The 57,671-nt window shown below is 53.6% G+C and carries 53 protein-coding genes (2 of these 53 running past the window's edge); 24 read left to right on the forward strand and 29 right to left on the reverse strand.

Annotated features, from left to right (window positions below; all coding sequences use genetic code 11):
* Positions 1-286: the 3' end of a glycosyltransferase family 9 protein gene (locus SBO83_RS20165; protein WP_396132720.1), read on the forward strand. The gene continues 797 nt to the left of window position 1, outside the view; 286 of the gene's 1,083 nt are visible here — the last part of the coding sequence; the start codon falls outside the window, past its left edge; it ends in the stop codon at positions 284-286.
* A 40-nt stretch (positions 287-326) separates the two neighbouring features.
* On the opposite strand, the gene SBO83_RS20170 is transcribed toward SBO83_RS20165, so the two are convergent.
* Genes SBO83_RS20170 through rfaD form a run of 5 tightly spaced genes read right to left on the reverse strand, consistent with a single transcriptional unit; the run spans position 327 to position 5,370 of the window.
* Positions 327-1,502 (reverse strand): O-antigen ligase family protein, encoded by a 1,176-nt coding sequence (locus tag SBO83_RS20170; RefSeq protein WP_396132721.1) that lies wholly within the window; start codon positions 1,500-1,502, stop codon positions 327-329.
* Positions 1,474-2,385 (reverse strand): sugar glycosyltransferase, encoded by a 912-nt coding sequence (locus SBO83_RS20175; RefSeq protein WP_396132722.1) that lies wholly within the window; start codon positions 2,383-2,385, stop codon positions 1,474-1,476. The genes SBO83_RS20170 and SBO83_RS20175 overlap by 29 nt, the downstream gene beginning before the upstream one ends.
* A 2-nt stretch (positions 2,386-2,387) precedes the next feature.
* Positions 2,388-3,356: a lipopolysaccharide heptosyltransferase RfaC gene (rfaC, locus tag SBO83_RS20180; RefSeq protein ID WP_396132723.1), complete on the reverse strand. Its 969-nt coding sequence runs from the start codon at positions 3,354-3,356 to the stop codon at positions 2,388-2,390.
* Positions 3,356-4,405, reverse strand: coding sequence for an ADP-heptose--LPS heptosyltransferase RfaF (rfaF, locus tag SBO83_RS20185; RefSeq protein WP_396132724.1), 1,050 nt, complete (start codon positions 4,403-4,405; stop codon positions 3,356-3,358). Before rfaF ends, rfaC begins: the two co-directional genes overlap by 1 nt.
* A gap of 32 nt (positions 4,406-4,437) precedes the next feature.
* Entirely contained in the window at positions 4,438-5,370 is a 933-nt protein-coding gene (rfaD, locus tag SBO83_RS20190; RefSeq protein WP_396132725.1) for an ADP-glyceromanno-heptose 6-epimerase, read from the reverse strand.
* A gap of 243 nt (positions 5,371-5,613) precedes the next feature.
* Here rfaD and SBO83_RS20195 point away from each other — a divergent pair, with 243 nt between their 5' ends.
* Positions 5,614-6,810, forward strand: a complete 1,197-nt coding sequence (locus SBO83_RS20195) for a glycine C-acetyltransferase (protein WP_353503836.1) — start codon at positions 5,614-5,616, stop codon at positions 6,808-6,810.
* 9 nt (positions 6,811-6,819) lie between these two features.
* A complete protein-coding gene (gene tdh, locus SBO83_RS20200; RefSeq protein ID WP_034794554.1) occupies positions 6,820-7,845 on the forward strand; it encodes an L-threonine 3-dehydrogenase in 1,026 nt (341 codons plus the stop codon).
* 66 nt (positions 7,846-7,911) lie between these two features.
* Here tdh and SBO83_RS20205 read toward each other — a convergent pair whose 3' ends face one another.
* The 3 genes from SBO83_RS20205 to gpmM form a co-directional block, all read right to left on the reverse strand.
* Positions 7,912-8,862: a divergent polysaccharide deacetylase family protein gene (locus tag SBO83_RS20205; protein ID WP_396132726.1), complete on the reverse strand. Its 951-nt coding sequence runs from the start codon at positions 8,860-8,862 to the stop codon at positions 7,912-7,914.
* Between the two features lie 2 nt (positions 8,863-8,864).
* Complete coding sequence (gene envC / locus SBO83_RS20210) at positions 8,865-10,130, reverse strand: murein hydrolase activator EnvC (RefSeq protein ID WP_396132751.1); 1,266 nt, start codon at positions 10,128-10,130, stop codon at positions 8,865-8,867.
* 226 nt (positions 10,131-10,356) lie between these two features.
* A complete protein-coding gene (gene gpmM / locus SBO83_RS20215; RefSeq protein ID WP_396132727.1) occupies positions 10,357-11,901 on the reverse strand; it encodes a 2,3-bisphosphoglycerate-independent phosphoglycerate mutase in 1,545 nt (514 codons plus the stop codon).
* A gap of 303 nt (positions 11,902-12,204) precedes the next feature.
* Between gpmM and SBO83_RS20220 the strand changes: the two genes are divergently transcribed.
* The 5 genes from SBO83_RS20220 (at position 12,205) to cysE (ending at position 15,399) form a co-directional block, all read left to right on the forward strand.
* Positions 12,205-12,636 (forward strand): rhodanese-like domain-containing protein, encoded by a 432-nt coding sequence (locus SBO83_RS20220; RefSeq protein WP_353503839.1) that lies wholly within the window; start codon positions 12,205-12,207, stop codon positions 12,634-12,636.
* 49 nt (positions 12,637-12,685) lie between these two features.
* Positions 12,686-12,937: a glutaredoxin 3 gene (grxC, locus tag SBO83_RS20225; RefSeq protein WP_034794565.1), complete on the forward strand. Its 252-nt coding sequence runs from the start codon at positions 12,686-12,688 to the stop codon at positions 12,935-12,937.
* A gap of 68 nt (positions 12,938-13,005) precedes the next feature.
* Positions 13,006-13,476, forward strand: coding sequence for a protein-export chaperone SecB (gene secB, locus SBO83_RS20230; protein WP_034794567.1), 471 nt, complete (start codon positions 13,006-13,008; stop codon positions 13,474-13,476).
* Complete coding sequence (gene gpsA, locus SBO83_RS20235) at positions 13,476-14,495, forward strand: NAD(P)H-dependent glycerol-3-phosphate dehydrogenase (protein ID WP_396132728.1); 1,020 nt, start codon at positions 13,476-13,478, stop codon at positions 14,493-14,495. Before secB ends, gpsA begins: the two co-directional genes overlap by 1 nt.
* 82 nt (positions 14,496-14,577) lie before the next feature.
* Complete coding sequence (gene cysE / locus SBO83_RS20240) at positions 14,578-15,399, forward strand: serine O-acetyltransferase (protein WP_034794571.1); 822 nt, start codon at positions 14,578-14,580, stop codon at positions 15,397-15,399.
* Positions 15,400-15,462: 63 nt separating this feature from the next.
* Here the strand turns inward: cysE and trmL are convergent, their stop codons facing one another.
* From trmL to cpxR, 3 genes are read right to left on the reverse strand one after another with little or no spacing between them, the layout of a single operon-like run.
* On the reverse strand, positions 15,463-15,936 hold the full coding sequence (trmL, locus tag SBO83_RS20245) for a tRNA (uridine(34)/cytosine(34)/5-carboxymethylaminomethyluridine(34)-2'-O)-methyltransferase TrmL (RefSeq protein WP_396132729.1): 474 nt from the start codon (positions 15,934-15,936) through the stop codon (positions 15,463-15,465).
* A 36-nt stretch (positions 15,937-15,972) separates the two neighbouring features.
* Complete coding sequence (gene cpxA / locus SBO83_RS20250; RefSeq protein WP_353503842.1) at positions 15,973-17,343, reverse strand: envelope stress sensor histidine kinase CpxA; 1,371 nt, start codon at positions 17,341-17,343, stop codon at positions 15,973-15,975.
* Complete coding sequence (gene cpxR, locus SBO83_RS20255) at positions 17,340-18,041, reverse strand: envelope stress response regulator transcription factor CpxR (RefSeq protein ID WP_034794579.1); 702 nt, start codon at positions 18,039-18,041, stop codon at positions 17,340-17,342. Before cpxR ends, cpxA begins: the two co-directional genes overlap by 4 nt.
* Positions 18,042-18,192: 151 nt before the next feature.
* Between cpxR and cpxP the strand changes: the two genes are divergently transcribed.
* From cpxP to SBO83_RS20270, 3 genes are all read left to right on the forward strand, one after another.
* On the forward strand, positions 18,193-18,699 hold the full coding sequence (gene cpxP / locus SBO83_RS20260) for a cell-envelope stress modulator CpxP (protein ID WP_353504052.1): 507 nt from the start codon (positions 18,193-18,195) through the stop codon (positions 18,697-18,699).
* Between the two features lie 529 nt (positions 18,700-19,228).
* Positions 19,229-20,215, forward strand: coding sequence for a 6-phosphofructokinase (pfkA, locus tag SBO83_RS20265; RefSeq protein WP_396132730.1), 987 nt, complete (start codon positions 19,229-19,231; stop codon positions 20,213-20,215).
* Between the two features lie 186 nt (positions 20,216-20,401).
* Complete coding sequence (locus SBO83_RS20270) at positions 20,402-21,391, forward strand: sulfate ABC transporter substrate-binding protein (RefSeq protein WP_396132731.1); 990 nt, start codon at positions 20,402-20,404, stop codon at positions 21,389-21,391.
* Between the two features lie 147 nt (positions 21,392-21,538).
* On the opposite strand, the gene tpiA is transcribed toward SBO83_RS20270, so the two are convergent.
* Together tpiA and SBO83_RS20280 are read right to left on the reverse strand one after the other, a co-directional pair.
* Positions 21,539-22,306 carry a triose-phosphate isomerase gene (gene tpiA / locus SBO83_RS20275; RefSeq protein WP_034794587.1) on the reverse strand — a complete coding sequence of 256 codons (768 nt, stop codon included), beginning with the start codon at positions 22,304-22,306 and terminating at the stop codon, positions 21,539-21,541.
* Positions 22,307-22,439: 133 nt separating this feature from the next.
* Positions 22,440-23,039: a DUF1454 family protein gene (locus SBO83_RS20280; protein ID WP_396132732.1), complete on the reverse strand. Its 600-nt coding sequence runs from the start codon at positions 23,037-23,039 to the stop codon at positions 22,440-22,442.
* A 149-nt stretch (positions 23,040-23,188) separates the two neighbouring features.
* Here SBO83_RS20280 and SBO83_RS20285 point away from each other — a divergent pair, with 149 nt between their 5' ends.
* A complete protein-coding gene (locus SBO83_RS20285) occupies positions 23,189-23,608 on the forward strand; it encodes a DUF805 domain-containing protein (protein ID WP_353503846.1) in 420 nt (139 codons plus the stop codon).
* A gap of 21 nt (positions 23,609-23,629) precedes the next feature.
* Here the strand turns inward: SBO83_RS20285 and fpr are convergent, their stop codons facing one another.
* Complete coding sequence (gene fpr, locus SBO83_RS20290; protein ID WP_396132733.1) at positions 23,630-24,376, reverse strand: ferredoxin--NADP(+) reductase; 747 nt, start codon at positions 24,374-24,376, stop codon at positions 23,630-23,632.
* Positions 24,377-24,692: 316 nt separating this feature from the next.
* Between fpr and emrD the strand changes: the two genes are divergently transcribed.
* Positions 24,693-25,877 (forward strand): multidrug efflux MFS transporter EmrD, encoded by a 1,185-nt coding sequence (emrD, locus tag SBO83_RS20295; protein ID WP_396132734.1) that lies wholly within the window; start codon positions 24,693-24,695, stop codon positions 25,875-25,877.
* 75 nt (positions 25,878-25,952) lie between these two features.
* Here emrD and glpX read toward each other — a convergent pair whose 3' ends face one another.
* From glpX to SBO83_RS20310, 3 genes are all read right to left on the reverse strand, one after another.
* Positions 25,953-26,963, reverse strand: a complete 1,011-nt coding sequence (glpX, locus tag SBO83_RS20300) for a class II fructose-bisphosphatase (RefSeq protein ID WP_396132735.1) — start codon at positions 26,961-26,963, stop codon at positions 25,953-25,955.
* Between the two features lie 168 nt (positions 26,964-27,131).
* Entirely contained in the window at positions 27,132-28,655 is a 1,524-nt protein-coding gene (glpK, locus tag SBO83_RS20305; protein ID WP_034794600.1) for a glycerol kinase GlpK, read from the reverse strand.
* A 44-nt stretch (positions 28,656-28,699) separates the two neighbouring features.
* Positions 28,700-29,551, reverse strand: a complete 852-nt coding sequence (locus SBO83_RS20310; protein ID WP_100935182.1) for an MIP/aquaporin family protein — start codon at positions 29,549-29,551, stop codon at positions 28,700-28,702.
* A gap of 622 nt (positions 29,552-30,173) precedes the next feature.
* On the opposite strand from SBO83_RS20310, the gene zapB reads away from it, so the two are divergent.
* A complete protein-coding gene (zapB, locus tag SBO83_RS20315; protein ID WP_100935183.1) occupies positions 30,174-30,413 on the forward strand; it encodes a cell division protein ZapB in 240 nt (79 codons plus the stop codon).
* Between the two features lie 85 nt (positions 30,414-30,498).
* On the opposite strand, the gene rraA is transcribed toward zapB, so the two are convergent.
* The 7 genes from rraA to priA form a co-directional block, all read right to left on the reverse strand.
* Positions 30,499-30,984, reverse strand: coding sequence for a ribonuclease E activity regulator RraA (gene rraA / locus SBO83_RS20320; protein ID WP_034794610.1), 486 nt, complete (start codon positions 30,982-30,984; stop codon positions 30,499-30,501).
* A gap of 109 nt (positions 30,985-31,093) precedes the next feature.
* The gene (locus tag SBO83_RS20325) at positions 31,094-32,020 is read right to left on the reverse strand and encodes a 1,4-dihydroxy-2-naphthoate polyprenyltransferase (protein ID WP_396132736.1); all 927 of its coding nucleotides are present in this window, start codon (positions 32,018-32,020) and stop codon (positions 31,094-31,096) included.
* A 93-nt stretch (positions 32,021-32,113) separates the two neighbouring features.
* Positions 32,114-33,448 carry an HslU--HslV peptidase ATPase subunit gene (gene hslU / locus SBO83_RS20330; protein WP_396132737.1) on the reverse strand — a complete coding sequence of 445 codons (1,335 nt, stop codon included), beginning with the start codon at positions 33,446-33,448 and terminating at the stop codon, positions 32,114-32,116.
* Between the two features lie 11 nt (positions 33,449-33,459).
* Complete coding sequence (gene hslV, locus SBO83_RS20335) at positions 33,460-33,990, reverse strand: ATP-dependent protease subunit HslV (protein ID WP_353503852.1); 531 nt, start codon at positions 33,988-33,990, stop codon at positions 33,460-33,462.
* Between the two features lie 113 nt (positions 33,991-34,103).
* On the reverse strand, positions 34,104-35,102 hold the full coding sequence (ftsN, locus tag SBO83_RS20340; RefSeq protein ID WP_396132738.1) for a cell division protein FtsN: 999 nt from the start codon (positions 35,100-35,102) through the stop codon (positions 34,104-34,106).
* A 98-nt stretch (positions 35,103-35,200) separates the two neighbouring features.
* Positions 35,201-36,271, reverse strand: a complete 1,071-nt coding sequence (gene cytR / locus SBO83_RS20345; RefSeq protein WP_396132739.1) for a DNA-binding transcriptional regulator CytR — start codon at positions 36,269-36,271, stop codon at positions 35,201-35,203.
* Positions 36,272-36,444: 173 nt separating this feature from the next.
* Positions 36,445-38,640: a primosomal protein N' gene (gene priA / locus SBO83_RS20350; RefSeq protein WP_396132740.1), complete on the reverse strand. Its 2,196-nt coding sequence runs from the start codon at positions 38,638-38,640 to the stop codon at positions 36,445-36,447.
* A 203-nt stretch (positions 38,641-38,843) separates the two neighbouring features.
* Between priA and rpmE the strand changes: the two genes are divergently transcribed.
* On the forward strand, positions 38,844-39,056 hold the full coding sequence (gene rpmE / locus SBO83_RS20355; protein WP_353503855.1) for a 50S ribosomal protein L31: 213 nt from the start codon (positions 38,844-38,846) through the stop codon (positions 39,054-39,056).
* Between the two features lie 235 nt (positions 39,057-39,291).
* Here rpmE and metJ read toward each other — a convergent pair whose 3' ends face one another.
* Positions 39,292-39,609 (reverse strand): met regulon transcriptional regulator MetJ, encoded by a 318-nt coding sequence (gene metJ, locus SBO83_RS20360; RefSeq protein ID WP_034794630.1) that lies wholly within the window; start codon positions 39,607-39,609, stop codon positions 39,292-39,294.
* Between the two features lie 333 nt (positions 39,610-39,942).
* Here metJ and metB point away from each other — a divergent pair, with 333 nt between their 5' ends.
* The 3 genes from metB (at position 39,943) to metF (ending at position 44,711) form a co-directional block, all read left to right on the forward strand.
* Positions 39,943-41,103 (forward strand): cystathionine gamma-synthase, encoded by a 1,161-nt coding sequence (metB, locus tag SBO83_RS20365; protein ID WP_396132741.1) that lies wholly within the window; start codon positions 39,943-39,945, stop codon positions 41,101-41,103.
* 2 nt (positions 41,104-41,105) lie between these two features.
* Positions 41,106-43,541 (forward strand): bifunctional aspartate kinase/homoserine dehydrogenase II, encoded by a 2,436-nt coding sequence (locus tag SBO83_RS20370; protein ID WP_353503857.1) that lies wholly within the window; start codon positions 41,106-41,108, stop codon positions 43,539-43,541.
* A gap of 255 nt (positions 43,542-43,796) precedes the next feature.
* Positions 43,797-44,711 carry a methylenetetrahydrofolate reductase gene (gene metF / locus SBO83_RS20375; protein WP_353503858.1) on the forward strand — a complete coding sequence of 305 codons (915 nt, stop codon included), beginning with the start codon at positions 43,797-43,799 and terminating at the stop codon, positions 44,709-44,711.
* A gap of 75 nt (positions 44,712-44,786) precedes the next feature.
* On the opposite strand, the gene ppc is transcribed toward metF, so the two are convergent.
* Together ppc and argE are read right to left on the reverse strand one after the other, a co-directional pair.
* Positions 44,787-47,435, reverse strand: a complete 2,649-nt coding sequence (gene ppc, locus SBO83_RS20380) for a phosphoenolpyruvate carboxylase (RefSeq protein ID WP_353503859.1) — start codon at positions 47,433-47,435, stop codon at positions 44,787-44,789.
* Positions 47,436-47,712: 277 nt separating this feature from the next.
* Positions 47,713-48,867: an acetylornithine deacetylase gene (argE, locus tag SBO83_RS20385; protein ID WP_353503860.1), complete on the reverse strand. Its 1,155-nt coding sequence runs from the start codon at positions 48,865-48,867 to the stop codon at positions 47,713-47,715.
* Positions 48,868-49,092: 225 nt separating this feature from the next.
* Between argE and argC the strand changes: the two genes are divergently transcribed.
* From argC to argH, 4 genes are all read left to right on the forward strand, one after another.
* Complete coding sequence (argC, locus tag SBO83_RS20390; RefSeq protein ID WP_034794648.1) at positions 49,093-50,097, forward strand: N-acetyl-gamma-glutamyl-phosphate reductase; 1,005 nt, start codon at positions 49,093-49,095, stop codon at positions 50,095-50,097.
* A gap of 55 nt (positions 50,098-50,152) precedes the next feature.
* Positions 50,153-50,926 carry an acetylglutamate kinase gene (gene argB / locus SBO83_RS20395; protein ID WP_396132742.1) on the forward strand — a complete coding sequence of 258 codons (774 nt, stop codon included), beginning with the start codon at positions 50,153-50,155 and terminating at the stop codon, positions 50,924-50,926.
* Between the two features lie 61 nt (positions 50,927-50,987).
* Positions 50,988-52,208 carry an argininosuccinate synthase gene (locus SBO83_RS20400; RefSeq protein WP_396132743.1) on the forward strand — a complete coding sequence of 407 codons (1,221 nt, stop codon included), beginning with the start codon at positions 50,988-50,990 and terminating at the stop codon, positions 52,206-52,208.
* Between the two features lie 69 nt (positions 52,209-52,277).
* Positions 52,278-53,654, forward strand: coding sequence for an argininosuccinate lyase (argH, locus tag SBO83_RS20405; RefSeq protein ID WP_396132744.1), 1,377 nt, complete (start codon positions 52,278-52,280; stop codon positions 53,652-53,654).
* A 206-nt stretch (positions 53,655-53,860) separates the two neighbouring features.
* On the opposite strand, the gene SBO83_RS20410 is transcribed toward argH, so the two are convergent.
* Positions 53,861-54,619 (reverse strand): glutathione peroxidase, encoded by a 759-nt coding sequence (locus SBO83_RS20410; RefSeq protein WP_396132745.1) that lies wholly within the window; start codon positions 54,617-54,619, stop codon positions 53,861-53,863.
* A gap of 161 nt (positions 54,620-54,780) precedes the next feature.
* On the opposite strand from SBO83_RS20410, the gene oxyR reads away from it, so the two are divergent.
* Positions 54,781-55,701 (forward strand): DNA-binding transcriptional regulator OxyR, encoded by a 921-nt coding sequence (gene oxyR, locus SBO83_RS20415; protein ID WP_353503864.1) that lies wholly within the window; start codon positions 54,781-54,783, stop codon positions 55,699-55,701.
* On the opposite strand, the gene sthA is transcribed toward oxyR, so the two are convergent.
* Positions 55,684-57,084, reverse strand: a complete 1,401-nt coding sequence (sthA, locus tag SBO83_RS20420) for a Si-specific NAD(P)(+) transhydrogenase (RefSeq protein ID WP_034794659.1) — start codon at positions 57,082-57,084, stop codon at positions 55,684-55,686. The genes oxyR and sthA overlap by 18 nt on opposite strands.
* A 223-nt stretch (positions 57,085-57,307) precedes the next feature.
* Between sthA and fabR the strand changes: the two genes are divergently transcribed.
* A protein-coding gene (fabR, locus tag SBO83_RS20425) for an HTH-type transcriptional repressor FabR (RefSeq protein WP_353503865.1) crosses the window boundary here: on the forward strand, positions 57,308-57,671 show its 5' portion. It continues 314 nt past the right edge of the window; 364 of the gene's 678 nt are visible here — the first part of the coding sequence; it begins with the start codon at positions 57,308-57,310; its stop codon lies off the right edge, out of view.

Here is a 57,671-nt window from a genome sequence, read left to right on the forward strand (position 1 = left end):
TATTGGCAAAACAGATCTCAAGATGTTATTGGCGATTATTAACAATTTAGACATTTTAGTTACTGGTGATACAGGGCCATTACATTTAGCTGTAGCGTTAAAGACAAAGACAGTCAGTTTGTTTGTTACTGCTAATCCTAAGCATACTGGTCCATATCAAGATCATGAATTGCATAAAGTTTTGCATGTACCTTTAAATAATGTAAACACCCTCAATCCAGAGCAACCCCTGTCAGCTATCACTGTTGATCAGGTGTTAGAAAACATTAAAAAACTTCTCTTCTAGATTAAAAAACAGAGAGGATTTCCTCTCTGTTTTTGTAAGATCACGCTCTATTTCTTTCTCGCCGCTGCCCAGAGATAATCAAACCTAGTGGGAACCAGAATAGATACCAAGCCTCACTTGGATTACCTACATTAAACATCCCTTGAGATACGTAAAAAATAGTCATAAAGAAAAAGAGTGCTGCTTCAAGTCTTCTTTCTTCTTTTATAGCGTTTATTGCTTGCAAAACTCCATAGCCCATTAGACATAAGAATAGGGTCAGTCCAATCAAACCACCCTTGAGTAGAACTCCCAGATATAGACTGTGGGTTGTAGTAATGTGTTCACCACTGTAATTAACAAAATGGAGTTCTTTTTCAAAGCCATATCCAAAGAGTGGGGCTTTACTAATAACCTCTAAAGAATGTTGCCAGATGCTGGTTCTTAGATGAACCTGTGTTGATAGCTCCTGAAAACGTAGAACCAAGATTTCTGCAATACCAATATATGAGAAAAGTATCGATACCACAGCTAATGTGAGTAGGGAGTAAAGCACATTCTTCTTAGTAATAATTTTAAAATGAGAGGTAATAGCTAATGAAATTATTAGTGCAATTACAGGGCCTCTACTTTGCGTGAGTAGCAATGCTGTAAACAATAAAAATGCGGAGTAGAGATAAATTTTTTTATGTGATTCTTTAAAGGAAATAAAAGATAAGATTATGCCGATGGCAAAATATCCACCGACATCGATAACATTACTTGGCCCCGGCGATTTTACCGATATCAGTCGACTAGTCAGTAAGTTTTGATAATCAATGCTAATAAGAAAGATAGCTAGAATAGAGAATCCTAGGATTGCTGCATCGAGCATGTATTGGCGATTCTTACTAGTGTAAGTACTTGTAATCATTGAGAGGAAAATGATTAAATATAAGCTGTGTGTTAATGCGGAAATTGTATTGTAGGGGTCATCACCCCACAAGTTGCTTATGGAAATGTAAACTAAATACCCTGCCGAAAAGAGAATGCCATATAAATAACGTTTGTTATTAAATAGATGCTCTCTAAAGTTTGCCTTCATGTATAGTGCTGCTATGAAGGTTAAAGCTGAAATGTGAAAAATGTTGTTTGAGCGTGTAAATCCACAAAAAATAGCGCTAATGAAAATAAAAAGAATAAACAGAGAGTAAAACAAACCCTCAAATTTAATCTTTTTTAAAGAATGCATCATCATAACTAACCTTTTGGAAAATTTCATTGGGAACTGAACTATTTATAGAAAGATTGACTGCTTTTCTATTATTCTCCTCTAATACATTATTCGCATGAAGTAATGCCGGGAAAATGATGTTATCAACCATTCCTTCTAGATCAGTTGGTAATTTATTGTTATCAGACTCATAAAAACGTGGCTTATTGAAGTTATTCATATCTAAACCAAGAATAAATATCTTTTCAAAACCTAAGAAAAAGATAATTTGCAGTGCCCAGTAAACGACGGTGCCCGCGTCAAAAATGCCATTACATATATTAGTAGCGAATCCTATATCATCACGATAATCTGGAAAGTGATGTCCAGAGGTATTTTGATATGTTTTCTTCAATTCTGACGGTTTTAATGAAGCTTGATGGATACGGAATGCAGCGTCTTCTATTAGTGCCAGCTGACAATGTGTATTATCAAGCCCATAACCATCAAAAATTCTCGCTATCCCATGCGCAGTGGTAAAGAGTGTTACCTTAGGGTTGTTGATAATTTGAGCTATAATCTCAGGTTTTTTATCAAAAAAACCCATATCAACAATCGTGTATAAAGAAAAATTTAAGACATTATCAAGAAACCATGCCCCATTAACCCCCATAGCAGGAATAGATGGATGATTATCGAAATTTATTTCATTAATAGATGGGCCGCTTGCAGCCAACACTATAGGTCCAGAGAACGCATTTCTCAATGCAGATAAATTAACGATTGGTATTTTTTTACCTCTGTAATGCAATGAATTGATTTCCCCCGTAGTGGCTCGTTTAATTTTCATATATGGCCAGAGGTTTTCATTATGTCGATAACTACGAGGGTGTGTGTATCTATAAATTTGCTTAAAGAGTGATCCCACGTTTAAAAGCCTCCCCCATCAAACAACGTCTTAACTTGCCGCGGGGTTACATCAGCCATGCTTACACCAGATACAGGGCGACAAACGAGCTGATTCTTCCCATAACCGCCGATCAATCCTGGGTCGGTCGGGCCATAAATCGTAATGTTAGGCCTATCGAGGGCCGCGGTGAGGTGGCTCAAGCCGGTATCTACTGACACCACGGCTTTCGCACCGGCCAGCACGCTGGCGACCTGTTCGAGACTCATCTTCGGCAGTACCACGACGTGCTCGAAACCCTCCGCCAGACGGCAAGCGCGCTGATGTTCGTGCTCCGCGCCCCAAGGCAGTTTAATCACAATGTCCTGATTGCTGAATAAGCCAATCAGCTCGCGCCAGTGACTTTCAGGCCAGTGCTTATCGGCCCGCGTGGTGGCGTGAAGGAAAACCAGATAGCGATTGGCATCGGCAGGCGGGTTTGCCAAAAAGCGTGCAGCGATAGCGTAATCGCCCTGAGTCTCTGGCTTCTCATAGCCAAGGCTTTTGGCGAACAGCTCGCGCGTACGCTCGACGGCGTGCTGCTGCTTGCTTATCTCGTGGCGCTGGTTGAAAAACCAGCTGGCGAAAGGCTCGCGGGCGCTTTTGGCGTCTTGCCCATGTTTACGGCCCTTGGCGACACGGGTGATCAGCGCCGCGCTCTTGATTAAGCCCTGTGCGTCAATCACCGCATCATAGGTGCGCGATTGCAGTTCTCTTTTGAAATCACAGCGTTGCTGGCGCGTTTCCGAGCCAAACCAGTTTTTTCTCCAGCGACGAATGGCCACCGGGATAACGCGATCGACAGCCGGGTGCCAGCTAGGAATTTGTGCAAACCCTTCTTCCACCACCCAATCGAATGAGATACCCGGAATGGCGTTCATCGCATCAGTTAACGCAGGAAGGGTGTGCAGGACGTCGCCCATTGATGATGTTTTGACAATCAGTACCCGCATTACATGTCCTTTCCTGAAACCAACAGCTGCGACAACTCTTGATAAACCTGCTCGGGTTGAATGTCGATCAGACTTTGATGATAACCCTGTTCGGCATCCCCTTTACGCACCTTGTGATAGCCGGTGATCAGGCGAATGACTTTGGCGTGCTGGCTGAGCGGCGGGGTGAAATCAGGGCTGCTCGGGCCATAGAGTGCGACCAGCGGCTTATTCAGCGCGGCGGCAACGTGCATCAGGCCTGAGTCATTGCTGACTACTGCCTGACAGGCGGCAATCAGCACCACGGCCTGATCGAGCGAGGTTTTACCTGCCAAATTGAGGCACAGCGCCTGCGCGGAATCCGTCAGCGCAGCGCGAATATCTTCACCCGCCGGATGGTCTTTTGCCGAGCCAAAAAGCACCACTTGATAGCCATCGGCAATCAACTTTTCGGCCAATGCGGCGTAGTGGTAGTGCGGCCAGCGTTTCGCCGGGCCAAACTCGGCGCCGGGGCAGAAGCCAATCACCGGCCTTGCAGCAGACAGCGCGAAGGCCAGGCTGACGTCGGCGACTTCGGTCTCCGTGACGCGTAACTGCGGCCAGAGCAGAGGCTGAGGCAGGTCGGCCGCAGAGTGAATCTGCTTGGCGTCATAGGCCAGCGCCACGTAGCGCTGCACCATTAATGGAAAAGCGGGCTTATCCAGTACGCGAATATCATTGAGCAGGCCGTAGCGCATCTCGCCTCGCCAGCCGGTTCTTTGCGGAACCTTGGCGAAGAAGGGCACCAGTGCGGACTTGAAGGAGTTGGGCAGAACGAAGGCGCGCTGGTAGTGGTTCTCGCGCAGGGCAACGCCCAGACGCCGACGCTCACCCAGCTCAAGCGCGCCATGGCCAAGAGGCATCGGCAGGGCGCGGCTGACTTCTGGCATTCTGTCAAGCAGTGGACGGCACCAGGCCGGTGCCATCACGTCGATTTCTGCCGCTGGCTCAATGGCCTTGATGGTGCGGTAAAGACTTTGCGACATCATCATGTCGCCCACCCAAGAAGGGCCAATGACCAGCATTTTCATTACTTACACATTCCTTAACTCAACACTGAGTATCAGACCGCGCGGTTAAGCCACGTCATGTATTCAGCCACGCCTTCGGCAACGGTTTTGAACGGTTTGTCATAACCCGCGGCGCGCAATACAGACATATCAGCCTGAGTGAAAGACTGGTAGCGGCCTTTCAGTTTTTCAGGGAATGGAATGGTTTCAATTTGGCCTTTCTGGTGATGTTCGATCACGGCTTCCGCCACGGCCTGGAAGGACTCTGAACGGCCGGTCCCGCAGTTGAATATGCCGGAAACGCCATTCTGCCAGAACCACAGGTTCACTGCGGCGACGTCACCCACGTAGATGAAGTCACGTTTGAAATCTTCGCTGCCAGCGAACAGTTTTGGATTCTCGCCCGCGTTGATCTGGTTGTTCAGATGGTAAGCCACGCTGGCCATGCTGCCCTTGTGGCCTTCGCGCGGCCCATAGACGTTGAAGTAACGGAAACCACAAATCTGTGACTGGGCGTGCGGCAGAATTTCACGCACATATTGGTCGAACAGGAATTTGGAGTAGCCATAGACGTTCAGCGGCTGTTCGTATTTACGGTCTTCCACAAAGCTGGTGCTCTGGCTGCCGTAGGTGGCCGCGGAAGAGGCGTAGAGGAACGGAATTTCGCGCTCAAGGCAGAAGTGCAGCAGGTCTTTGGAGTACTGATAGTTGTTATCCATCATATACTTGCCATCCCACTCGGTGGTGGATGAGCAGGCACCTTCATGGAAAATTGCGTCGATATCACCAAGGTCATCCCCGGCAACGATGCTGGCGATGAAGTCTTCTTTGTCGCAATAATCAGCAATATCGAGGTCAACCAGATTGACGAATTTGGTGCCGTCTTTCAGGTTATCGACCACTAAAATATCGCGATATCCCATATCATTAAGCGATTTAATAATGTTGCTGCCGATAAAACCAGCGCCGCCAGTGACGATTATCATGGGACTCACCTTTAATCATTTAGAAAACTGCGCACCATGCGCGGTCTATACAGTTGGCAATATCATAACACTTCATTATGTCAGTCACATTCGGAAGCTATCTGATTCGTTGGATTCTAGTGCATCAGGGCTTAAGGCGTGAACTATGCTACAAAATAAAGAAATTCTGACAGCTTCACTCGTTATTCGTTAGCCGGATTAGTAATGTGTCTGACGAATGAGTCATTTTCAGGAGATAACGTTATGTCCGCTTCGTTTTACCGCCAACTGGAAGAAGAACTTGATCAGGCGCGTGCCGATGGTCTGTTCAAGGAAGAGCGAATTTTGACCTCAGCACAGCAGGCGGAAATTACCGTTGCTGGTGGTGAACCGGTCATCAATTTCTGTGCTAACAACTACCTTGGACTCGCCAACCACCCTGAGCTTATCGCCGCCGCCAAGGCCGGTTTAGACAGCCACGGTTTCGGTATGGCCTCGGTACGCTTTATCTGCGGCACCCAAGATGCCCATAAAGAGCTGGAAAGTCGCTTGGCCGACTTCCTCTGCATGGACGACGCCATTCTCTATTCTTCCTGCTTCGACGCCAACGGCGGCCTGTTCGAAACGCTGCTGGGGCCTGAAGACGCCATTATTTCGGATGCACTGAATCACGCGTCGATCATCGACGGCGTGCGCCTGTGCAAAGCCAAGCGCTATCGCTACGCCAACAACGATTTAGCCGAACTCGAAGCCCGTCTCGAGCAGGCCAAAGCCGAGGGCGCGCGACATATCATGATCGCCACCGACGGCGTATTCTCCATGGATGGCGTGATTGCCAACCTGAACGGGATTTGCGATTTGGCCGAGCGTTTTGACGCGCTGGTGATGGTCGATGACTCCCACGCCGTGGGCTTTGTCGGCGAGCATGGTCGCGGCACCCACGAATATTGCGATGTGATTGGTCGCGTGGACATCATCACCGGCACCCTCGGCAAAGCCATGGGCGGCGCGTCTGGCGGCTACACCGCGGGGCGCAAAGAGGTGATTGACTGGCTGCGCCAGCGCTCGCGCCCGTATCTGTTCTCCAACTCGCTGGCACCTTCCATCGTCGCCGCCTCGCTGAAAGTGCTCTCCATGCTGGAACAGGGCAGTGAACTGCGCCAGAAGCTGATGAGCAACGCCCAGCTGTTCCGCGAGAAAATGACCGCCGCCGGTTTCACGCTGGCTGGCGCTGACCACGCGATCATCCCGGTGATGCTGGGCGAAGCGAAGCTGGCGCAAGAGTTTGCGGCGGCCTTGCAGCACGAAGGCATCTATGTCACCGGCTTCTTCTTCCCGGTGGTACCAAAAGGTCAGGCGCGCATTCGCACCCAGATGTCTGCCGCGCACAGCACCGAACAAATCGAAAAGGCGGTGGACGCCTTCACCCGTATTGGTAAAAAGCTTGGCGTGATTGCCTGAGGAACCTGCATGAAAGCGTTAGCAAAATTAAAGCGTGAAGAAGGTATCTGGATGACGGATGCGCCAGTGCCTGAGCTTGGCCATAACGATCTGCTGATTAAAATTCGTAAAACCGCCATTTGCGGTACTGACGTGCATATCTATAACTGGGATGAATGGTCGCAGAAGACCATCCCGGTGCCGATGGTGGTCGGCCACGAATATGTCGGCGAAGTGGTCGGCATTGGTCAGGAAGTCAAAGGCTTCAACATTGGCGATCGCGTCTCTGGCGAAGGCCACATCACCTGCGGCCACTGCCGCAACTGTCGCGGCGGTCGCACCCATCTGTGTCGCAACACGCAGGGCGTCGGGGTGAACCGTCCGGGGGCCTTTGCCGAGTATCTGGTGCTGCCAGCCTTCAACGCCTTCAAAATTCCAGACAACATCTCTGACGACCTCGCCGCCATCTTCGACCCACTGGGCAACGCCGTGCATACCGCGCTCTCCTTCGATTTGGTCGGCGAAGACGTGCTGATCAGCGGCGCTGGCCCGATAGGTATCATGGCGGCGGCAATCTGTAAGCACGTGGGCGCACGCCACGTGGTTATCACTGATATGAATGAATACCGTCTGGATTTGGCGCGCAAAATGGGCGTGACCCGCGCGGTTAACGTCAAAAATGAGACGCTAGAAGAGGTGATGACCGAGCTGGGTATGACCGAAGGCTTTGATGTCGGTCTGGAAATGTCGGGCGCGCCACCGGCCTTCCGTTCCATGCTCAACGCCATGAATCACGGCGGGCGCATCGCGCTGCTGGGTATTCCGCCTTCCGACATGTCGATTGACTGGAATCAGGTGATTTTCAAAGGTCTGTTTATCAAGGGCATTTACGGCCGCGAGATGTTTGAAACCTGGTACAAGATGGCGGCGCTGATCCAGTCTGGTTTGGATCTCACCCCGCTTATCACTCACCATTTCTCTATCGATGATTTCCAGAAAGGCTTTGACGCCATGCGTTCCGGCCAGTCGGGTAAAGTGATTCTGAACTGGGAGTAAGTTCCAACTGCACCAAAGACAAAGGCCAGCATTTGCTGGCCTTTTGCATTGAAAGCGCGGGATGTTTTACGGTTTTTCCACTCCTTTAGGGGCATCGTCGAACCATGTGTCCCAAGTGCGCTCAACAAAGGTGACGGCAGGCAGCTGCGCCACGCTCTCACCAATAACCTTGAACATGGTATCGGCATACACCGGCGCCACGGGCTGCTTGGTGGTACAGAGGCGCGCCCCTTTAAACAGCGTTTTCGGCGGCGTGACTTTGGTCGGTTTTTTGCCCGGCGGCGCGCTGCGGGTCGGCTCATTGAGCAGATCGCTTGGACGCACTAAGACGATATCCGACGGCAAGTTCGGCAACATTTGCTGCAACACGCGCACCGTGGTCGGGTGCGGGTGGCCGATGGCGATGGCATAGCCATTGCGGCGAGCGAGCTGAATGGCGCGCTCAAACTGCTTGCGGATCTCAGCTTCGTTCTGCACATCATCTAAAAAGACGTTTCGCTTGATGACGCGCACCTGAGTCCCGGCGGCGGCCTGTACTGACTTGGTATTGCCGATGGTCATACTGTCGAGGAAAAACAGGCTGTGGGCGTTCATGGCCTGCATCACCTTCTCCATACCCGGCAGGCTGGAGGTCATGGCGCTGCCCATATGGTTGTTGATGCCGACGGCGTAAGGGATTCTCTTAATCGCTTGATCCACAATGCGTTTTACCTCTTCGCTGCTCATCGACGGCGTTAAGGTATCTTTTTCCAGCGGCTGTTTACTCAGGGGTGCCATCGGCAGGTGGATCAGGATCTCACGGCCCTGCTGGTGGGCTTTCTCCATCATGATGTGCGAGTCTGGCGCATTGGGGAAAATCGCGATGGAGACGGCCTTGGGCATCTGCAACACCTGATTTTCATTCTGTTGGCGGTAACCAAAATCATCAATAAGGATGGCTAATTTCGCTGCCTGAGCCTGACAGGCAAACAGGACGGTGCCGCACAGCGCGGCTAAAACGGACTTTTTATATCGCAATGCTATCTTCCCAACCACGGCTGTGGGTTAACGGCCTGGCCCTGACGACGAATTTCAAAATACAGCGATGGCTGGCCCTGACCTCCGCTGGTACCCACCAGTGCAATGGCTTGACCGGATTTAACCTGATCACCCACGTTCACCAGCGCGCTTTGGTTGTAACCATAAAGGCTCATATCACCTTTACCGTGCTCGATAACCACCACCAGACCGTAGCCCTGCAGCCAGTCGGCCAGCAGAACGCGGCCATCGGCGACGGCTTTGACTTCGCTCCCTTCCCGAGCCGAAATCACGATGCCTTTCCAGCGTAGCTCACCCTGCAGCTGTTCGCCGAATCGGTGCAGAATAGAGCCGCGAACTGGCCAAATATCTTGCCCCGCTGGACGACCCAGCCCGCCGGTGCGCGACACCAGCGCCTGCTCGCCCTGCGTCGGTTTGTAGGTGGAGCCTTTCTTCTTGGCTTGCTGCTCTTTGGCGCGAATAGCCGCGGCCTCTTTGGCCTCTTTCTCAGCGCGAGCGCGGGCGGCGCGCTCGGCGGCGGCAATCTTGTCACGTAGTCGCGTTTCGTTGGCCTTCAGTTCGGACAGGCTCTGCTCATCTTTCTGCAAGGAGCTTTCCAGCGAACTCAGCGTCTGTTTACGCGCGGCGCGGGCCTGTTCGAGCTTCTGCTGCTGGCTCTGCTGTTCGCTCAGTAAGCTTTTCTGCTGGGTCTGTTTGGCTTCCAGCGAGACGCGCTGCGCGGCCAGCGTGGTACGGGTTTGCTTAAGCTGCTCGATAGACTTCTGACGGGCTTCGTTGAAATAGCCGAAATAGGCCAGAATGCGTTCACTGCGCTCACTCTCTTCGCCACTCAACAGCAGTTGTAACCCACTGTGCTGACCAACGCGGAAGGCGGCATCCAGCTGTTTCGCCAGAATTTCTTCCTGACTTTTTTGCTGTTTTTGCAGTTTGTCTATCGAGGCATTTAAATTGGCGATGTCTTTATTGAGGGTGGCGAGGGTCGATTGAGTATCACGTAGCCCACGGCTGGCCGAGGCGATGATCTTTTCCTGCGCCTGCAACTGATCCTGCAACGAGCTGCGCTGCTGTTTCTGCTGCTTAACGCTTTTCTCTTTTTCGGCGATGCTTTGCTGCAGGGTTTTGAGCTGGTCTTTATTGTCGTCAGCATGAGCAACAAAAGCAGGAACGAGTAACGAGGCGCAAAGCAAAAATGCGGACGCCGGGCTGCCTGATGTCGTCTTATCATTAATAGAAAGACGGTTTTTCATTGCGCTGAAATTGATGAATTTGCTCAAACTTTTTCCTGCTTGCCGACCGTGGATGATAGACAATCTGGCTGTCCTTCAGGTTATCGTACCACTAATCAACAGCCTGATGCACAAACAAAAAAGGCGTACTAGCCGCGCTAATACGCCTTAAAACTGTAGTGTATAACAGACGTCCTTTAAATGGCCGCAATGCTTAAAATGCGGCCCGTTTAGACGTCGTTCAGGACTATTTAACGATAAATAGCGGCTTACCGCTCATTTCCGCTGGGGTTTTCATACCCATCAGCGACAGCATGGTTGGCGCGATATCGGAAAGCTTGCCGCCTTCGACCACCTGCGCGTCTGCGCCGATATAAATCAACGGCACCGGCAGATTGGTGTGCGCGGTGTGCGCCTGCCCTGTTGCCGGGTCGCGCATTTGTTCGGCATTACCGTGATCGGCCGTCACCAGCAGCTGGCCGCCCACCTGTTTCACCGCCTCGACCACTTTGCCAATGCATTCATCCAGCGTTTCCACGGCTTTTACCGCCGCTTCATACACGCCGCTGTGACCCACCATGTCGCCATTTGGATAGTTACAGATGATGGTGTCGTACTTGCCGCTGCCAATGGCGGTGAGCAGTTTGTCGGTCAGTTCCGCCGAGCTCATTTCCGGCTGCAAATCATAAGTCGCGACATTCGGCGACTTAATCAGAATGCGATCTTCACCGGCGAACGGCTCTTCCATGCCGCCGTTGAAGAAGAAGGTGACGTGAGCATATTTTTCCGTTTCGGAGATGCGTAGCTGGGTTTTGTTGTGGGCCATCAGCCACTCGCCCAAGGTGTTTTTCAGTGAAGCGGGTGGATAGGCGCACTCGGCATCGATATCGGCGGCGTATTCCGTCAGTATCACGAAATCGCCGAAGTTAATCACCTTTTCGCGGGTGAAGCCGTCAAAGTCGGGGCTGATAAATGCACGGGTGATTTCACGCGCACGGTCGGCACGGAAGTTCATGAAAATCATCGCGTCGCCGTCTTCCAGCGCGGCATCGGCTTCGCCTGTGCGGCGCAGCACGGTGGCTTTGACGAACTCATCGTTTTCATCGCGAGCATAGGCGGCTTGCAGGGCTTCAACGGCGTTATCGGCGGTGAACGCGCCTTTGGCCTGCGTCATCAGATCATAAGCTTGCTGCACGCGGTCCCAGCGATTATCGCGGTCCATGGCGTAATAACGGCCAATAATGGAGGCGATACGGCCAGTGCCGAGCTGCTGGAATTTTTCGCTAAAGCGCTGGAGTGAGCTTTCAGCGCTGCGTGGCGGGGTGTCGCGACCGTCGAGGAAAGCGTGCAGATAAATGGCTTTAGCGCCGCGACGGTGGGCCAGTTCAACCATCGCCATGATGTGATCTTCGTGGCTGTGAACGCCGCCCGCTGAGAGCAAGCCCATGATGTGCACGGCTTTGCCAGCGGCCACGGCACGGTCAACAGCTCCTGCCAGTACGGCATTGTCGAAAAAATCACCTTCTTTTATTTCTTTATCGAGGCGAGTCAGGTCTTGATAAACGATGCGGCCCGCCCCCAGATTGACATGACCGACTTCGGAATTGCCCATTTGGCCGTCAGGCAAGCCAACGTCCAGACCCGACGCGGCGATCAGCGTATGTGGGTAAGTCTGCCACAGGTTATCCATGACCGGCGTTTTCGCATTCAAAACGGCGTTGTCTTGTGATTCTTCGCGGTGCCCGTAGCCGTCCAGAATCACCAGTACCATAGGTTTTTTGTTGCTCGACATGTCAAAAGCCTCATTAAAAGAGTAAATGTTGAATAGGCTCGCCGTGGTCCGCAGCACGGGTTTGGCGTGGCTATTCCCACTTTTTGCGAGAGGATTTTACGTCAGAGTGAAAACACAAATAGCCCTGAGAGATCAAAGTTGGGCAATGTATGGATTAACAAGTGGGATAAATGCGTGTTAATTTTCCGAGATATGCCGCAGTTTGTGGCATTAGGAGATGCATACTGGCTGTATTTGCCGCAGCGCGCAGGTATACTCTCAAGCCTTGAATTTTCCCCCAACTGACGGGAGTTGCTACACCCCATGCAAGATATTATGCCGTTCATTAGTGCGCATCCGGTTCTCAGCCTGGCGTGGGTTGCGTTGCTGATTGCAGTAATTGTGACCACCTTTAAGACGCGTTTTTCTAAAGTAAAAGAGATCTCCCGTGGTGAAGCGACCCGCCTGATCAACAAAGAAGACGCCGTTGTGGTTGACGTGCGCGCACGCGAAGAATTCCGTAAAGGCCATATCTCCACGTCTTTAAACGTGTTGAGCGCCGACATTAAGAGCAACAACTTGGGTGAGCTGGTGAAGCATAAAGCACAGCCAGTTATCGTGGTTTGCGCCAATGGCACCTCTTCCCGCGCTGCGGCAGAAGGCTTAGTGAGTGCTGGTTTTGAACAGGTTTATACCCTGAAAGACGGTATCTCTGGCTGGAGCAGCGAAAACCTGCCACTGGCTCGCGGTAAGTAATTGCTTCGAATTACTCAGTAATACATCTACGACACTTGAGGTGGCTACCATGGCTAAAATTGAAATCTATACCAAGGCAACCTGTCCTTATTGCCACCGTGCGAAAGCGTTACTTAACAGCAAGGGCGCGGCTTTTGAAGAAATCGCCATTGATGGCGATGCGGACAAACGTGAAAAGATGATCGCGCGTACTGGCGGTCCTTCTACCGTTCCTCAGATTTTTATCGACGGACAGCACATTGGTGGCTGCGACGATTTACATGCACTTGATGCCAAAGGTGGCCTTGATCCGTTGCTGTGAGCGACATCAGGCAGTTGTGTATTTTAATCAAGTGTTTAAAGGACTATTAACTTAAGGGTACTACTTACATGTCAGAACAAAACAACACCGAGATGGCTTTCCAGATCCAGCGTATCTACACCAAGGATATCTCCTTCGAAGCGCCAAACGCGCCTCAGGTTTTCCAGCAAGACTGGCAGCCAGAAGTTAAACTTGATTTAGATACTGCTTCAAGCCAGCTGGCTGATGAAGTGTATGAAGTGGTACTGCGTGTGACCGTGACTTCTTCACTGGGCGACGACACTGCTTTCCTGTGTGAAGTGCAACAAGGTGGTATCTTCACCATCTCCGGCATTGATGGGAACCAACTGGCACATTGCCTGGGTGCTTACTGCCCGAACATTCTGTTCCCATATGCTCGTGAGTGCATTACCAGCCTGGTTTCTCGCGGTACCTTCCCGCAACTGAATCTGGCACCTGTGAACTTCGACGCGCTGTTCATGAACTACTTGCAACAGCAGGCTGAAGGCGAAGGTGCAGAACCACATCAGGATGCCTGATGAAAACCGTCAATGCTTCAATGACTGTGATCGGTGCCGGCTCATACGGCACCGCTTTAGCCATAACGCTCGCCAGAAATGGCCACAACGTGGTGCTGTGGGGCCATAACGCCGATAACATTCGCACGTTACAGGCTGCTCGCTGCAATCAGGCATTTCTGCCGGACGTTCCTTTCCCTGACAGCCTTGTGCTGGAAACTGACCTCGCCATTGCGCTGGCCGCTAGCCGCAACATTTTGGTGGTAGTGCCGAGCCACGTGTTTGGTGACGTGCTCCAGCAGATTAAACCTCATCTTCGCGCTGACTCTCGTGTCGTCTGGGCTACTAAAGGCCTCGAGGCGGAAACGGGCCGTCTGCTGCAAGACGTTGCTCGCGAAATTCTAGGCGATGACATTCCGCTAGCCGTGGTTTCTGGCCCAACCTTTGCCAAAGAGCTGGCAGCCGGCATGCCTACCGCGATAGCGCTGGCCGCCACCGACGCAGAATTTGCTGAAGATCTGCAACAGCTTTTGCACTGCGGTAAGAGTTTCCGTGTCTACAGCAACCCCGATTTCGTCGGCGTGCAGCTTGGCGGCGCGGTGAAGAACGTGATTGCCATTGGTGCCGGGATGTCCGATGGCATCGGCTTTGGTGCCAATGCGCGCACCGCGCTTATCACCCGTGGCTTAGCAGAAATGAGCCGCCTTGGCTCAGCACTTGGTGCTGATCCGTCCACATTTATGGGCATGGCGGGGCTGGGTGATTTGGTGTTAACCTGCACAGACAATCAATCTCGTAATCGGCGTTTTGGCATTATGCTGGGCGAGGGGATGGATGTTCAGGGCGCGCAGGATAAGATTGGTCAGGTGGTCGAAGGCTACCGTAATACCAAAGAAGTCCGTGCGCTGGCACAGCGTTATAACGTTGAAATGCCAATCACTGAGCAAATCTATCAAGTACTGTATTGCCAGAAAGATGCCCGCGAAGCGGCAATCAGCTTGCTGGCTCGTGCCAGTAAAGACGAAAAAAGCAGCCACTGATTGTAAGCCGGGACAGAGCCACTCTATTGGTCACCCGATAGAGCGGCTTTTTATTATCTTATCGAAGCCGTAAGGAACAGTAATGTCGTTAGAAGAGCTGGAACTGGTCTGGAAAAACATTAAATCAGAGGCGAGAGCGCTGGCTGAGTGTGAACCTATGCTGGCGAGCTTTTTTCATGCGACGTTGCTCAAGCATGAAAACCTCGACGGGGCATTAAGCTACATTCTGGCTAACAAGCTGGGCAGCCCGATTATGCCGGCGATTGCCATCCGTGAAGTGGTGGAAGAGGCATACCGCAATGATGCCCAGATGACGCTGTCCGCCGCGCGCGATATTCTCGCGGTGCATCAGCGCGATGCGGCCGTGGATAAATACTCTACGCCGCTGCTCTATCTGAAAGGTTTTCACGCGCTACAGGCTTACCGCATTGGTAACTGGCTGTGGAAGCAAGACCGCCAGGCGCTGGCCATCTATTTCCAAAATCAAATTTCAGTCACCTTCGGCGTGGATATCCACCCGGCAGCGCGAATTGGTTGCGGCATCATGCTCGACCACGCGACGGGTATCGTCATTGGTGAAACGGCCGTGGTTGAAAACGATGTCTCGATCTTGCAGTCCGTCACCTTGGGCGGGACAGGCAAGACCTGCGGCGATCGCCACCCAAAAATCCGCGAAGGCGTGATGATTGGCGCGGGTGCCAAGATCCTCGGCAACATTGAAGTTGGCGTAGGTGCCAAGATTGGTGCTGGCTCAGTGGTGCTGCAATCCGTTCCAGCACACACCACGGCGGCAGGGGTTCCTGCCCGCATCGTCGGTCGCCCAGAGAGCGAAAGGCCTTCGATGGACATGGATCAGCATTTCAACGGTATTACGCAAGGCTTTGAGTTCGGCGACGGGATCTAATTCTGACTATCAATGGCATGTGTTCACATGCCATTTCTGCTTTTACTTCTACTTAAAACACACTCAGCTTTTTATCAGCGCGCCCGGATAGCCCATTTGGCGCCATGCTTCGTATACCACCACTGATACGGCATTCGACAGGTTCATACTGCGGCTTTCTGGCTGCATTGGAATACGGATTTTTTGATTTGCTGGCAGGTTGTCCAGAATCACCGGCGGTAGCCCGCGCGTCTCAGGCCCAAACAGCAAATAATCACCGGCTTCATAGTTCACCGCGCTGTGCGCCGGCGTGCCTTTGGTGGTCAGGGCAAAAATTCGCTGCGGGTTCTCACTGCTTAGAAAGGCGTCATAGTTGGCATGATGCTTAATGTTGGCGAATTCGTGGTAGTCCAAACCGGCACGGCGCAGCTTTTTGTCATCCCAGCCGAATCCAAGAGGTTCGATGAGATGTAACTGGAAGCCGGTGTTGGCACACAGGCGGATAATGTTGCCCGTATTTGGCGGGATTTCTGGTTCAAAAAGTACGATGTTAAGCATGCGCCCCCCTGTAAGAGGGCGCAGAATAGCAGAATCTTAACGCTGATGCAGCGGTAGCCAGATGATTAGTCGCAGGCCACCCAACGGGCTATCTTCGGCTTTCACCCAACCACGGTGCTGTTGTACTGCGGTGTCGACAATCGCCAAACCTAACCCCGTGCCGCCGGACTCCCGATCACGCGCCTCATCAGTACGGTAGAACGGACGGAAAATCTGCTCGCGGTCGGCTTCGCTCACGCCCGGACCGTCATCATCCACCGTGATGGTGATGCCTTCACTGTCGCAGGCGAAGTTCAGCGCGATACGGGTATTGGAGTAGCGAAGCGCATTGCGAACGATATTTTCAAGGGCGCTATCCAGCGCCGCCGGATTACCAAACAGCTTCCACGGACCCGGAGGTACAGGGACTTCCAGAGTTTTGCCCATCTGCTCAGCTTCAAACTGGGCATTTTCAATCACGTCGGCCCATAGCTCATTGGCTTTTAGCGTCTCCCTCGCCAGTTCGTTCTTATGCTGACTGCGGGAAAGCACTAACAGGTCGTTGATCATGCTGTCGAGGCGTTGTGCTTCCGTTTCAATACGTTGCAGCTCCTTGCCTTCACCGTGACGGCGGCGCATCAGCGCGGTCGCCAGCTGTAGGCGAGTCAGCGGGGTTCTCAGCTCGTGTGAGATGTCCGAGATAAGCCGCTGTTGAGCTGTGACCATGCGTTCAAGCGCGCTGACCATCTGGTTGAAGCTGGCCCCGGTCGCCAGAAACTCCTGCGGCCCCGCTTCCAGTTCTGGATGCTGCTTGAGATTGCCTCGCGCCACGTCGTCCGCCGCGTTTTTCAACTTACGAGCAGGTTTTGCCAGACTCCACGACAGCCAGAGTAGCAGCGGAGAACTGATTAACATGGTGACAATCAGCAGCAGGAATGGGCGGTCAAACATCAGGTTGATGAAGTCCCACTGCGGGCTGCTGGCCGGGCGAATCAGGTAAAGTTGATAATTGTCTTCACCATCGCGAACGGAAAAAGGCCCGACCATTTCAAGACGGCCATACTTTTTCTTTTTCGGACGATCTGAGTTATCCGACTGCCCAATGAAGTTACGCACTACCTGCATTTCATTGCGCTGCGCACCAATGACGCGGCCTTCGCTGGTCACCAGTAAGAGGCGCTGGCCCGGCGGAGCCCACTTTTCGATAGCGCGGAACAGCCGACGCCACCACATCAGGTCATTCGCCGGGTCGCCTGCCAGCTCGGCTTCGACATGCTGTTCAATCATCAGGCCTTGCCGCTGTTCACTATCGAGCAGCGGTGTAAGTTGGCGTGAATCAAGCTTGGGCACCATTAAAACCAGCATCAAAACTAAGGCAACGGTAAACCAGAAAATCGCAAAAATGCGTGCCGTTAGGCTGTTGATCATGTAGCGGATACCATCAAATAGCCGCGTCCGCGCAGCGTTTTAAACCAAGGATGGCCATCCTGACGATCGGGAAGTTTGCGGCGAAGGTTGGAGATATGCATGTCGATAGCACGGTCAAAAGGCGTCAGGCGTTTGCCCAGCACTTCTTGGCTCAAATGCTCACGCGACACCACCTGACCTAAATGCTTCGCCAGCAGATAGAGCAGGGTGAATTCAGTCCCGGTAAGGTCTAGCGCGACGCCGCCGAAGCTGGCTTCCTGACGACCCGGATTCAATTGCAAGCCATCCACTTCTAGCGTCGGTGAGCCGTTAGATTCGCCGGTTTGTTGCTGTTCGCTCCAGTTGGAACGGCGCAGCATGGCGCGAATACGCGCGACCAGTTCGCGATCGTTGAAAGGTTTAGGTAAATAGTCATCAGCACCAAGCTCAAGACCCAGCACGCGATCCAGCTCGCTACCGCGCGCAGTCAGCATAATGACCGGCGTTTGGTGGCGTTGACGAAGTTCTTTTAAAGTTTCAATGCCATTTTTCTTTGGCATCATCACGTCGAGCAAGAGCAAATCGATACTGTTATCCAGCTTTTCAAGCGCCTGCTCACCATCGTAAGCAACCACCACATTAAAGCCTTCCATTTCGAGCAATTCTTTTAAGAGTGAAGTCAGTTCACGGTCGTCATCAACCAACAAAATTTTATTCATTGTATTTACCTCTAAGACGCAAAATACGTCATCAATTGCCGCTATTCCATGACTTTACGTACTTTTACATGCACTGACGCATGTTTGCAGCGACCGGTTTAGACTGATTTCCAATGATTCGCGATAAGCGATAAAGATATAGGAGTTAATGATGTCCAAGGTAGCTGCATTAGTTACGGCCTCAATACTGACACTGAGTTCGGGTGTGGTTTTAGCGGATACCGCTAATGTGACGCCAGTGGCACCTTCAGCTCAAGATACCAACATGCTGGACAAGCCTCAGGAACGCAACACCATGTTTGATGGCGTTAATCTGACTGAGCAGCAGCGCCAGCAAATGCGTGACTTGATGCATCAGGCTCGTAAAGACTTACCCCATATTAATGTAGATCAGATGGAAACCATGCATCGTCTGGTCACCGCTGAGAATTTCGATCAAAAAGCTGTTCGGGCACAGGCCGAAGTCATGGCTCAGGAGCAAGTGGATCGCCAGGTTGAAATGGCCCGCATCCGCAATCAGATGTTCAATCTTCTGACTCCCGAACAGAAAAACGTATTAAACCAGAAACATGAGCAGCGCATGCAACAGATGCAGCAGCAAATGGCTGGCTTACAACCTACTTCTGCCCAGAAGCCAAGTAGTATCAGTACCCAGTAATACCCCTGTTTTTCCTTGCCATAGACACCATCCCTGTCTTCCCCACCGAAAGGTGGGGTTTTTTTTGCGGTAAAGCCCACACATTGGCGCATTAAATCTGGCGGGGGAACTCCGTTCTTTTTCTCACCTTAGATAAGACATATCTCGTATTATCAGTCAGATGTCGCTTAGAACAATGCTATTCTTAGGATAGTCGCTAATAAAGACGCTGTTTAAAGCCTGCGCGGGTTCTTTTGGCTTTCGCGATTGGCGTCTACATTTAAAGCTCCCTTGAAAGGCCATCAAAGCTCCGCTTTCTGCGAGGAAAATGCCGGAAATATGTTGTAAAAACAGGGTGAATCATTAAATTGCCAAGGGTCAACGCAGTAAGCGTATTCTTGCTGACTTGAATCAATTCAGCGATGGTGTTTTGTTATACTATAAACATCAAACGCCATTAGCCATTTAGTAGTAGTGCCAGCTAGTATCCGGGCCAATAGGCATGCTCAAGAATTCTTAAGAAATTGCATCTACAAGTTCAGAGGTGGTCATGATTAAAAAAATCGGTGTACTGACAAGTGGCGGCGATGCGCCAGGCATGAATGCCGCGATTCGCGGTGTTGTTCGTGCTGCTCTATCTGCAGGATTAGAAGTTTTCGGTATTGAAGATGGCTACTTTGGCTTGTACGAAAACCGCATGCGACCACTGGACCGCTACAGCGTGTCCGACATGATCAACCGTGGTGGTACTTTCTTAGGTTCTGCTCGCTTCCCGGAATTCCGCGATCCTGAAAACCGCAAGGTTGCTCTGCAAAACCTGAAAGACCGTGGTATCGATGGCTTAGTGGTTATCGGCGGCGACGGTTCTTACGCTGGTGCTGACCTGCTGACCAAAGAAGGCGGCATTCGCTGTATCGGTCTGCCAGGCACCATCGATAACGATGTAGCGGGTACTGACTACACCATCGGCTTCTTCACCGCGTTGGGTACTGTGGTTGAAGCGATCGACCGTCTGCGCGATACCTCTTCTTCTCACCAGCGTATTTCCATCGTTGAAGTGATGGGTCGCCACTGTGGCGATTTGACTCTGGCCGCTGCGATTGCCGGTGGTTGCGAATTCATCGCCATCCCAGAAGTTGAATTCAAACGTGATGACCTGGTTGCTGAAATCAAAGCCGGTATCGCCAAAGGTAAAAAGCACGCCATCGTTGCTATCACAGAAAAACTGGATGATATCGACGAGCTGGCTAAATACATCGAGAAAGAAACCTGCCGTGAAACTCGCGGTACCGTTTTAGGCCACATTCAACGTGGTGGCGCACCAGTCGCTTATGACCGTATTCTGGCTTCTCGCATGGGTGCTTATGCTGTTGACCTGCTGCTGGAAGAAGACCGCGACTACACCCAGGGCGGTTTCTGCATCGGTGTTGAAAACGAAAAAATGGTTCATGAATTAATTTCTATCTGTATCTCTCCAGAAAATAAGAAAAGTAAATTCAAAGAAGACTGGTACGACACGGCTAAAAAATTATTCTAAAACAGATAATTACTTAGTGATAAAGCCTCCACGCGTGGGGGCTTTTTTTTGCCCGAAAAACAGTTATTCCTGAATGGAATAGAAAAATACTTTTTAGTCTTTAGTTGTTCGATTTTTCTCTGGCAGGCTCTAGGCATCTAATACGATAAATCCAATCCATTGAAAAAATTTCTGGGAGAGAGTGAGATGCGTAAATGGGGTGTAGGTCTGGCATTACTGCTGGTGGCGACGGGCGCAATTGCGAAAGATGTTCAGATTCTGAACGTGTCTTATGATCCAACGCGTGAATTCTACGAGCAATACAACAAGGCGTTCAGCAAATACTGGCAGGGTAAAACCGGCGACACCGTAACCGTGCGTCAATCTCACGGCGGCTCTGGTAAGCAGGCGACCTCCGTTATCAATGGTATCGAGGCTGACGTCGTCACCCTCGCGCTGGCTTATGACGTGGATGCCATTGCCGAACGCGGCCGTATCGACAAAAACTGGATTAAGCGCCTGCCGGACAACTCCGCGCCTTACACCTCCACCATCGTTTTCCTGGTGAAGAAGGGCAACCCAAAACAAATTCACGACTGGAATGATTTGATCAAACCGGGCGTGTCTATCATCACGCCAAACCCGAAAACCTCGGGCGGCGCGCGCTGGAACTATCTGGCGGCGTGGGGCTACGCCCTGCATCACAACAACAATGACAAAGCGAAAGCTCAGGAATTCCTGAAAGCCTTGTTTAAAAACGTTGAAGTGCTGGACTCCGGCGCGCGTGGCGCAACCAACACCTTCGTTGAGCGCGGCATCGGCGACGTGCTGATTGCATGGGAAAACGAAGCCTTGCTGGCAACCAAGGACCTGGGCAACGACAAGTTTGAGATTGTGACGCCAAGCGAATCCATTTTGGCTGAGCCAACCGTCTCCGTGGTGGATAAAGTGGTCGACAAGCGCGGCACTCGCGAAGTGGCCGATGCTTACCTGAAGTATCTCTATTCCACTGAAGGTCAAACCATCGCGGCGGAAAACTACTACCGCCCGCGTGACCCAGCCGTTGAGAAGAAGTTTGCCGCTGAATTCCCTAAACTGAAGCTGTTCACTATCGATCAGGTGGCAGGGACTTGGGCCGAAGCGCAGAAAGACCACTTCTCGAGCGGTGGGATATTCGACCAAATCAGCAAACGCTAAATGCCCGTCATACTTGGCGCTGTAGCTGCGTTGGCTGCGGTTGCTTACCCGAATCACTGACCAGATATCGCTAATAATAAAAAACCCGGCTCTTCGCAGAGGCCGGGTTTTTTTATGCTGACGCAGCGAGTGCGTCAGAAAAGCGGATTAGGCTTTTTTCGCTTCAGCAGCGGCTTTCACGATAACCGCGAAGGCATCAGCTTTCAGAGAAGCACCGCCAACCAGCGCGCCATCGATGTCTGGCTGAGTGAACAGTTCTGCCGCGTTAGCGGCGTTTACAGAACCGCCGTACTGGATGATCACTTGTTTAGCGATTTCAGCGTCTTGTTTAGCAACGTGGTCACGGATGAATTTGTGAACCGCCTGAGCCTGAGCTGGAGTGGCAGATTTGCCGGTACCGATAGCCCAAACTGGCTCATAAGCGATAACCGCGCCTTCGAAGGCTTTAGCGCCCAGCGTGTTCAGCACGGCGTTCAGCTGTTTTGCACACACGGCTTCAGTTTGACCCGCTTCGTTTTCTGCTTCGGTTTCACCGATGCACAGCACTGGGATCAGGCCAGCGTCTTTCAGCACGCCGAATTTCTTAGCAATGAACTCGTCACTTTCTTTGTGATAAGTACGACGCTCAGAGTGACCGATGATGATGTATTTCGCACCGATGTCTTTCAGCATGTCGGCAGAAGTTTCGCCGGTGAATGCGCCAGACAGGTTGGTGTCAACGTTCTGTGCGCCAAGCGCAATGCGGCTGCCCGCCAGCGCGTGTTTAGCCTGTGACAGGTAAACTTCTGGTGGTGCGATAGCAACGCCACAACCTTCAACCGTGCTCAGCTCATTGCGCAGCGCAGCGATCAGTTCGTTAACCATGTGGGTGCTGCCGTTCAGTTTCCAGTTACCCATCACTAATGGATGTCGCATGTTTTTTCCTCCAAAAGGGGACGCGAGTGTCGATTAAAATTTCTGCCAAACAAGCAGATTACCTGCCCAATAGTATAGAGAGGATCACAACTAAAGGCTTTGCTTTTTGTCATTAATTGCCGTTATCCAAGGCTTATGAAAGCGCGAGTTTTACCGGCTCTACGGCGAAGGTCAGCCCCTTCTCGCCGTTATCTGAAATCACGTAACGAATCGCGCCGACCTGCTGTTGGTAGAACTGCTGGCCTTTGCCTTTGTCGATCAGCGACGCCACTTTTGCCACGCTTTGCTCCACCGTCAGCGTACCGTCAAACTCGCGCATTAGGTTCGCCATGTAGCTGATAGCCAGCGTGCGCGCGGCTTTGGCCTCCGGCCCTTGGATGGGCAGGTAGGTGATTTGCAGAGTTTTGATTTTCCCGGTGCCTTTCTCCAATGCTGTAGAAGCATAGAGATTCTCATTAATCTTGCTGGCAGCGCGGGTCAGCAGGTCATTGCCGGTTTTGTCGGTAATGGCGCGGAATTCGCTGATCTGCTGACTCGGGTTGGCCGCGTTATATTTTTCGCGAAAGCTCACCAGCGTCATTTCGAAAGTCGGGGCGCCCGCCAGTAGATAAGGCGCTTTCGGCATCTCCTCGACGGTCTGGTGCTCGGCGGGTGGTTCCGCATTGGCCTGAGTCAGCCCTGAAATCAGCAGCAGCGCGGGAAGCGCGAGGCGAAGAATGAAGTTTGCAGTCATAAGCCTGTTCTGTTTTGAAGCGATACCCGATTAGAGCGGGGATCAGGGGGCAATGTCAAAAGGAGTGCGTAAACATTGTCTGCATCTGGCCGGGCTGGGTTACACTTTGCGGCAGTTTTCTGACCTGACTTTGATGGAATGCTTCCCCGATGACCCTGCAACACGCACTCTTTTCATTTAATGGCCGCATGGGCCGCCGTGAGTTTTGGATTTGGATGGTCAGCTGGCTGGTGCTGATGGTGGCGGTGTTCACCTTTGCCGACAGACAGTGGATCGAAATCCAATCCGCCGCTTTTGCCGTGGTGGTTTTGCTGTGGCCCACCGCCGCGGTGATGGTGAAACGCCTGCACGACCGCAATAAATCGGCGTGGTGGGCACTGCTGTTTATTCTGGCGTGGATGCTGGCGGCGGGGCATTGGGACATGATCCCGACGCTGTGGCAGTGGGTGGTCGGCAGGCTGCTTCCGGCGGTGATTTTCGTGATGCTGATTATCGACTGCGGCGCCTTCGTGGGAACGCCGGGCACAAATCGCTTTGGCCCGGAAGCAGAGAGCGTCAGGTTCAAATAGCCTGCGGCTCTAATCTTGATCTTACCAGTAATGCTCGCTGGTCATATGGCCCGGTTTGCGTTTCAAATGCTTACGCATTCCGCGGCTGTCTTTGAGGATTTGCTGGGTATCGCGCACCATCTGCGGGTTGCCGCACAGCATAATATGGCTGTCTTCGGCATCCATTTTCAGCCCCACGGCGGCTTCCAGCGAACCATCTTCAATCAGCGCCGGTACGCGACCTGTCAGCGATCCCGCCACTTCTTCACGGCTCACCACGGTCTGAATATGCAACTTGCCGTTATAGCGCTGCTGAAGCTGCTGCATCAGCGGCAGGTAGCTGAGGTCTTGCGAGAAGCGCGCGGCGTGAACCAGCACGATGTTCTTAAAGCGATCTAGGCCGATGCCTTCCTGCAAAATGGATAAGTACGGGCCAATGGCCGTGCCGGTCGCCAGCATCCATAGGGTGTCGCATTCTGGCACTTCATCAATGACGAAAAAGCCCGCAGCCTCTTTAGTGACCTGAATCTCGCTGCCAATCTGCATGTCGTTCAGGCGAGGGCTGAGCTTGCCTTCTGGGACAGTCACCAGATAGAACTCAAGATTGGGATTGCTTGGCGCATTAACGTAGGAATAGGCGCGCTGGACGCGTTCACCGTCGATTTCTAACGACAGCTTAGCGAACTGGCCCGCGGTGAATGCATCAATGGGCGCACTCACCTGAATACTGAACAGGGCATCTGTCCAGCGGTCGACTTTGGTGATGCTGCCTGTAACCCAATCAGCCATAAAAAAGTACTCCGTGTTAAGTCCATGGTGCAGCGCGTCGGCGCTTCATTTACCTCGCTGATTTTATTTCACATTCACCGAATCCATTATCGATTAAATGTTATCAACCTGTTTACGGTGGGTAAGAGATGCTCGCGTGTCGTACCGTTATCTTTACGAAACTGGCACTAAAGCCCGCCACTGGCGTAAACAGAGTTTTCCGCCTGCCTCTCGCTTATTCCTACGGTTTTGTTAATTTATGCGCCGACTGCTTACCCCACCGAAACTGGCTCAATATGCTGGTATTCGGATGCCTTAATGGTTAATGAACTAGAAAATGAAAAAACTGGAAAATATTCACCTGCTGGTGATGTTGATTTTGCTGGTGGCCGTAGGGCAAATGGCGCAAACCATCTATGTGCCGAATATCGCGGATATGGCATCAAGCCTGGCCGTAAAACCGGGGGCGGTTCAGCGAGTGATGGCGGCCTATTTAATCGCTTACGGCTCGTCACAGCTCATCTACGGGCCGCTGTCGGATAAGATTGGGCGCAAGCCGGTGATCCTCACCGGGATGATGATTTTTCTGGTCGGCGCCGCCACCGCCATGATGGCGCAGAGCCTGACGATTTTAATTATTGGCAGCGCCGTGCAGGGTATGGGCACCGGCGTGGCGGGCGTGATGGCGCGCACCATGCCGCGCGATTTATACAGCGGTGGCGCGTTACGTCAGGCTAACAGCCTGTTAAACATGGGGATTTTGGTCAGCCCGCTGGTCGCGCCAATCATTGGCGGCGCGCTGGCGGCGTGGCTGGGCTGGCGTGCCAGTTTTGGTTTCCTGTTATTGCTGTGCGCCGGCGTGGCGTTTTCCATGTATCGCTGGCTGCCAGAGACGCGCCCGGCTAACGATGAGCCGCGCGGTATGCTGAGCAGCCTTCACCTGCTGCTGGCGGACGGCAACTTCAGCCGCTATCTCGTGATGCTGGTCGGTGCTTTGGCGGGCGTGGCGGTCTTTGAAGCCAGCTGCGGGGTGCTGATGGGCGGCGTGTTGAAGCTCAGCGCGATGACCGTCAGCCTGTTGTTTATTCTGCCTATTCCGGCGGCCTTCTTCGGCGCGTGGTATGCCGGGCGGGCGGAGAAGAGCTTCAACCAGCTGATGTGGCACTCGGTGATCAGCTGCTTGCTGGCGGGCGTGCTGATGTGGATCCCTGGCTGGCTGGGCGTGATGAACATCTGGACGCTGATTGTTCCGGCGTCGCTGTTCTTCTTCGGCGCGGGGATGCTGTTCCCGCTGGCGACCACCGGCGCGATGGAGCCTTTCCCCTATCTCGCTGGCGCGGCCGGGGCCTTGGTGGGTGGCATTCAGAATATCGGTTCCGGGCTGGTGGCGTGGATGTCAGCCATGCTGCCGCAAACCGGGCAGTTCAGCCTTGGCCTGCTGATGTTCGCCATGGCGCTGCTGATTCTGCTCTGCTGGTGGCCGATGGCCAATCGCCAGCAGGAGCAGGGGCATACCATCTAACTCAGCGCGCGAAACATAAAAAAAGCAGAGCCATGGCTCTGCTTTTTGCTTTTATGGCCGAGTTAATACAGCCAATTAGATGATGAACTCGTGCAGAGCAGCATCTTTGCGGTCGAGGAAGTGGGTCGAGCGAATGCGGCGAATGGTACGCGATTTGCCGCGGATCAGCAGGGTTTCGGTGGTCGCCATGTTGCCTTTGCGGCTAATGCCTTCCAGCAGGTCGCCCTTGGTGATGCCGGTCGCTGAGAAAATCACGTTGTCGTTGCGCGCCATGTCGTCGAGCTGCAACACCTTACCGGCCTCAATACCCATCGCCTTACAGCGCACCAGCTCTTCTTCGCCAATGCGGCGGTTTTCTTGGGTGTCGCCTTTCACATCGTGACGCGCCAGCAGGCGGCCCTGCATATCGCCGTCCAGCGCACGGATCACCGCCGCCGAAATCACCCCTTCCGGCGCGCCGCCGATGCCATACAGCACATCAACTTCGCTCTCCGGCATACAGGTCAGAATGGTTGCGGCGACGTCGCCGTCGGGGAAGGCAAACACGCGCACGCCGGATTGCAGCATGGCGCGAATAGCCTCGTCGTGGCGCGGTTTGGCCAGAGTAGCCACGGTCAGTTCGCTCAGTGGTTTACCCAAGGCTTTGGCGATATTTTGCAGATTTTCCGCCAGCGTCAGGTCTAAATTAATCGCGCCTTTAGCGCCGGGGCCGACGGCGATTTTTTCCATGTACATGTCAGGGGCGTTGAGGAAGGAGCCTTTGTCGCCCACGGCCAGCACGGCCAGCGCGTTGGACTGGCCCATGGCAGTCATGCGAGTGCCTTCGATGGGGTCAACCGCGATATCCACCGCGTCGCCTTTGCCTGTGCCAACCTGTTCGCCGATGTAGAGCATCGGCGCTTCGTCAATCTCACCTTCGCCAATGACGATTTGCCCGTCGATGTCGACCTTATTCAGCATAATGCGCATTGCCTGCACGGCGGCGTTGTCGGCGAGATTTTTGTCGCCACGGCCGAGCCATTTATAGCCAGCCAGCGCGGCGGCTTCGGTGACGCGGGAGAACTCGATAGCTAATTCACGTTTCATGGATAAACCCATTCGAAGAAAAATAAGGTGGGTGAGGCAAATGCTCATCGCTGGGGCGGATTTTAGCATAGGGGCAGGGCAGAAAAAGCGCATAAAAAAACTCCCCGTTAAGGGGAGTTTGCTTGGCGCTGATGATGGCGGGTTCCGCGAGAACCCGACCGGACGCGATCACTCGTCGTGATCTTCCCATGAACGCACGCGCGCCACGGCTTTCTGCCAGCCTTTGTAGCGGAAGTTACGCTCGGTGGTTTCAATGCTTGGGCGGAATTCACGTTCGATAGTGGCTTTGCTGCGCACTTCGTCCAGATCATTCCAGAAGCCCACCGCCAGACCCGCCAGGAATGCCGCACCCAGCGCGGTCACTTCCAGCACCGCCGGACGCTCAACGCGCGTGCCGAGGATGTCAGACTGGAATTGCATCAGGAAGTTGTTAGCCACCGCGCCGCCGTCCACGCGCAGAGCCTGCAGGCGTGCGCCCGAGTCAGCTTGCATGGCGTCCAGCACGTCGCGAGTCTGGTAAGCGATAGATTCCAGCGTGGCGCGAATGATGTGGTTGCTGTTGGCGCCACGGCTCAGGCCGAAGATAGCGCCACGGGCATACGGGTCCCAGTAAGGTGCGCCAAGGCCGGTGAAGGCCGGCACCACGTACACGCCGTTGGTGTCTTTAACTTTGCCCGCGAAGTATTCGGAGTCGGTGGCGTCGCTGATCAACTTCAGCTCGTCGCGCAGCCATTGAATGGACGCACCGCCGACGAATACCGCACCTTCCAGCGCATAGTTCACTTCGCCGCGAGGGCCGCAGGCGATGGTGGTCAGCAGGCCGTTTTTGGAGGTTACAGCTTCAGTACCGGTGTTCATCAGCAAGAAGCAGCCGGTGCCGTAGGTATTTTTCGCCATGCCTTTCTGCACACAAAGCTGGCCGTACAGAGCTGCCTGCTGGTCACCGGCGATCCCTGCGATAGGAATACGAGTACCGCCTTTACCACCAATGTTGGTCTGGCCGTAAACTTCAGAAGAAGGGCGAACTTCCGGCAGCATTTCGCGCGGAATATCCAGCACTTCCAGCATGCGCTCATCCCATTTCAGATCATGGATGTTGAACAGCATGGTACGGGAGGCGTTAGTGTAATCAGTAACGTGAACGCGTCCCTGAGTCATCTTCCACACCAGCCAAGTGTCGACGGTACCGAACAGCAGCTCGCCACGCTTAGCGCGCTCGCGGGAGCCTTCTACGTGGTCCAGGATCCACTTCACCTTAGTACCGGAGAAGTAAGGGTCAACCACTAAGCCAGTGTTTTCACGGATGTACTCTTCCATCCCGTCCTTTTTCAGCTTCTCACAGATGTCAGCTGTACGACGGCACTGCCAAACGATGGCGTTATAAATGGGTTTACCGGTCTCTTTTTCCCACACGATGGTGGTTTCACGCTGGTTGGTGATACCAATACCGGCGATTTGGTCAGAGTTGATGTCCGCTTTTGCCAGCACTTCTACCAGCACTGAGCTTTGCGAAGACCAGATCTCCATTGGGTCATGCTCGACCCAGCCGGATTTCGGATAAATTTGGGTAAATTCGCGCTGGGAAACGCTGACGATATTGGCGTCATGGTCAAGCACGACCGCGCGGGAGCTGGTGGTGCCTTGATCGAGCGCGACGATGTATTTTTTTTCGTGAGTCGTATCTGCTGACATAATAATATTCCTACGAATTAGAGAGCTGTGAACAATATAGCCAATTACGCTTTACGCTGTTTTGATGCCTGCTGGGCCGCTTTCTCTTCCGCTTCCTCATTGATTTCGTAAGGCAGGTGGCGACCAACCAGCGTCTTATAACCTACAGCACCCAGAGATGCGCCAATCAGCGGGCCAAAAATCGGGACTAAGAAGTAAGGGATGTCACGCGCGCCGGTGAAGGCCACTTTGCCCCAGCCTGCGAAGTAGGCGAACAGCTTAGGACCGAAGTCACGAGCTGGGTTCAGGGCGAAGCCGGTCAATGGACCCATTGAAGCACCGATAACGGCGATCAGGATACCGATTAACAGCGGAGCCAGCGGGCCACGCGGGATGCCGTTGCCGTCGTCAGTCAGGCCCAGAATCAGCGCCATCAGCACGGCGGTGATCACCACTTCAACCAAGAATGCCTGCAACACGCTGATGTGTGGGTTCGGGTAGGTAGAGAAGATGCCTGCCAGATCCAAACTCTCGACGCTGCCGCGTACCATATTGTGGCTTTGTTCGAAATCGAAGAACAGGTTGTAGTACAGACCGTAAACCAGAGCGGCGGCGCAGAAAGCCCCCGCAACTTGCGCGATGATGTAAGGCAGAACTTTGCGTCCTTCAAAGTTCGCGAACAGGCAAAGCGCGACAGTGACTGCTGGGTTAAGGTGAGCGCCAGACACGGCTGCGGTCAGGTAGATGGCCATTGCCACACCAAAACCCCAGACGATACTAATTTCCCACTGGCCAAAGCCTGCGCCGGCAAGCTTCAATGCAGCAACACATCCTGCACCAAAGAAAATGATAAGCCCGGTACCTAGAAACTCAGCGATGCACTGACCTTTTAATGTGGAACTCATGGTTTGGCTCATAGTCGGATCCTATAAAGGATAATGTTAAGGGTTAGTTATAATTTTTCTTACTGGACGTACGTGAACGTAATCGGAATAAGACATTCATCAGTAAATGAGAATGTAATGTGAATTTATCGTTAACGAGCATAAACGAGAAATAGCGAAATCAAATTTTGTGTGTTGTGTCATAAAAATGAGCGATTTCGAGTATCGCACTGGTTAGACCAACCGCAAAAAACGGTTTTTGGCGCGCGTTTGACCCGCGTTTATCCCTATTTCTTCCCTGATTGCGTCCCTAACGCGCACAAGGTCATTCGGATGCCTTCCGCCCGTCAGACCCCTTGTTAGACTGACTTTAGGCGAAATTGCTGGCGTGATCCTTCGACTCGTCTCGCTTTTTAAGCATTTGCTGATAGTTTTGTCGTTAAAATTGCAACAGACTGCGTGTAGGGCAGGGTTGTTGCTAGACAGGGCAGTACTGGCTACATACAATCGTATTTCAAGACATCCGCAGATTTGACGGCGTTTCCATCCCGAAATATCAATAAAATCTGCGTGGTGCGAGAATTCAGAGTCGTGTCCGGACGATGCGACAGAACTTACCAGATGTACGCCTTGCGAACATGAAGAGGACCGAAGAATGTCATTTGAAGTATTTGAGAAATTAGAAGCGAAAGTTCAGCAAGCGATTGATACCATTACTTTATTGCAAATGGAAATCGAAGAACTGAAAGAACAGAACAACAACCTGTCTCAGGAAGTTCAGCAAGCCAGCGGCAACCATGAGTCACTGGTGCGTGAAAACGCGCAGCTGAAAGAAGAACAACACGTGTGGCAAGATCGTCTGCGCGCACTGTTAGGGAAAATGGAAGAAGTCTGATCCAGCCTTCTTTGCATAACTTGCTCCCATAAAAAAAGCCCGCGCTGCGGGCTTTTTTATTGCAGAAGCATCTGCGTTTAGGGGATCACTCGAGGTCGAGTGCATCCTCTGACAGGATGATGCCGGTGTTATCAGCATACAAATGGTCACCGGTGAAGAAGGTGACACCGCCGAAGTTGACGCGGATATCACTCTCACCAATGCCTTCGCTTGCTGCGCCAGCAGGGATTGCGGCCATTGCCTGAATGCCGATGTCCAGGTCCTGCAAGTCATCCACCTGACGCACCGCGCCGTAAATCAGGATGCCTTCCCACTGGTTTTCCAGTGCCAGCGTCGCGAGGTCAGCGTCGAGCAGAGCACGGCGAACCGAGCCACCGCCGTCGACCACCAACACGCGGCCTAAACCGTTTTGCTCCAACAGATCATAAAGCAAGCCATTGTCTTCAAAGCACTTCACCGTGGTGATCTGCCCGCCAAATGAAGTACGTCCGCCAAAGTTGGAGAACAAGGGTTCAACGACATTCACTTCTTCGTGATAGATGTCGCATAGTTCGGAAGTATCGTATTTCATAGGATTTCATCTGGTTGCTGCATGAATGTGCAGTATATCCCTTTCTGAAGGCTGTTGGCAAAAGCATCAATTGTTAAATTTCGCTTTCAGCCAGACTTAGCTTGGATTGCTAATTGAGTAACAGGCCGACGGCAAACAGCACGTTAGTCAATAAAGCGACCTTCACCATGTTCTCCAGCAGGGGACGGATACCCTCAGCGGTAGGTTCGCGCATCACCGTGAGGACGTGTTTAGCCAGCAGCGGCAGCGCCAGAATAAAGAGCCAACCGAAGCCGTTGTGCAAGTGCAGTAGGGCAAACAACGCCAGACAGAGCACGGCACCGCTAATGATGAATGCGTGATAGCGACGGGCATTTTTTGGCCCAAGGCGCACCGCCAGCGTGTTCTTGCCGTTGGCGCTGTCAGTTTCGATATCGCGCAAATTATTGATGTTCAGGACGGCGGTGGCTAATAAGCCGGTAGCCGTGGCGGGCAGCATGACAATCCAGTCGAAATACCCGGCCTGCAAATAGAAGGTACCGGCCACGCTTATCCAGCCGAAGAACACCAATACGGAAATGTCACCAAGGCCCATATAGCCGTAAGGACGAGTGCCGACGGTGTAGGTAATAGCCGCGCCAATCGACAGCAAACCGAGGATCAGGAAGCCGACCACGTCGCTGGGTTTCTGGCAGGCGACGGCAATTAGCGCGATACCCGAAATCACGGCTAGCGCCACGGTCAGAATGATGGCGCGCTTCATCTGGCTGGCGTTGATTAACCCTTTTTGCATGCCGCGCAATGGCCCGATGCGATCCGGCGTATCACTGCCTTTTTCAGCATCGCCATAATCATTGGCTAGATTGGACAGAATTTGCAGCAGCCCGGCGGTGAGCAGCGCGAGGAGCGCCGTTAACGGGTGAAACACGCCTTGCAGGCTGGCGACAGCGGAACCCATCACGATGGAGGCGAAGGCCAGAGGCAGCGTTCGCAGGCGGAGACTTTCCAGCCAGGCTTTGGTCGGCGATGTCGTATTGCAGGGGGTTATCATGCTCATATTTTTTTCGCTCAATAAACTGATGTTTCGCCCAGAAATAAAAAGGGAGGCATAACGCCTCCCAATGGATAACTTTCGAAACGTATGAGCGAATTATAAGATGAAACGGCTCAGATCTTCATCAGCAACCAGCTGATCAAGATGGCTACGAACATAATCTGCATCAATGTTTATGGAGATACCGTTACTTTCGCTCGCGTCGTAAGAGATATCTTCCATTAAACGCTCCAGCACGGTGTGCAGTCGACGCGCACCGATGTTCTCGGTGGTTTCGTTAACTTGCCATGCCGCTTCGGCGATACGACGGATACCGTCAGCAGTAAAATCAACGGTCACGCCTTCGGTTGCCATCAAGGCTTTGTACTGGTGAGTCAGCGACGCACTTGGCTCAGTCAGGATGCGTTCGAAGTCTTCCGTCGACAGAGCTTGCAGCTCGACGCGGATCGGCAGACGACCCTGCAATTCAGGGATCAGGTCTGACGGGCTGGCAGTCTGGAAAGCGCCGGAAGCGATAAACAGAATATGGTCAGTTTTCACCATGCCGTGCTTGGTCGAAATGGTGCAGCCTTCAACCAGTGGCAGCAGGTCACGCTGCACGCCTTCGCGTGAAACGTCAGGGCCGGAGCTTTGACCGCCGCGTTTACAGATTTTGTCGATTTCGTCGATGAACACGATGCCGTGCTGCTCAACGGCTTCGATAGCCTGCTCTTTCAACTCTTCCGGGTTAACCAGCTTGGCGGCTTCTTCTTCGATCAACAGCTTGTACGCTTCTTTGATCTTCATTTTGCGCGGTTTCTGCTTCTGCCCGGCCATGTTTTGGAACATAGACTGCAGCTGGCTGGTCATCTCTTCCATGCCCGGAGGGGACATGATTTCGACGCCCATTGGCGCGGCGGCGACATTGATTTCGATCTCTTTGTCGTCGAGTTGGCCTTCACGCAGCTTTTTGCGGAAAGACTGGCGTGCCGCAGAAGGTTCCTGCGTTTCGTCAGTCTGGCCCCAGTTGTTTTTCGCCGGTGGGATCAGCACGTCGAGAATGCGCTCTTCGGCCAGTTCTTCGGCGCGATAGCGGTTTTTCTCGATGGACTGCATGCGCACCATCTTCACCGCAGAGTCGGTTAAGTCGCGAATAATGGAGTCGACTTCTTTACCCACGTAGCCCACTTCGGTGAACTTGGTGGCTTCGACTTTGATGAACGGCGCGTTAGCGAGCTTCGCCAGACGACGAGCGATTTCGGTTTTACCGACACCGGTTGGGCCGATCATCAGAATGTTTTTTGGAGTGACTTCGTGACGCAGCGTCTCTTCGAGCTGCATACGGCGCCAGCGGTTACGCAGTGCAATGGCGACGGCGCGCTTTGCTTTGTCCTGCCCAATGATGTAGCTGTCGAGTTCGCTGACTATCTCGCGCGGGGTCATTTCAGACATGTTTTCGATCCTTACGCTTTAGAAGACAATTCTTCGATGGTGTGGAATTGGTTGGTGTAAATACAGATATCCCCGGCAATGCTCAGCGACTTCTCAACGATGTCACGAGCGCTCAGTTCTGTATTTTCCAGCAACGCGCGAGCAGAAGCCTGAGCGTAAGGACCACCGGAGCCGATAGCAATCAGGTCATTCTCAGGCTGAATCACGTCGCCGTTGCCGCTAATGATTAGCGAGGCATTTTCGTCAGCGACGGCCAGCAGCGCTTCAAGACGGCGCAGCATACGGTCAGTACGCCAGTCTTTCGCCAGTTCTACGGCGGCTTTGACCAGATGGCCCTGGTGCATTTCCAGTTTGCGTTCGAACAGCTCAAACAGCGTGAAGGCGTCAGCCGTGCCGCCCGCAAAGCCGGCGATCACTTTGTCGTTATACAGGCGACGTACTTTCTTCACGTTGCCCTTCATCACGGTATTTCCCAATGTGGCTTGACCATCACCACCAATAACGACCTGGCCGTTGCGGCGTACACTTACAATTGTTGTCACGAGCAGTTCCTCGTTGCAGACGGAAAAGATCCCCGCACTCTTGTGTTACACATCAGTGTCACATAAGAGCACGAGGCATATTGAAGTTATAGATTGGGGAGGAAAATGGGTTTTCAACCCCCGGTTGCGAGGGGAATGCAACCGGAGATGCCAGCGTTTTTAAGACGCGACAGGGTGCCGTCAGCGCCAGCACGATTATTGTAAGGGCCGATAACGACGCGATTCCAGCCGCCACCGGTGGTGATTCGGCCTTCAAAACCTTCAAATGCCAGCTTGGCGCGCTGCGATTCTGCCTGCTCGCTACCTTTGAAAGAACCGCACTGAACCATAAAGCGCTGGGTTTTTTCCTGCTCTTTCGGTTTGTCCTTCGGTTTTTCCGGCGCGACTTCAGTAATGGCAGCAGGTTGCTGCTGCTGAGGCTGCTCTTTCGGTTTCGGCTTCGGCGCCACAGGCTGAGTTTGCGCCTGAGTCTGAGGAGCACGAACCGGCTGCTGCGTCTGCTGCACGTTTCTCGGCGTAGTCTGCTGAGTATTGTGCTGCACATTCTGTTGCTGCTGTTGCACAGGCTGCCGCTGAGTGTAGGTCGGCTGCACGTTCTGTTGAGAATAAGTCTGCTGAGGCTGCTGCGTATACGGCTGTTGCGACGTGGTCTGACGTTGGGCAGGCTGCGTGCGCGTCGCCTGCGTTGGGTCGTTATACGGCACTTCGGACAGCGTGGTCGGCTGCTGGCGCATGTCGGCCTGCATCTGGTCCAGCAACTGGCGCTGTTCCGGCGTCAACTGCGTTTTAGTTTGCACATTGCCACCCGCCGTCGGCTCAGTCGGGGTAGACACGCCCATCTGACGATTTTCCAACTCTTTGATATAACGCCAGCGTTCTTCAGGTTTTGGCGGCAAGCCGTTGCCCGGCCGAACAGGGTGCGTCGGCAGAATCGCTGCATCTTCAGGTTTATTGTGCGTAATAAAATAGAGGCCACCAATGAATACCACCAGGACCGCAACGGCTAATACCACCATGGTTTTGGAGATCATCGGGGAACTGCGTTTTTTTCGGCTAGTTGGTTTCCGCCGCGCTCCTGAGCGCCCACGGCTTACATAGTCTCTTTGTGCCACTATCGTTTCGCTGCGTCGTAATGATGGAAGAAGTGCGTCATGTTACTGAACCTTGAACCTTATCTGAAACGAAAACTTAATGAAGTATAAACATATAATTAGCGTTTGGGTGCGGCGGTACTACCGCGGATGACCAGTTCGCTTTCCAACAAACGTGAGCCACTTTGTACTGAATGCCCATTGAGCTGCTCAAGCAATAATAACATGGCCTGACGACCAAGCTGGAATCTTGGTTGAGCCACCGTGGTTAAAGGCGGGTCGAAGTACTGACTTTGCTTGATATCATCAAAGCCTACCACCGATAAATCTTCTGGAATGCGCAGACCCATCTTCTTGGCCTGGAACATCGCGCCGATAGCCATCACGTCGTTGTGGCAGAAAATCGCCGTTGGCGGCACTGGCTGCGACATCAAATCGATCAGTGCCAGCGCCCCCGACTCATAGCTAAAATCGCCTTTCGCCGAGTAGTCTGCTTCCACATTTAATCCACTGCGGCGCAGCGCCTGAATATACCCCTGAGTGCGGTACTGACACAGCGGCATTTGGTCCGGGCCGGTAATGCAGCCAATGCGCTGATGGCCCAAGCCAATCAGATAATGCACGGCTTCATAGGCGGCGGTCAGGTTATCAATGTGCACGGTCGGCAATTCCAGCTCTGGTGCGAATTCATTGGCCATCACCATTGGCGGCAAATTGCGCTGTTCTTCTTTGCTGGCGTCGAAAGGCAGGTCCGAGCCGAGCAGCAGCATACCGTCAATCTGCTTAGTAATAATCAGATTAATAAAGGTTTTCTCTTGCTGGTTCTGCTGGGCGCAATCGCCAATCAGCACCAGATAACCATGTTCAGCCGCGGTGCGCTCGATCCCTTGGATCACATCCGCAAAGTAGGGATCGCAGATGTCGGGGACGATCACCAGAATAGTGCGGGATTCGTTGCGTTTTAAGTTCCGTGAAAGGGCGTGAGGAGAATATCCAACGGCGAGCACCGCCTGCTCGACCTTTTGGCGAGTGGGCGCTGAGACCTTTTCCGGATTCATTAATGCACGAGATACCGTCGCGGTCGAAACACCGGCCATTTCAGCTACGTCTTTCATCGTCGCCGCGTTTAAATCTTTCTTCTCGTCCAACGCATCTCCCCTTGCAACAGCATCATTCTGATACGACAACATGGATGTTCCTCTCAACGCGACACCCTTCTGGGTGCGCCTAACCTATCCGGCTTTTGGCGGCTGCGTAGCTCATCACATTCTAAACAGATTGTGGTTAGGATTTGTTACCTAATTTGCATCAAAAGTGTGACGCAGATGCTTTTTTTAGATCCATCCCGCATAAATGCAATCGATTAGCTGTCGATAGGGTCGACATCCAGCGTCCATTTAACCTTTTTCGCTTGGGGCAGGGCGTTAATCAGCGACTGCGAGCTTTTCAGCAGCTGCTGCAAAACGCGGCGTGAAGGGTGCTGCAATAAGAGCTGCCAGCGGAAACGGCCGTTGCGCTTGGCGGCCAGCGCCGGGACGGGGCCGAGTATCCACAGCGACTCATCTTTTAGCGGGCTGGATTCCAGCAAATTGCGTAACTGCTGCAAGAACAGTTGGGATTGCTGATTATCGTGATCCTCGGAGCGAATCAGAATATGGCTGGTGTATGGCGGTAAAAAGACGCTTTTGCGCTCGGCCAGCGTCTGCTTGGCGAAGGCGTCATAGCCCTGCTCCAGCAGCACTTTCAACAGCGGATGCTCCGGATGGTGGGTTTGTAGCACCACCTCCCCCTGCTTGCCAGCGCGGCCCGCGCGGCCTGAAACCTGGGTATACAGCTGGGCGAATCGCTCGGCGGAGCGGAAATCAGCTGAGAACAGCGCGCCATCGACATCCAGCAAGGAGACCAGCGTGACGTCGGGGAAGTGGTGCCCCTTAGCCAGCATCTGCGTGCCAATCAGGATGCGCGCGCCGCCGCGATGCACTTCCGCCAAATGCTGCTCCAGCGAGCCTTTGCGGCTGGTGGTGTCGCGGTCAATGCGGGTAATTGGCGTGTCGGGGAACAGCGGGGCAAGCTCCTGCTCGAGCTGCTCTGTGCCGACACCCACCGAAACCAGCTGCGTCGAGCCGCAGTGCGGGCACTGGTGCGGCACCGCGCGCTGGCTGTCACAGTGATGGCAGCGCAGCTGACGCTGGTTTTGGTGCAGGGTGTAGTAGTGGTCGCAGCGCTGGCACTCGGCTATCCAGCCGCATTCGTGACACAGCAGCGCGGGCGCGTAGCCCCGGCGGTTAAGGAACAGCATCACCTGATTATCGGCTTTCAGATGCTGCTGCATGCGCTGGATCAGCGGCTGAGAAAGACCAACCTTGAGCGGCATGCCTTTTAAATCAATCAGCTGATGCTGTGGCGGCTTGGCATTACCGGCGCGCTTGGTGAGTTTTAATTGGCGATATTTGCCCAACTCGACGTTGTTGAGTGTCTCGAGAGCCGGCGTCGCCGACCCCATAATGATCGGAATATTTTCTTCGTGGGCGCGGAACACGGCCAAGTCACGCGCGTGGTAGCGCCAGCCTTCCTGCTGCTTATAAGAGCCGTCGTGCTCTTCATCGATGATGATCACGCCCAGCCGGGCAAAAGGGGTAAATAAGGAGGAGCGGGTGCCAATCACAATCCCGGCTTCGCCATTGCGGGCGCGCAGCCAGACGGCGAGGCGTTCGCTGTCGTTCAGGCCAGAGTGCAGCACGTCCACCGGGGCGCTAAAACGCTCGCGAAAGCGCGCGATGGTCTGTGGCGTCAGGCCAATTTCCGGCACCATCACCAGCGCCTGTCTCCCCTGCGCCAGAATATTTTCCAGCACGCTTAGATAGACTTCGGTTTTGCCTGAACCTGTCACACCGGCCAAAAGCCATGCCGAGAATTGCTGGTCTTCGCTGCGAATTGCCCCGACGGCGGTGGCCTGCTCGGTGTTTAAACGCAGGCGTTCGCCCACTACGCTGAAGTCGCTGCGCCAGTCGTGAGTCTCGGGCGCAATGCTGCGCAGGTCGGCCAGCCCTTTGGCCCGCAGAGCCTGTAGCGCGGCGTCGGTTAGCTCAAGGTCGCTGACCTGATGGCGATAAATTCCGCCCTGCATTAAGGCCGCCATTGCCTGCTGCTGTTTCGCCGCGCGTTTTAAGCTCTCAAGGGGCGTCGCCCGGCCTTGTTCGGTGGCGAACCACTGCCACAGCGGGGTTAATTCAGCAGGCTTTCCCTGTCTCAGTAAGACGGGCAGGGCGTGGAACAGCACTTCGCCAAGGGGAAAATGGTAATAGTCGGTGGCCCACAGCAGGATGCGCCATAAATCTGGGGTGAACAGGCTGGAGGCGTCGAGCACCTCGCGCACCGGTTTGAGCTTGTCGATGCCAAACTCGCTGCTGTCGCTGACCGCGACGACAATGCCAATTGCATCGCGTTTACCGAAGGGTACGCTGACGCGACAGCCTTTTACTACCACCATGCCATCAGGCAAAAGGTAGTCAAACGTGCGGGCGAGCGGGACGGGTAAAGCAACGTGGGCAACAGGCATTAAGGGGTCCAGACTTTAAAAAAATGACGAGATAGTGTACACTGTGTCGTTCGAAATGCATGAACATCATTGCGCGGCATAGATAGATTCTGTATGATTCGCCGCCTTTGGTGCATTTCGCATCAAAACCTAATCATCCACTACGCGTGGTGTCCGACGAAACAGGGTTGGATAGCGACGCGGCCTTAAGAAGAGGTTTTCCCATGAAAGACGGTATCCATCCTAAATACGTAGAAGTTACTGCAAACTGCTCATGCGGTAACGTGATCAAAACTCGCTCAACAGTGGGTCACGATCTGAACCTGGACGTTTGTGGTAACTGCCACCCGTTCTATACTGGTAAACAACGTGAAGTTGCTACCGGTGGCCGTGTTGACCGCTTCAACAAGCGTTTCAGCGTGCCATCCAGCAAGTAATATTTGCTGTAGAGCAAGAAAAGGCGCCAATGGCGCCTTTTTTGTTGCCTGCTATTTAGCAAAAGGTTGGTAAACCACAACCCGTTTCACTAAAACGCTTCGCTTATCCATTTCACACACAGCCTGCACGAACAGAGCTCTCTTCCACTAAAACACTCTTCAACTGAAAAACACTCTGCCACTAAAATGATCCCTGCACGGCGTGGCCGCACAGGTCTTCATCATCAGCTTTTACTTAGTATTCCCAAGTATCAGGGTCAACGCCCAGCTCGCGCATCAGGATTTTCGCTGCTTCTGGAATTTCATCGCTGCGCTCTTTACGCAGGTCTGCATCGTTCGGCAAAGGCTGGCCGGTAAAGGCATGCAGGAAAGCCTCACACAGCAATTCACTGTTGGTCGCATGGCGCAGGTTGTTCACCTGACGGCGAGTACGTTCGTCAGTGAGAATTTTAAGAACCTTCAGCGGAATGGATACCGTGATTTTTTTTACTTGCTCGCTTTTCTTACCGTGTTCAGCGTAAGGGCTGACATATTCGCCGTTCCACTCAGCCATGGGACACCTTAAATTTATCAAAAAAAATAATGTTCTGAAAACCGGGGGATTATGCCCGATTTTCACTGATCTCACTAAATAAATGTCCCTTCAGGACCGGTAATTTCAGAGAAATGTGCGCTGGGTTATTCATTCAGCCACTGAATGCCAGTCCGGCTCTTCCACGCTGCACAAGGCCAGAGGACTCTGATACCTACAATTTTAGCGGGTATTCCCCTGACGCTCAATCTATACGCAAAGAAGTTTAGATGTCCAGATGTATTGACGTCTATCTTGTCAGCGATTAATCTTTGTTACCTCATCCTCAGCACCCCCGGCAGGGAGAAACAACGTATGACGCTCAAGCAAGCGACGATAGCCGTCGGAAGTGGCCTCAATAGTGACCAGCAATATGGCTGTGTGGTTCCACCGATTAACCTTTCCAGCACCTATAATTTCGAAGATTTTAATCAGCCACGAGCCCATGACTATTCGCGACGCGGCAACCCGTCGCGCGATATCGTGCAGCGCGCGCTGGCCGATCTTGAAGGCGGTGCCGGCGCGGTAATGACCAGCAGCGGCATGTCGGCCATTCATCTGGTGTGTACGGTGTTTCTTAAGCCGGGCGATCTGCTGCTAGCGCCACACGACTGCTACGGCGGCAGCTACCGCCTGTTCGACAGCCTGAGCAAGCGCGGTGCCTATCGCGTGAAGTTTGTGGATCAAGGCGACCCGCAGGCTCTGGCGGCGGCGCTCGAGGAAAAACCTAAGTTGGTGTTAATTGAAACCCCAAGCAATCCGCTGCTGCGCGTGGTAGATATTCAGGCCATTTGCGATGCTTCGCACGCGGTCGGTGCGCTTACCGTGGTGGACAACACCTTCCTCAGCCCGGCTTTACAACAGCCGTTGAAACTTGGCGCGGATTTAGTAGTCCATTCATGTACTAAATATCTGAACGGTCATTCAGACGTGGTGGCTGGTACGGTGATTTCGAAAACTGCCGAGCACGCGACCGAACTGGCGTGGTGGGCGAATAACATCGGCGTGACCGGTGCGGCTTTCGACAGCTATTTATTACTGCGCGGCCTGCGCACGCTCACCGTGCGCGTGAAACAGCAGCAGGAAAATGCGTTAGCTATTGTTGCTTATTTACAGCAGCAACCGCAGGTGAAAAAGCTGTATCATCCTTCTCTGCCAGAAAACCAAGGGCATGAGATCGCTCGCCGCCAGCAGTATGGTTTTGGCGCGATGATCAGTTTTGAATTCGACGGAGATGAAGCCCGTTTGCGTCATTTCCTCTCGGAATTGAAGTTATTTACCCTCGCGGAGTCTCTGGGCGGGGTCGAAAGTCTGATATCCCACACGGCCACCATGACTCACGCAGGCATGGCACCTGAAGCGCGCAAAGCGGCGGGGATTTCCGACAGTTTGCTCAGAGTTTCTGTAGGTCTCGAAGACAGTGAAGATTTGATTGCTGATCTGGAACACGCATTCCAGGCAGCGGCAACGAGGTAAGAATGAATGCAATAGCGGTAGCAGCGCCGGCAGGAAGTCGGCAGCTGCACAAATTTGGTGGTAGCAGTCTGGCCGACGTGAAATGTTATTTGCGCGTGGCTGGGATCATGGCCGAGTACGGCAATCCGGGCGACATGATGGTGGTGTCGGCGGCGGGCAGTACCACTAACCAGCTGATCAGCTGGTTGAAGCTAAGCCAAAGCGATCGTCTGTCGGCACATCAGGTGCAGCAGGCGCTACGTCGCTATCATACTGAGTTGATCACAGGGCTTCTGCCGCCAGAAATGGCAGAACCGCTTATTGCTCATTTCATTCAAGACCTTGAGCGTCTGGCCGTGTTGCTTGATGGCAAGATTACCGACGCGGTTTACGCCGAAGTGGTCGGGCATGGCGAAGTGTGGTCTGCCCGCCTGATGGCCGCCGTATTGTCGAAAAAAGAGCTTCCTGCAGCGTGGCTCGACGCGCGCGAGTTCTTGCGTGCCGAGCGCGCCGCTCAGCCACAGGTGGATGAAGGTCGCTCTTATCCTTTATTACAGCAACTGCTGGCGCAACATCCTCAGCATTATCTGGTGGTTACCGGCTTTATCTCGCGCAACGATGCGGGCGAAACCGTGCTGCTGGGGCGTAACGGCAGTGACTACTCGGCGACGCAAATTGGCGCGTTGGCGGGGGTGAATCGCGTCACCATCTGGAGCGACGTCGCCGGGGTTTACAGCGCCGACCCGCGCAAAGTGAAAGATGCCTGCCTGCTGCCGCTGCTGCGTCTGGACGAAGCCAGCGAGCTGGCCCGTCTTGCCGCGCCAGTGCTGCACACCCGTACGCTTCAGCCGGTTTCCGGCAGCGATATCGACTTGCAGCTGCGCTGTAGCTATCAGCCGGAACAAGGCTCGACGCGCATTGAGCGCGTGTTGGCTTCCGGCACGGGCGCGAAAATCGTCACCAGCCACGACGATATCTGTCTGATCGAAATCGCTATCCCTAGCGAGCACGATTTCCAGCTGGCGCATAAAGACGTCGAGCTGCTGCTCAAACGCGCGCAAATCAAACCGCTGGCCACCGGCATTCACCCGGATCGCAACCTTTTGCAGCTTTGCTACACCTCAGAAGTGGTAAACAGCGCGCTGCTGGTGCTGGAAGAGGCAGGTCTGCCGGCGCGTTTATCGCTGCGTGAAGGTTTGGCGATGGTCGCGCTGGTGGGGGCGGGGGTGTGCAAGAACCCGCTGCACAGCCACCGTTTCTATCAAGAACTCAAAGACCAGCCGGTGGAATTCATCTGGCAAGCCGAAGATGGCATTAGTCTGGTTGCCGTGCTGCGTCTTGGGCCAACTGAGCATTTGATTCAGGGCCTGCACAAGACCCTGTTCCGCGCCGAAAAGCGTATCGGCCTGATGCTGTTCGGCAAAGGCAATATCGGTTCGCGCTGGCTTGAGCTGTTTGCCCGCGAGCAGAAAAACATTTCCGCCCGCAGTGGTTTTGAATTCGTGCTGGCCGGCGTGGTGGACAGTAAACGCAGTTTGCTCAACTACGACGGGCTGGACGCCAGTCGCGCCTTGGCCTTCTTTGAAGACGAAGCCCGCGATCATGATGAAGAATCCCTGTTCCTGTGGATGCGTGCTCACCCGTATGACGATTTGGTGGTGCTCGACGTCACCGCCAGCGGCGATATCGCAGACCAGTATCTGGACTTCGCCAGTTACGGTTTCCACGTGATTAGCGCCAACAAACTGGCCGGGGCCTCTGACAGCAACAAGTACCGCCAAATTCGCGACGCCTTCGCCAAAACCGGCAGCCACTGGCTGTACAACGCCACCGTGGGCGCGGGTTTGCCGATTAACCACACCGTGCGTGACCTGCGCGAAAGCGGCGACAGCATTCTGGCGATTAGCGGGATATTCTCCGGCACGCTGTCATGGCTGTTCCTGCAATTTGACGGCACCTTGCCATTTACCGAGCTGGTGGATCTGGCGTGGCAGCAAGGGCTGACTGAGCCTGACCCGCGCGTCGATTTGTCCGGTCAGGACGTGATGCGCAAGCTGATTATTTTGGCGCGTGAGGCGGGCTACGATATCGAGCCGAGCCACGTTCGCGTCGAGTCTTTAGTGCCGGAAGGCTGCGAAACCGGCTCGGTTGACCAATTCTTTGAAGATGGCGAAGCGTTGAATCAGCAGATGCTGCAACGTCTGGAAGCGGCGCGCGAAATGGGGCTGGTGCTGCGTTACGTGGCGCGTTTTGATGCCAACGGTAAGGCGCGCGTTGGCGTGGAAGCCGTGCGCGATGACCATCCGCTGGCGTCGCTGCTGCCTTGCGATAACGTGTTTGCTATCGAAAGCCGCTGGTATCGCGATAACCCACTGGTGATTCGCGGGCCGGGCGCGGGGCGCGATGTCACCGCCGGTGCGTTGCAATCTGACCTTAACCGTCTGAGCCAGCTACTTTAATTCTCTTAAACCCCTTCCGACGCCTGTCGGGAGGGGCTTCATGCCGTTTTTTTCTCCTCGCCAATACTTTATTCCCCAACTTGAAATTCATTCAATTTGAGTGAAGATTAATCATAGTTAGACGCTTTTTTGTCGTTGACACATTTGCTCGCATCCTTCATTGTCTATCCATACGTTTAGGTGTTTAGACGTCTAGATGCTTACAAATCTAGAACAAATCAATAACAAGATGTCGTGAGCCACGAGGTAGAAAGCATGAGTTTTTTCCACGCCAATCAACGCGAAGCTTTGAACCAGAACCTGTCAGAGTTGCAGGGCCAGTTTAACGTCTCTTTTGAGTTTTTCCCGCCGCGCACTAGCGAGATGGAAGACACGCTGTGGAGCTCTATCGATCGCCTGAGCAGCCTTAAGCCGAAATTCGTTTCCGTGACCTACGGCGCGAACTCCGGTGAACGTGAGCGCACGCACAGCATCATCAAAGGCATTAAAGAGCGTACCGGGCTGGAAGCTGCGCCGCATCTGACCTGCGTGGACGCCTCCCGTGAAGAACTGACGCAAATCGCCCAGGATTACTGGGACAGCGGCATCCGCCACATCGTAGCGCTGCGCGGCGACCTGCCTCCGGGCGGCGGCGTTCCTGAGTTATACGCCACGGATCTGGTGCAACTGCTGAAAGGCGTGGGCGACTTCGATATCTCCGTGGCGGCGTATCCTGAAGTTCATCCTGAAGCCAAAAGCGCGCAGGCTGACCTGATTAACCTGAAACGCAAAATCGACGCGGGTGCTAACCGCGCCATCACCCAGTTCTTCTTCGACGTCGAAAGCTACCTGCGTTTCCGCGATCGCTGTGCCGGACAGGGCATTGATGTGGAAATCGTGCCGGGTATCCTGCCAGTCTCTAACTTCAAACAGCTGACGCGCTTTGCCACCATGACCAACGTGCGCGTGCCGCACTGGATGACGCGCCAGTTCGAAGGCTTAGACGATGACCCGGAAACCCGCAAAATGGTGGGAGCCAACATCGCCATGGACATGGTGAAAATCCTCAGCCGCGAAGGGGTGAAGGATTTCCACTTCTACACCTTGAACCGCGCCGAAATGAGTTACGCCATCTGCCACACGCTGGGCGTTCGTCCGGGCCTTGCCACTCCATTGAGTGCGGCCGTTTAACCATTCAAATCTTATGCATAAAAAAACCGGCTTAATCGCCGGTTTTTAGTTTTTGCTTCTCTTAACTTGTCAGCACTAGCCGGTGTTGCGCATACCCGCCGCCACGCCCGCAATCGTCACCATCAACGCCTGCTCAACGCGCGCGTCTGGCGTACTGCCTTCTTTCTCTAACTGGCGTGAGCGGTGCAGCAACTCGGCCTGCAGCACGTTCAGTGGGTCAGTGTAGACGTTACGCAGGGCGATAGACTCGGCAATCCACGGCAGGTCAGCCATCAGGTGGTCATCGTTGGAAATCGCCAACACCACTTTGATGTCGCTTGCCAGCTGGTCGCGCAGCTTCTGTCCCAGCGGCCACAGCTCTTTATCCACCAGACGCTGGTCGTAATACTCCGCCAGCCACAGGTCGGCCTTGGCGAAGACCATTTCCAGCATGCCGATACGCGTCGAGAAGAACGGCCAGTCGTGGCACATCGCCTCAAGTTCATCGCGTTTACCGGCATCTACCACGGCTTGCAGGCCCGCACCCGCGCCGAGCCAGGCTGGCAGCATCAGGCGGTTTTGCGTCCAGGCGAAGATCCACGGAATAGCGCGCAGGCTTTCGACGCCGCCGTTGGCCTTACGTTTCGCCGGGCGTGAGCCCAATGGCAGTTTGCCCAGCTCTTGCTCCGGCGTCGCCGCGCGGAAGTAAGGCACGAAATCCTTGTTTTCGCGCACATAGCCGCGATACATGTTGCAGGAGACGTCGGACAGCTGCTCCATAATGTCCACCCAGGCTTTTTTCGGCTCTGGCGGCGGCAACAGGTTGGCTTCCAGAATCGCGCCGGTATAGAGCGCCAGGCTGCTGATGGTGACTTCTGGCAGGCCGAACTTGAAGCGAATCATCTCGCCCTGTTCGGTGACGCGCAGGCCACCCTTCAGGCTGCCCGGAGGCTGAGAGAGCAAGGCCGCGTGGGCCGGAGCGCCACCGCGACCGATAGAACCGCCGCGTCCGTGGAACAGCGTCAGCAGCACGCCCGCTTTCTCGCAGGTTTTGATTAATGCGTCCTGAGCGCGGTATTGCGCCCATGAAGCCGCCATCACGCCAGCGTCTTTCGCCGAGTCGGAATAGCCAATCATCACCATCTGTTTGCCCTGAATGGTGCCGCGATACCAGTCGATATTCAGCAGCTGAGTCATCACTGAATCAGCATTGTTCAGGTCATCAAGGGTTTCGAACAGCGGCGCTACCGGCAGAGTGAACGGGCAACCCGCCTCTTTCAGCAGCAGGTGAACGGCCAGCACGTCAGACGGCGTTTTCGCCATCGAAATGACGTAAGCGGCAATTGAGCCTTCCGGCGCTTCGGCAATTACCTGACAGGTGTCGAGCACCTCTTTGGTGTACTCGCTCGGCTCCCAGAAGCGCGGAACCAGCGGACGCTGTGAGTTCAGTTCGCGGATCAGGAAGGCCTGTTTGTCAGACTCTGACCAGCTTTCGTAATCGCCCAAACCAAGGTAACGGGTGATTTCGGCAATGGCGTCGGTATGGCGGGTGCTCTCTTGGCGGATGTCGATACGCACCAGCGGCACGCCGAAGCAGCGCACGCGGCGCAGAGTGTCCAGCAGCTGGCCGTTGGCGATAATGCCCATGCCGCAGGCAACCAGTGACTGGTAGCAGGCGTAGAGCGGCTCCCACAGCTGGTCATTGTTGACCAATAAATCGTGAGGCTGTGGCAGGCGTTCGCCTTTCAGACGCGCTTCCAAATAGACCTGCGTGGAGGTCAGCTGGCTGCGCAGGCGCTTCATGATCACGCGGTAAGGCTCAATACCTTCTTCACCACCTGCGCGCTCGCGCAGTTCATCAGTGGCTTCGGTCATGGAAAGCTCGGAAATCAGCACCGCGACGTCGCGCAGGAACAGGTCAGTGGCTTTCCAGCGGCTCAGTAAAAGTACGTGGCGCGTGATGTCTGCCGTGACGTTTGGGTTGCCGTCGCGGTCGCCACCCATCCACGAGGTGAAGCGCACCGGCACGGCTTCGACTGGCATTTTGTAGTCCAGCGAGGTTTCGAGCTGTTCGTTGAACTCGCGCAGGAATGACGGCACGCCTTCCCACAGGCTATTCTCAACGACCGCAAATCCCCATTTGGCTTCATCAACCGGGGAAGGGCGGTGTTTACGAATTTCATCGGTATGCCATGACTGGGCAATCAGCTGGCGCAGGCGGCGCATAATCTGCTTGCGCTCGTAATCCGCCAGATCGTTATGGTCGAGCTGCTTCAGGCAGTTGTTCACTTCCACCAATTTGTGGATTAGCGTCCGGCGGGCAATCTCTGTTGGGTGAGCCGTCAGCACCAGCTCGATAGAAAGCTCTTCAACCGCGTCACGCAGCTGCTGATCGGTCAGATTTTTGGCTTTCAGGCGCTCAATTAGCTGCGCCAGTACTTCAGGATTGCTGGCCGCTTCGCCATTAGGCGAAATGCTGTGGTACTGCTCGGCCACGTTGGTCAGATTGAGGAATTGGCTAAAAGCACGGGCCACTGGCAATAACTCGTCGTTGGACAAGTTTTGCAGCGTGGAGAGCAGCTCTTGGCGATCTGCTTCATTTCCAGCGCGTGAGGATTTGGATAACTTACGAATTTTCTCAACACGATCAAGGATATGTTCTCCCAACGTATCTTTGATGGTGTCGCCAAGCAGTTTACCTAAGGTACTGACATTACTGCGCATTGCGGAATATTGTTCGTTCATATTACCTCTGTTGACCTCGGACCCGATTTTTATAATTTGTAGATAACTTTCACCCGTAAGGCTGTGACGCCTTTTTCTGTCTGCCAAACTTTCTCTTTTTTTAATTACACAACTGTTTTACCGCAAAAACGTCGTTTCCTTCACTAAAAAAAGGCATTTTTCGTCAATGTGGCTGAAATTTAATTACAGCTCACAAGGTATCAGTTTGTCTAATCAGCATATTGTCCAGTATCAAGAGCGCCCTGCGACGCCCTTGATATGGCTACTCTTTCTTCACTTATACGTGGTGGCAGAAGTGATGAACCACTTGCGCGATCAGCTCGCGAGTCGGCTTGATGAAGGCGGTATCGATGTATTCATCCGGCTGGTGCGCCTGCTCAATCGAACCCGGCCCTAAGACCAGTGTCGGGCACAGCTCTTGGATAAACGGCGCTTCGGTACAGTAGTTAACAATCTCGGTTTCCACGCCCAGCAGCTTCTCCACCACCTGCACCAGCTGGTGGTCCGGCGGGCATTCATAGCCCGGAATCGGCGGATGCAGCTCTTCGATGGCGACGCGGCCCGGCCAGCGACTGCTAACTGGCTCCAGCGCTTCTTGCAGCAGGCCGTCGAGGTCAGATAGCGTCAGCCCCGGCAGTGGGCGGATGTCCATGTGCAGCTCACAGCAGGCGCAAATACGGTTGGCCGCATCGCCGCCGCTAATGTGGCCGAAGTTCATGGTTGGATAAGGAATGACAAAGCCGCTGTGGTTGTAGCGCTCTTTCAAAGTGTTACGCAGGCCAATCAGCTGGGTAATGGAGTCATGCATCAGGTCGATGGCGTTCACGCCGCGCGCCGGGTCACTTGAGTGGCCCGATTGCCCGGTAATGCGAATCGCATTCGAAATATGGCCTTTATGCGCACGAACCGGCTTCAACGACGTCGGTTCGCCGATGATCGCGCAGTCTGGGCGAATGGCGGTGTTTTTCGAAAAATAGCTCGCGCCTGCCATGGTGGTTTCTTCATCGGCGGTGGCGAGGATATATAGAGGTTTAGTCAGTTTGGTTGTATCAATATCCCGCAGCGCATCGACGATAAAAGCGAAGAAACCTTTCATGTCGGCGGTACCCAGACCATAGAGCTTATTTTCATGCTCGGTCAGGGTGAAAGGGTCGCGAGTCCAGCGGCCATCGTCGAAGGGGACGGTATCGGTATGGCCCGCCAGCAGCAGGCCGCCAGCACCTTGGCCCACGCTTGCCAACATATTGAATTTATTGCGAGTATTCGGCACAGGTTGGATTTCAACCTTAAAGCCTAGATCGCGGAACCAGCCTGCTAACAGGTTGATTAGCTTTTCGTTGCTTTGATCTAATGCGCTGTCTGTGGCACTGATCGAAGGTATCGCGATTAACGCCCGATAAAGCTCAATAAAAGGAGGTAATTTCATCTTCACTGTTGACAGCCTTTAGTTAGGGTAGTATTCATATTCATGCAGTTTATGTGAATAAAAATACAATATGCCAGCGCGTAAGGGAACCGGAAAGAACGGTCGGTTTAACCCAACGCAGTTGCTGAGAATCTCGCGGGTGAACGGCGTATGACGCGGTGAACCCTGTTACCTAAGAAGTACGCTGTATCGCAAAGCCATACAGTTAAGTTGAGAAGGTGAACAGACCCCATGTTGAATACGCTGATTGTTGGTGCCACAGGCTACGCCGGAGCTGAACTCGCTGCCTACCTAAATCGCCACCCACAGATGAACATAACCGCTTTAATGGTTTCAGCGCAAAGTGCAGATGCAGGAAAATTGCTTTCTGATTTGCACCCTCAGTTAAAAGGCATCCTCGATCTGCCTGTTTTGCCAATGAAAAACGTGGAAGACGCGGCAAAAGATATCGATGTGGTTTTTTTAGCCACTGCCCATGAAGTCAGCCACGACCTGGCGCCGCAATTTTTGGCAGCAGGCTGCGTGGTGTTTGACCTGTCCGGTGCATTCCGCGTCAACAAGCCTGATTTCTACTCCGAATTTTACAGCTTTGAACACCAGCACCTCGACTGGCTGGACAAGGCGGTGTACGGCCTTGCTGAATGGCAAGCCGACAAACTCAAAACCGCGCAACTCATCGCGGTCCCAGGCTGCTACCCAACGGCGTCTCAGCTGGCGTTAAAACCGCTGGTGGAAAATGGCCTGTTGAACGAAGACCAGTGGCCGGTGATTAATGCGACCAGCGGCGTGAGCGGCGCGGGGCGTAAAGCCTCTCTCGGCACCAGCTTCTGCGAAGTCAGCCTGCAACCTTACGGCCTATTCAATCATCGTCACCACCCAGAAATTGTAGAGCATCTCGGCGTGCCGGTGATCTTTACCCCGCACCTGGGCAACTTCCCGCGCGGCATTCTGGCCACCATCACTTGCCGCCTGAAAGCGGGCGTGACGGCGCAGGACGTGGCGGAAGCCTTCCATAACGCTTACCACGACAAACCTCTGGTGCGTCTCTACACCAAGGGCGTTCCGGCGTTGAAAGACGTGGTGGGCCTGCCGTTCTGCGACATCGGTTTTGTGGTGAAAGGCGAGCATCTGATTGTGGTTGCGACAGAAGATAACCTGCTAAAAGGCGCGTCGGCGCAAGCAGTGCAATGTCTGAACCTGCGCTTTGGTTTCCCAGAAACCCAATCGCTGCTTTAATTTATCTTGGTCTAAAATCAAACATTTACTTAAACCGATTGAGGCGCGAACAGCTATGAATCCGTTAGTTATCAAATTAGGTGGTGTGTTGCTGGACAATGAAGAAGCGCTCGAGCGCCTGTTCATGGCGCTGGTGACCTATCGCCAGCAATATCAGCGCCCATTGGTGATCGTTCACGGCGGCGGTTATCTGGTCGATGAGCTGATGAAGAAACTCAACCTGCCCGTGGTGAAGAAGGCTGGCCTGCGCGTAACTCCGGCGGACCAAATCGACATCATCACTGGCGCATTGGCCGGTAGCGCCAACAAAACCCTGCTGGCGTGGGCGGTGAAAAACGACATCAACGCCGTTGGCCTGTCATTGGCAGACGGCGGCTCGGTAGTGGTAACGCAACTGAGCGAAGATCTGGGTAATGTCGGCAAAGCAGAAGTCGGCTCTCCGGCGCTGATTAACACCCTGACTGGCGCAGGCTACCTGCCGATTATCAGCTCCATTGGTATCACCGCCGATGGTGAACTGATGAATGTGAATGCTGACCAAGCCGCGACGGCACTGGCAGCCACGCTGGGCGCAGATTTAATCTTGCTGTCAGATGTGAGCGGTATTCTCGACGGCAAAGGCCAGCGCATCCCGGAAATGACCACGCAGAAAGCGGAACAGCTGATTGAGCAAGGCATCATTACCGACGGCATGATTGTGAAAGTTCACGCCGCGCTAGACGCCGCGCGCTCTCTTGGCCGCCCGGTGGATATCGCCAGCTGGCGTCACGCCGAGCAGCTTCCGGCACTGTTTAATGGCACGGCGATCGGTACGCGTATTCTGGCGTGATCTTCGTGCTTAACCCATTGACTGAATTGTTAAATCAATAAAATTTTTAAAGGAAATCATCATGGCAGCAACCAAAGGTATCAAGAAAATCGTTCTGGCTTATTCTGGCGGTCTGGACACCTCGGCAATCATTCCATGGCTGAAAGAAAACTACGGCGACTGTGAAGTGGTGGCTTTCGTTGCAGATATCGGCCAAGAGCGTGCTGACCTCGAAGGGATCGAGCAGAAAGCCCTGCGCACCGGTGCTTCTGAGTGCCACGTGGTTGACCTGCGTGAAGAGTTCATCAAAGACTACGTTTACCCAGTGCTGAAAAGCGGCGCGTTGTATGAAGGCAGCTACCTGCTCGGCACCTCAATGGCGCGTCCATTGATTGCAAAAGCACAGGTTGAGCTGGCGTTGAAAGTGGGCGCTGATGCACTGTGCCACGGTGCGACAGGTAAAGGTAACGACCAGGTGCGTTTCGAAACCACTTACACCGCGCTGGCTCCACAGCTGAAAGTGGTCGCTCCTTGGCGTGAGTGGGACCTGCGTTCTCGCGAAGCCCTACTGGATTACCTGAAAGAGCGTAATATCCCGACCACCGCGTCGCTGGAAAAAATTTATAGCCGTGACGAAAACGCGTGGCACATCTCTACCGAAGGCGGCGTGCTGGAAAGCCCATGGAATGCAGCAAACAAAGATTGCTGGGCATGGACAGTCGCGCCAGAAGACGCGCCGGACGAAGCTGAGCTGGTCACCGTTAAAGTTGAGAAAGGCGCGGTTGTGGCGGTTAACGGCGTAGAGCTGACACCATTCCAGTGCCTCGAAGCGCTGAACGTGCTGGGCGTGAAACACGGCGTTGGCCGTATCGATATCGTGGAAAACCGTCTGGTGGGTATTAAATCCCGCGGTTGCTACGAAACGCCGGGAGGCACCATTATGATGGCTGCGCTGCGTGGCGTTGAGCAGCTGGTTCTCGACCGTGACAGCTTCAAATGGCGTGAGCAGCTGGGCCATGAAATGTCTTACGTGGTTTACGATGGTCGTTGGTTCGCTCCGCTGCGTGAATCTATCCAAGCCGCCGCTGACGCACTGGCAGAAGATGTGAATGGCGAAGTGGTGGTGAAGCTGTACAAAGGCACCGCGACGGCTATCCAGAAGAGTTCTCCGAACAGCATGTACTCTGAAGAGTTCGCTACTTTCAGTGAAGATGAAGTGTATGATCACAGCCACGCGGGCGGCTTTATTCGTCTGTTCTCGTTGTCATCCAGAATTCGTGCGCTGAACTCAAAGAAGCAGTAATTCGCGCGTAGAAAATATTTTAAGGGCGCACAGGCTGCGCCCTTTTGCATAGATCAAGGAGTACAAGTTATGGCACTTTGGGGCGGGCGTTTCACTCAGGCGGCAGACCAGCGTTTTAAAGAATTAAATGATTCCCTGCGTTTCGATTACCGTCTTGCCGAGCAGGATATTATTGGCTCGGTGGCGTGGTCGAAGGCGTTGGTGACGGTTAACGTGCTGACTGCCGAAGAGCAGGTTCAGCTGGAAGAAGCCTTAGGCGTATTGTTGGAAGAAGTGCGTGCTAACCCGCGCGCTATCTTAGCCAGCGACGCAGAAGACATTCACAGCTGGGTGGAAGGCAAGCTTATCGACAAAGTTGGTAACCTCGGCAAGAAGTTGCACACCGGCCGCAGCCGTAATGATCAGGTCGCCACTGACTTGAAACTATGGTGCAAAGAGCAGGTGCTGAACCTGCAAGAGGCCGTGCGCCACTTGCAGCAGGCGCTGGTCGCCACTGCGCAAGCGAACCAGGACGCGGTCATGCCGGGCTACACTCACCTACAGCGCGCCCAGCCGGTAACTTTCGCACACTGGTGTCTGGCCTATGTCGAGATGCTGGCGCGTGATGAAAGCCGCCTGCAAGATACTCTGAAACGTCTGGACGTCAGCCCGTTGGGCAGTGGCGCACTGGCGGGCACGGCGTACCCAATGGACCGCGAGCAGCTGGCCGGTTGGTTAGGATTTGCCTCGGCGACTCGCAACAGCCTGGATAGCGTTTCCGACCGCGACCATGTGATGGAGCTGCTGTCGAACGCCTCTATCAGCATGATCCACCTGTCGCGCTTCGCCGAAGACCTGATTTTCTTCAACAGCGGAGAAGCGTCGTTTGTAGATCTGTCCGACCGGGTGACCTCTGGCTCATCCCTAATGCCACAAAAGAAAAACCCGGACGCGCTGGAGCTTATCCGTGGCAAGTGTGGCCGCGTGCAGGGCGCGCTGACTGGCATCATGATGACCATGAAGGGCCTGCCGCTGGCGTACAACAAAGACATGCAGGAAGACAAGGAAGGGCTGTTCGACGCGCTCGACACTTGGATGGACTGTCTGCAAATGGCGGCGCTGGTGCTGGACGGTATTCAGGTCAAACGTCCGCGTTGTAAAGAAGCCGCGCAGCAGGGCTATGCGAACTCCACCGAGCTGGCGGATTATCTGGTCGCCAAAGGCGTGCCATTCCGCGAAGCTCACCATATTGTTGGTGAAGCCGTGGTGGAAGCCATTGCTCAGGGCAAAGCGCTGGAAGCCCTGCCACTGGTCGATTTGCAGAAATTCAGCAGCGTAATTGGCGATGACGTCTACCCAATCCTTGAACTGCAATCTTGCCTCGACAAGCGCGCAGCCAAGGGCGGCGTGTCACCACAGCAGGTTGCTCAGGCGATCAGCGATGCCAAAAGCCGCCTGGGCGAGTAATCGCTCACGGCGTCAGACCAAAAGGCTCCTGTTCAGGGGCCTTTTCTTTAGGTAAAAAGCAGACAAAAAAAGGCGGACATAAAGTCCGCCGAATGTTCACGTAGTCTCTCACTCGCCATCAGGCTGCTTGCCTTGCAGCAATACCCTGATTTTGAGCTTCTTTCATTTTACTTATGTTAATTCTCTTACAATCTTTACGCGTCGTCTTATTGTGCCAATTCGCACACGTCTGCTTCGCTGTTCAGATAGACATCCAGATCGTCGCTTCCCCCGATGTGGCGACCACCAATAAAGACTTGTGGCACAGTTGCACGGCCTGTTACAGCGCGCAGGCTGACCGTAGTCGCGTCTTTACCTAATACAATTTCTTCATACTGAATGCCGCGCTCTTGCAGCATTTGTTTCGCTTTAGAGCAGAAAGGGCAGCCCGGCTTGGTGAACACGGAAACCGATTCCTGCACTTTATAATCCGGCGCCAGATACTTCAGCATGGTATCGGCATCAGACACTTCAAACGGGTCGCCCGGCTTGTTTGGCTCAATAAACATCTTCTCTACCACGCCGTTACGCACCAGCATGGAGTAACGCCAAGAGCGCGGGCCGAAGCCTAAATCAGCTTTTTCAACCAGCATGTTCATGCCTTTGGTGAATTCGCCGTTGCCGTCAGGAATGAAGGTGATGTTGGCGGCGCTTTGCTCAGCCTTCCACGCATTCATGACGAAAGTATCGTTGACGGAGACACACAGAATGCTGTCTACGCCGTGGCTCTTAAACACGCCTGCCAGCTCGTTGTAGCGCGGCAAGTGGCTCGAAGAGCATGTCGGGGTAAAGGCACCCGGCAGCGAAAATACAATGACCGTTTTATTTTTAAACAGTTGATCGGTGCTGAGATCCAGCCATTGGTCTCCTTGACGAGTGTGGAAAGTAACTTGTGGAACTTGTTTCCCTTCGTGGCTTGTAAACATCAGTAACCTCTTAATTTATAAAATATAAAACTTGCGCTCTGTCAGTATCGTTTCGATGTGTGCCATTATTAACGATTGTTGTTGATAGTTATAATCGTTGATTGCTATCTTATCTATCGCCGCGAGCTATCGTCTCGACCTGTTATGGCAATGGAGGAAAAATGAATATTCGTGATTTGGAGTATCTGGTGGCTTTGGCGGAGTTCCGTCATTTTCGACGCGCTGCGGATTCTTGTCATGTGAGCCAGCCGACCTTAAGCGGGCAGATCCGCAAGCTGGAAGATGAGCTGGGCGTGATGCTGCTGGAGAGAACCAGCCGCAAAGTGCTGTTCACCCAAGCGGGTTTATTGCTGGTGGATCAAGCCAGAACCGTGCTGCGCGAAGTGAAAGTGCTGAAAGAGATGGCCAGCCAGCAAGGCGAGGCGATGTCCGGGCCGCTTCACATCGGGCTTATCCCGACCGTTGGGCCTTACCTGCTGCCGCAAATCATTCCTACGTTGCATAAAACCTTTCCAAAGCTGGAAATGTATCTACACGAAGCGCAGACCCAGCAACTGCTGGCGCAGCTCGACAGCGGGAAGCTTGATTGCGCAATCCTAGCGCTAGTCAAAGAGAGCGAAGCCTTTATCGAAGTGCCGCTGTTTGATGAGCCAATGAAGCTGGCGATTTATGACGAGCACCCGTGGGCCTCGCGCGATCGCGTCGCCATGGCCGATTTAGCCGGAGAAAAGCTGCTGATGCTGGAAGATGGTCACTGTTTGCGTGATCAAGCGATGGGCTTCTGTTTCCAGGCCGGGGCGGATGAAGACACGCATTTCCGCGCGACGAGCCTTGAAACCCTGCGCAACATGGTCGCGGCAGGCAGTGGTATTACGCTGTTACCGTCATTGTCCGTGCCAAAAGAGCGCAGCCGCGATGGCGTGACCTATTTGGTGTGCGACAAGCCGGAACCGAGACGCACCATTGCTCTGGTATATCGTCCCGGCTCCCCGCTGCGTGGCCGCTATGAGCAGCTTGCCGAAGCCATCAAGGTTCACATGCAAGCTCATATGGATAACGCTGCGTTAAAACAGGCGGTTTAATCCATTCAGGGCGGCAACGCGATACGCTTCCGCCATGGTTGGATAGTTGAAGGTAGTATTAACGAAATATTCGATAGTATTGCCTTCGCCTTTCTGTTCCATGATCGCCTGCCCGATGTGGATAATCTCCGCCGCACGCTCGCCAAAGCAATGAATACCAAGGATTTCTTTGGTATCACGATGGAATAGCAGCTTCAGACTCCCCACGTTCATCCCGGCGATTTGCGCCCGTGCAAGATGTTTAAACTGCGCGCGGCCCACTTCGTACGGTACCTTCATGGCGGTCAGATCTTGTTCGGTTTTACCGACAGAACTGATTTCCGGAATGGTGTAAATCCCGGTCGGAATGTTTTCAATCAGATGAACTTTGGCTTCGCCCTGAATCATCGCCTGCGCGGCAATGCGGCCCTGATCGTAAGCTGCCGACGCCAGGCTCGGGTAGCCAATGACATCACCCACGGCATAGATATGCGACAGCGCGGTTTGATACATGCTGTTCACTTTCAACAAGCCACGGCTATCAGCCACTAAGCCAATGTTTTCTAAGCCCAGTTGATCGGTGTTACCTGTACGTCCATTGGCGTAAAGCAGGGCGTCTGCTTTGACCTTCTTGCCGGATTTCAGGTGCATGATCACGCCATCTTCAACGCCTTCAATCTTCTCAAACTCTTCGTTGTGACGAATCACCACGCCGTTGTTCCAGAAGTGGTAGGAGAGGGCGTCAGACATCTCTTGATCGAGGAATGACAGCAGGCGGTCACGGGTGTTAATCAAGTCGACTTTGACGTTCAAACCACGGAAAATCGACGCGTATTCGCAACCGATCACCCCGGCGCCATAGATGATGACGTGGCGCGGCTCGTGGCTCAGTTCAAGGATTAAGTCGCTGTCGTAGATGCGTGGGTGGCTAAAGTCGACGCCGTGCGGGCGGTAAGGGCGCGAGCCACAGGCGATGACGATATTGTCGGCGGTAAGCTCTTCATGGGTGCCATCGGCGTAGCGCACGCTGACAGTGTGTTCATCCACGAAGCTGGCGTCACCGGCGAAAAGCTGGCACTGGTTGCGCTCATAAAAACCCTGACGCATGCGAGTTTGCTGATTAATCACTGAGTCAGCGTGGCGTAGGATGTCGGGGAAGCTTGAACTCAAGGTGCGGGAATTGTCGCTATACAGCGGATTTTGGTTGAATTCGATAATTCTGCTGACGGCGTGGCGCAGGGCTTTCGAAGGGATGGTTCCCCAGTGAGTACAGCCGCCACCGACGTTATTATAGCGTTCGATGACCGCAACTCTGGCCCCTTGTTTAACCAGTCCCATAGCGGCGCCTTCTCCGCCAGGGCCTGAGCCGATGATAATGGCATCAAAATGAGATTGCTGTTGCATGGTTCGAAACCTATTTTTTATACAAAATAACAACGAGAAAGTAACATATTAGTCCTGTTTTCCCTACAAGCAGTTGTCAATTCGTGGGAAAACCGCAACATTCAGACCCACTTTATCCTCTCTTTTCTATACCTCGGCGGGTTAAAAAATTTGGTATAGTGAAATCATAACGAGTCATTTTATTAACACCTTTAATAAGAAGAAAACACTGCGGATGAAGGTTATGGGCGTAAGAGCACAACAAAAAGAGCGCACGCGCCGCTCACTGATTGAGGCGGCATTTAGCCAGCTCAGTGCTGAACGCAGCTTTGCCAGTTTAAGTCTGCGTGAAGTTTCCCGCGAGGCTGGAATCGCACCCACCTCTTTTTATCGCCATTTCCGCGATGTTGATGAACTCGGCCTGACCATGGTAGACGAGAGTGGGTTAATGCTTCGTCAACTGATGCGTCAAGCGCGTCAGCGCATTGCCAAAGGTGGCAGCGTGATTCGCACCTCCGTATCGACTTTTATGGAGTTCATTGGCAATAATCCTAACGCCTTTCGCTTACTGCTGCGCGAACGCTCCGGGACCTCTGCGGCCTTCCGCG

Origin of the sequence: Ewingella allii, assembly GCF_044430645.1 — a bacterium.
GTDB lineage: Bacteria > Pseudomonadota > Gammaproteobacteria > Enterobacterales > Enterobacteriaceae > Ewingella > Ewingella allii.

Coding starts and splice junctions, on each gene's coding strand:
- SBO83_RS20280 (WP_396132732.1), bottom strand. CDS start 23,039: ATGACTGCAAACTTCATTCTTCGCCTCGCGCTTCCCGCGCTGCTGCTG.
- emrD (WP_396132734.1), top strand. CDS start 24,693: ATGAAAAAACTGGAAAATATTCACCTGCTGGTGATGTTGATTTTGCTG.
- cpxR (WP_034794579.1), bottom strand. CDS start 18,041: ATGAATAAAATTTTGTTGGTTGATGACGACCGTGAACTGACTTCACTC.
- SBO83_RS20195 (WP_353503836.1), top strand. CDS start 5,614: ATGTCCGCTTCGTTTTACCGCCAACTGGAAGAAGAACTTGATCAGGCG.
- zapB (WP_100935183.1), top strand. CDS start 30,174: ATGTCATTTGAAGTATTTGAGAAATTAGAAGCGAAAGTTCAGCAAGCG.
- SBO83_RS20220 (WP_353503839.1), top strand. CDS start 12,205: ATGCAAGATATTATGCCGTTCATTAGTGCGCATCCGGTTCTCAGCCTG.
- tdh (WP_034794554.1), top strand. CDS start 6,820: ATGAAAGCGTTAGCAAAATTAAAGCGTGAAGAAGGTATCTGGATGACG.
- metB (WP_396132741.1), top strand. CDS start 39,943: ATGACGCTCAAGCAAGCGACGATAGCCGTCGGAAGTGGCCTCAATAGT.
- cpxA (WP_353503842.1), bottom strand. CDS start 17,343: ATGATCAACAGCCTAACGGCACGCATTTTTGCGATTTTCTGGTTTACC.
- SBO83_RS20325 (WP_396132736.1), bottom strand. CDS start 32,020: ATGAGCATGATAACCCCCTGCAATACGACATCGCCGACCAAAGCCTGG.
- SBO83_RS20285 (WP_353503846.1), top strand. CDS start 23,189: ATGACCCTGCAACACGCACTCTTTTCATTTAATGGCCGCATGGGCCGC.
- priA (WP_396132740.1), bottom strand. CDS start 38,640: ATGCCTGTTGCCCACGTTGCTTTACCCGTCCCGCTCGCCCGCACGTTT.
- pfkA (WP_396132730.1), top strand. CDS start 19,229: ATGATTAAAAAAATCGGTGTACTGACAAGTGGCGGCGATGCGCCAGGC.
- tpiA (WP_034794587.1), bottom strand. CDS start 22,306: ATGCGACATCCATTAGTGATGGGTAACTGGAAACTGAACGGCAGCACC.
- rraA (WP_034794610.1), bottom strand. CDS start 30,984: ATGAAATACGATACTTCCGAACTATGCGACATCTATCACGAAGAAGTG.
- cpxP (WP_353504052.1), top strand. CDS start 18,193: ATGTCCAAGGTAGCTGCATTAGTTACGGCCTCAATACTGACACTGAGT.
- ppc (WP_353503859.1), bottom strand. CDS start 47,435: ATGAACGAACAATATTCCGCAATGCGCAGTAATGTCAGTACCTTAGGT.
- cysE (WP_034794571.1), top strand. CDS start 14,578: ATGTCGTTAGAAGAGCTGGAACTGGTCTGGAAAAACATTAAATCAGAG.
- sthA (WP_034794659.1), bottom strand. CDS start 57,084: ATGCAACAGCAATCTCATTTTGATGCCATTATCATCGGCTCAGGCCCT.
- grxC (WP_034794565.1), top strand. CDS start 12,686: ATGGCTAAAATTGAAATCTATACCAAGGCAACCTGTCCTTATTGCCAC.
- SBO83_RS20410 (WP_396132745.1), bottom strand. CDS start 54,619: ATGTTTACAAGCCACGAAGGGAAACAAGTTCCACAAGTTACTTTCCAC.
- trmL (WP_396132729.1), bottom strand. CDS start 15,936: ATGCTTAACATCGTACTTTTTGAACCAGAAATCCCGCCAAATACGGGC.
- SBO83_RS20170 (WP_396132721.1), bottom strand. CDS start 1,502: ATGATGATGCATTCTTTAAAAAAGATTAAATTTGAGGGTTTGTTTTAC.
- envC (WP_396132751.1), bottom strand. CDS start 10,130: ATGAAAAACCGTCTTTCTATTAATGATAAGACGACATCAGGCAGCCCG.
- rfaF (WP_396132724.1), bottom strand. CDS start 4,405: ATGAAAATGCTGGTCATTGGCCCTTCTTGGGTGGGCGACATGATGATG.
- SBO83_RS20370 (WP_353503857.1), top strand. CDS start 41,106: ATGAATGCAATAGCGGTAGCAGCGCCGGCAGGAAGTCGGCAGCTGCAC.
- metF (WP_353503858.1), top strand. CDS start 43,797: ATGAGTTTTTTCCACGCCAATCAACGCGAAGCTTTGAACCAGAACCTG.
- argB (WP_396132742.1), top strand. CDS start 50,153: ATGAATCCGTTAGTTATCAAATTAGGTGGTGTGTTGCTGGACAATGAA.
- cytR (WP_396132739.1), bottom strand. CDS start 36,271: ATGTTGTCGTATCAGAATGATGCTGTTGCAAGGGGAGATGCGTTGGAC.
- argH (WP_396132744.1), top strand. CDS start 52,278: ATGGCACTTTGGGGCGGGCGTTTCACTCAGGCGGCAGACCAGCGTTTT.
- secB (WP_034794567.1), top strand. CDS start 13,006: ATGTCAGAACAAAACAACACCGAGATGGCTTTCCAGATCCAGCGTATC.
- rfaC (WP_396132723.1), bottom strand. CDS start 3,356: ATGCGGGTACTGATTGTCAAAACATCATCAATGGGCGACGTCCTGCAC.
- SBO83_RS20270 (WP_396132731.1), top strand. CDS start 20,402: ATGCGTAAATGGGGTGTAGGTCTGGCATTACTGCTGGTGGCGACGGGC.
- argC (WP_034794648.1), top strand. CDS start 49,093: ATGTTGAATACGCTGATTGTTGGTGCCACAGGCTACGCCGGAGCTGAA.
- metJ (WP_034794630.1), bottom strand. CDS start 39,609: ATGGCTGAGTGGAACGGCGAATATGTCAGCCCTTACGCTGAACACGGT.
- oxyR (WP_353503864.1), top strand. CDS start 54,781: ATGAATATTCGTGATTTGGAGTATCTGGTGGCTTTGGCGGAGTTCCGT.
- rpmE (WP_353503855.1), top strand. CDS start 38,844: ATGAAAGACGGTATCCATCCTAAATACGTAGAAGTTACTGCAAACTGC.
- SBO83_RS20310 (WP_100935182.1), bottom strand. CDS start 29,551: ATGAGCCAAACCATGAGTTCCACATTAAAAGGTCAGTGCATCGCTGAG.
- gpmM (WP_396132727.1), bottom strand. CDS start 11,901: ATGTCGAGCAACAAAAAACCTATGGTACTGGTGATTCTGGACGGCTAC.
- gpsA (WP_396132728.1), top strand. CDS start 13,476: ATGAAAACCGTCAATGCTTCAATGACTGTGATCGGTGCCGGCTCATAC.
- glpK (WP_034794600.1), bottom strand. CDS start 28,655: ATGTCAGCAGATACGACTCACGAAAAAAAATACATCGTCGCGCTCGAT.
- SBO83_RS20400 (WP_396132743.1), top strand. CDS start 50,988: ATGGCAGCAACCAAAGGTATCAAGAAAATCGTTCTGGCTTATTCTGGC.
- fpr (WP_396132733.1), bottom strand. CDS start 24,376: ATGGCTGATTGGGTTACAGGCAGCATCACCAAAGTCGACCGCTGGACA.
- rfaD (WP_396132725.1), bottom strand. CDS start 5,370: ATGATAATCGTCACTGGCGGCGCTGGTTTTATCGGCAGCAACATTATT.
- hslU (WP_396132737.1), bottom strand. CDS start 33,448: ATGTCTGAAATGACCCCGCGCGAGATAGTCAGCGAACTCGACAGCTAC.
- glpX (WP_396132735.1), bottom strand. CDS start 26,963: ATGAAACGTGAATTAGCTATCGAGTTCTCCCGCGTCACCGAAGCCGCC.